Here is a 56,505-nt window from a genome sequence, read left to right on the forward strand (position 1 = left end):
GGCCGTGCCAGCGCGGTGTGCGCGGGCGGCGCCGGCGATGCCGCGGCCGGCCTCGCCCGGGGCTGCCCGGTCGGGCTCAGCGTGCGCCGGCGTCGGCGAGTTCGACGTTGTCATCGCCGCCACGCAGCACGCGGCTCAGGCGCGCGCGATCGAGCTCGCGCTCCCACGCCGACACCACCACGGTGGCCACGCCATTGCCGATGATGTTGGTCAGCGCACGGCATTCGCTCATAAAGCGGTCGATGCCCAGGATCAGCACCATGCCCGCCACCGGAATCGTCGGCACCACGGCCAGCGTGGCGGCCAGCGTGATGAAGCCCGAGCCGGTCACGCCGCTGGCGCCCTTCGAGGTCACCATCGCCACGGCGAGGATCGTCAGCTGCTGCATCAGCGTCAGTTCGATATTGGTGGCCTGCGCGATGAAGATCACCGCCATCGTCATGTAGATATTGGTGCCGTCGAGGTTGAACGAATAACCGGTCGGCACCACCAGCCCGACCACCGACTTCGAGCAGCCGAGCTTTTCCATCTTTTCCATCAGGTGGGGCAGCGCGGCCTCGGACGAGCTGGTGCCCAGCACGATCAGCAGTTCTTCCTTGATGTACGCGACGAAGCGGATGATCGAGAAGCCGATCAGGCGCGCCACGGTGCCCAGCACCACCAGCACGAACACAATGGCCGTGAAGTAGAACGTGCCGATCAGCTTGAGCAGCGGAATCAGCGAGCCCAGGCCGTACTTGCCGATGGTGAACGCCATGGCGCCGAACGCACCGATCGGAGCCACCTTGGTGATCACGTGCACGATGTGGAAGAACACCTTCGACACCTGGTCCACCATGTCGTGGACGATGCGCGCGCGCTCGCCGATGACTGCCAACGCAGAGCCGAAGAACAGCGACACCAGCAGGATCTGCAGGATGTCGCCGTTGGCGAATGCGCTGAAGATCGTGTCCGGGATGATGTGCATGAAGAATTCGACCGTGCTCTGGCCGTGTGCCTTCGACACGTATTGCGAGATCGACTTGGTGTCCAGCGTGGCCGGGTCGATGTTGAAGCCGACGCCCGGCTTGAGCACGTGCGAGGCGACCAGGCCGATCAGTAGCGCGAAGGTCGAGACGATCTCGAAATAGAGCAGCGCCTTGCCGCCCACGCGGCCCACCTTCTTCATGTCGCGCATGCCGGCAATGCCGGACACCACGGTACAGAAGATGATCGGCCCGATGATCATCTTGATCAGCTTGATGAACGCGTCGCCCAGCGGCTTCATTTCCACGCCGGTTTGCGGCCAGAAATGACCCAGCAGGATGCCGACGGCGATCGCGAACAGGACCTGCACGTACAGGATCTTGTAGAAGGGTTTCCTCATGATGTCTTCCTCGGTGTTTTGACCGGTGTGGGCGCTCGATGGCGTCCCGCGTTGCACGCCTGGCCAGAAAGCGTCGGCGGCGCGTCTGCTGGTAACTATTTGCAACAGCCGTGCCACAGCGAGGGCGGCGATCAAGTCATTGATTTACAAGGAAGTCGTGAGAATCGCGCGGCGCGGCGCTCCAGAATTCCGGAAATCCGGAATGGTGGACTCCGGAAATCCGGACGGCATTGCGCCGCTTGCACCACTCAAAAGTGTCGCCAGAGGCATCCCGATGGATACCGCTGCATGGTCAGGTGTCGGTGCGCAGGGCCGTGGCGCTGTGGATTCCGGATTTCCGGGCAGTGTCGCGGCGCGGAATGACATGGCCGACCACGTATAATTACGAGCTTCCGATTCACGCCGCGCCCGCGTCCGCCCCTGTACGACGGCGCGCGCACGCCAGTCCGCCGTCATGAGCAGCTACTACAAACATCACGTCTTCTTCTGCCTGAACCAGCGCGACGACGGCAAGGCTTGCTGCGCCGACCACAATGCGCGCGCCATGCAGGAATACGCCAAGAAGCGCTGCAAGGAGCTTGGCATCGCCGGCGCCGAAGGCCGCGTGCGCATCAACAAGGCCGGCTGCCTGAACCGTTGTGAACTTGGACCGGTGCTGGTGGTCTACCCCGAGGCCGTTTGGTACACCTTCGTCGACGAGCAGGACATCGACGAAATCATCGAAAGCCATCTGATCAACGGCAAGCCCGTCGAGCGCCTGATGGTGGACCGCTGATCCCCGTACCTGCCGAGCCGCGCCGGGTCGATGCCCGGTTTTTTGTTGTGCCGTCGTTATCCTGCCCCCAGTCATCATGAACGCGCATACCCAGGTCACCACCATTGCCGGTCCCGTCGGCGCCATCGACATTTCGATCGATCTGCCGCAGAACGAACCCGTGCGCGGCATCGCGCTGGTGGCGCATCCGCACCCGCTTTTCGCGGGCACCAAGGACAACAAGGTGGCGCAGACGCTGGCGCGCACCTTCGTCGCACTGGGCTACGCCACGGTGCGCCCCAATTTTCGCGGCGTCGGCGGCTCGGCCGGCGAGCACGACAAGGGCATCGGCGAACAGGACGACCTGCTGGCAGTCATCGACTGGATGCGCACGCAGACCGCGTGGTCGCCGCAAGTGGCCACGCTGCCGCTGGCGCTGGGCGGATTTTCGTTCGGCAGCTTCGTGCAGACGCACGTGGCACGCCGTCTGGCCGAGGCCGGCAAGCCCGCGCAACGGCTGGTGCTGGTGGGCACCGCCACCAGCCGCTGGGACGTCGCCACGGTGCCGGCCGACACCATCGTGATCCACGGCGAACAGGACGACACGGTGCCTCTGGCCAGCGTGCTGGACTGGGCCCGTCCGCAAGAGCTGCCGGTGATCGTCATTCCCGGCGCCGACCATTTTTTTCATCGCAAGCTGCACCTGATCAAGCAGCTTGTCGTCAACGCGTGGGAACGGTGAACCGTCCCGTCCGCGCCCATCCTTTTCTCGTTGGAACATTACTCATGCTGAACAGAGCCACGCCGCACTTCGCGTCCGCCCTCGCCCCCGTCGCCATCGCCGCGACGATCGCCACCGCGCTTGCCGCCGCTCCTGCCGCCGTGCTGGCGCAGGGCGTGCCGACGCCGCAAGTGGCCGCCAAGTCCTGGATGCTGTACGACGTGACCAGCGGTCAGGCGCTGGCATCGCAGAACGCCGACCTGCGCATCGAACCGGCGTCGCTGACCAAGCTGATGACGGCCTACCTGGCGTTCGAGGCGCTCAAGGAAAAGCGTCTGACGCTGGACCAGACCGTGACGCCCACCGACATCGTGCGCAAGGTGAAAAGCGATGAGTCGCGCATGTTCATCGAGGCCGGCAAACCGGTCAGCGTGCAGGACCTGCTGTTGGGCCTGATCGTGCAGTCGGGCAACGACGCCGCGCTGGCGCTGGCCGAAGCCGTGGGCGGATCCGAGGAAGGCTTCGTGGCGATGATGAACCGCGAAGCGCAGCGCATGGGCATGAAGGGCACGCACTTCACCAATACCGACGGCGTGCCCGACCCGAACCACTACACCACCGCGGTGGACCTGGCCACGCTGACCACGCGCCTGATCAAGGACTTCCCCGAGTACTACGCGATGTACTCGCAAAAGGAGTTCACCTATAACAAGATCAGGCAGCCCAACCGCAACCGCCTGCTCTACATCGACCCGACCGTGGACGGCGTGAAGACCGGCCACACCAAGTCGGCCGGCTACTGCCTGATCTCGTCGGCCAAGCGTCCGCTGGCCAATGTGCCGAATGGCTCGCGCCGCCTCGTGTCGATCGTTATCGGCACCAGCACCGAGCAGATCCGCACGCAGGAAAGCCTGAAGATCCTGAACTACGGCTTCCAGTTCTTCGACACGCTGCGCCTCTATGACCGCGGCCAGGTGCTGGCCACGCCCGACATCTACAAGGGCAAGAGCGGCACCATCAAGATCGGTGTGGCCGACGAGACGTTCGTCACGGTGCCCAAGGGCACGGGCGGCCGCCTGAAGCCGGTGCTGGAGCGCCAGGAACTGCTGATCGCGCCGATCGCGGCAGGCCAGCAAGTGGGCACGGTCAAGCTGATGGACGGCAACAACAAGGTGGGCGAATTCCCGGTGGTGGCGCTCGAGGAAGTGCCCGAGGCGGGCTTCTTCGGCCGCCTGTGGGATACGATCCGCCTCTGGTTCAAGCGCAAGTAAGGAATCCAGATGACAACCGATTCGAACAACGGTCCGCTGACGCCGGGCGATATTCCGCCCGAGCAGTCGCTGATCGAATACCCGAGCGATTTCCCGATCAAGGTGATGGGCGCGATGCAGGACGGCTTTGCCGAAGCCATCGTGACGCTGATCCAGGACTTCGACCCGAACTTCCACGCCGGCAAGATGGAGATGCGTCCTTCGCGCAACGGCAACTACCTCGGCCTGACCGTGACCGTGTGGGTCACCAGCCGCGAGCAGCTCGACGATCTGTATCGCGCGCTGACGTCGCACCCGATGGTCAAGGTGGTGCTGTAAGCGCATGAACGCCATCACCCTGAAGCCGGGCAAGGAAAAATCGCTACTGCGGCGCCATCCGTGGGTCTACGCCACGGGCATCGCCTCCACCGAAGGCCGCTGCGAAGCGGGCTCGACCGTGGTCATCCGCGCCGCCGACGGCCGGTTTCTGGCGCGCGGCGCCTACAGCCCGGCATCGCAGATCCGCGCCCGCGTGTGGACGTTCGATGAGAACGAGCCGGTCGATCACGCGCTGTTCAAGCGTCGCGTGGCCGCCGCCGTGGCGCATCGCAAGCGCTGGGTGCACGACACCAGCGCCGTGCGCCTGATCTTCGGTGAAGCAGACCGCGTGCCGGGCCTGATCGTCGACTACTACGGCCAGGGCGAAACCGGCCAGCTGGTGTGCCAGTTCAATGCCGCGGGCGTCGAGCAGTGGAAGGATGCGCTGGTGCAGGCGCTGATCAAGGAAACCGGCTGCCCCAACGTCTACGAACGGTCCGACGCGGCAGTGCGCCAGCGCGAAGGCCTGGAACTGGTGACCGGCGTGCTGGCCGGCGCCGAACCCGATCCGGAACTGTCGATCACCGAGCACGGCGTGCGCTACTACGTGGACGTGCGCAACGGCCACAAGACCGGCTTCTATGTCGACCAGCGCGACAACCGCAAACTGGTGGGCGATCTGGCCGAAGGGCGCGAGGTGCTCAACTGTTTCTGCTACACCGGCGGCTTTTCGCTGGCGGCGCTGCGCGGCGGCGCCGCGTCGGTGACGTCGATCGATTCGTCGGGCGAAGCGCTGAAGATCGCGGCCAACAACGTCACGCTGAACGGCTTCGATGCGCAACGCGCCACCTGGCTCGATGCGGACGTGTTCAAGACGCTGCGCGAATTCCGCGCCGAGAACCGCCAGTTCGACCTGATCGTGCTCGATCCGCCAAAGTTTGCGCCGTCGGCCCAGCACATCGACCGGGCCGCTCGCGCGTACAAGGAAATCAATCTGGTCGGCATGCAGTTGCTGCGTCCGGGCGGCCTGCTGTTCACGTATTCGTGCTCGGGCGCGATCGGCATGGAACTGTTCCACAAGATCGTGGCCGGCGCCGTGACCGACGCTCGCGCCGACGCCCGCATCCTGCGCCGCCTGTCGGCCGGCACCGATCATCCGATGTCCGCGGCATTTCCCGAAGGCGAATATCTGAAGGGCCTGCTGCTCGAGAAAATCTGACACGTCCGGCAGCGGCGCAGCCGGGCCCGGGTTTTCCAGAATTGCCTTGAGACTGTCTCACTCCGGTCATATTGGCCGCATAAGATTCGTCTCACGGTAAGGCATTGGCAGGTGTCTGACCGTCTCTTCTTATCAGTCTTCGTGGTAATGGCCCCGCCCTTGTGGCGGGGCGTTTTTTTTTTGCGCTTCGCGCATTCGCCGCACCACCGCCAGCCGGCATGGAGGGCGCCCTCTACTGCCGCCACCGCGCGCCGCCGCGTCATCTGAAACTCCCTATAATCGAACGATCGTTCAGTTCACCGATTGCGTACCCATCATTCGAGGAGACTTCATGCCCGGCGCCAAACATATTCCACCCGTCCTGCAAAACCTGGCCTTGCCCGTGATCGCATCGCCCATGTTTATCGTCAGCTATCCGGAGCTGGTGATGGCCCAGTGCAAGGCGGGCATCGTTGGCTCGTTCCCGGCGCTCAACGCGCGTCCGGCCGAACTGCTCGACGAATGGCTGACGATGATCCAGGAAGAGCTTGCGGCGTTCCAGGCGGCCAATCCTGGCAAGCCGGTGGGGCCGGTGGCGGTGAACCAGATCGTGCATGTGTCCAACGCTCGGCTGGAGCACGACGTGAAGGTCTGCGTGGAGCACAAGGTGCCGATCTTCATCACGTCGCTGCGCGCGCCGGTCAAGGAAATGATCGACGCAGTGCACAGCTATGGCGGCATCGTGCTGCACGACGTCATCAGCATCCGCCACGCGGAGAAGGCAATCGAGGCCGGCGTCGACGGGCTGATCCTGGTGGCGGCTGGCGCGGGCGGCCATGCCGGTACGCTGTCGCCGTTCGCGCTGGTCGGCGAAGTGCGCAAGATCTTCGATGGCCCGATCGCGCTGTCGGGCGCGATCGCCACCGGCGACGCCGTGCTGGCCGCGCAAGCCATGGGCGCCGATTTCGCTTATGTCGGCACGCGCTTCATCGCGTCGCAGGAAGGCCACGCCAGCGCCGAGTACAAGCAATCGATCACCAGTTCGGCCGCGTCGGACATCATCTACACCAACCTGTTCACGGGCGTGCACGGCAACTACATCCGCGAGAGCATTCTTAATTCGGGGCTCGATCCCGAAAACCTGCCCGTGGCGGACAAGACCAAGATGGACTTTTCCAGCGGCGCATCGAAGGCCAAGGCATGGAAGGACATCTGGGGCGCCGGCCAGGGCGTGGGCCAGATCCACGACATTCCCACCGCGGGCGAGATCGTGGCGCGCATGAAGGCCGAGTACGATGCGGCGCGCGCCCGCCTGGGACTGGTAGCATAAGGGCGTTTTTGCGCCCTGCGCCCACCATCGCGCCGCTTTTCGCCCCCGTACCGTTGCAGCCCGCCCACCCCGAACGCCCCAACCGCCAGGCCGGCCAGCCTGAAACGCTTACCCACCGCGAGCGCGCGATCCGCGCGTTCTGGGTGACCTGCGGCGCGCTGAGCCTGGTGCTCGGCATCATCGGCATCTTCCTGCCGCTGCTGCCGACCACGCCGTTCATCCTGCTGGCCGCCGCGTGCTTCGCGCGCGGTTCGGAAAAATTCCATCACTGGCTGATTACGCACCAGCGCTTCGGGCCGCTCGTGCGCGACTGGCAGGCGCATCGCAGCATCCCGCTGCGCGCCAAATGCCTCGCGCTTTCGATGATGTGGATCTCGATGGGCACCACCGCGTGGCTACTGCGCGGGCGCCCCGTGTCGTCGCTGACGCTGCTGGCGATCGGGCTGGCGGTCACGGTATGGATGGTGCGGCTGCCGACGCGCCCGCGCGGCGGCTACGCCGATACGGACACGCAGCAGCCATGACCGCGGCGCGCGCGCGACGCCCCGTTGCGCGCCCGCCGCTGTCAGTCGTAACGGCGCGCGTCCTCGATCACGCGGCCGTCCTGCGGCAACGATCCCGCCGCCACAAACTGCACGTCGCCGCGCAGGCGCATCACCTCCCGCATCGATTCGGCAATAGCGCGCGCCAGGCCTTCGTCGTCGCGCGTGGCGTCGCAATGCAGCGTCATGGCGTCGTTGCCGACCGCGCCCGTCACCACCAGCCGTGCGGCGCGCACTTCCGGATGACGGCGCACCACATCGGCCACCTGGCCCGGATGCACGAACATGCCCTTGACCTTGGTGGCCTGGTCCGCGCGGCCCAGCCAGCCTTTCAAACGGATGTTGGTGCGGCCGCAGGGGCTGGCCCGATGCGATGAATCGGCCACTACGGCCGACAAGTCGCCGGTGCCGAAACGGATCAGCGGATAGTCGCCATTGCCGAGCACGGTGACCACCACTTCGCCCGTTTCGCCCTCTGGCATCGGCTTGGAGCCGCCCGGCTCGACGATTTCCACGATCACGCCTTCGTCGACCACCCAGCCGTCGCCGCCATCGGTTTCGTAGGCGATCAGGCCGAGATCGGCAGTGCCGTACATCTGCCGCGCCACGATGCCATGGTCCTGCAACCACGCACGCAGCGTGGGCGGGCAGGCTTCGCCGGATACCAGCGCCTTCGACAGGCTGCCGCACGGCGCACCCATTTCGGCGCCGCGCTCGATCAGCAGTTTCAGGAACGACGGCGTGCCCGCATAGGCCGCGGGCTGCAGGCTGGCCAGCGCCTGCACCTGCGATTCGGTCTGCCCGACGCCAGCGGGAAACACGCAGCAGCCCAGCCGGTGCGCGCCCGACTCCATCATCATGCCGGCCGGCGTGAAGTGATACGAAAACGTGTTGTAGACCAGATCGCCAGCGCGGAACCCGGCGGCAAACATCGCGCGCGCGGTGCGCCACCAGTCCGCCGCAAAGCCGTCGGGCTCGTGGATTGGCCCGGGCGACTGAAACACATGACGCAGCGCACCGACGCGCGTCGCATTGAGCCCGCCCAACGGCGGCGCCGCGCGCTGGCGCGCCGCCAGTTCGGACTTGCGCGTGACCGGCAGCAAGGCCAGCGCCTCACGCGAGCGGATCTCGCGCGCATCGACTTCGCACAGCACCTCGGCGAAGTACGGCGCGTGCGCCTGGGCGTGGGCGATCTGCTGCGCCAGCGCGGTCATCAACGCCGCTTCGCGCTCGGCGGGTGCGCGCGTTTCCAGGGAATCGAAGTAGTCGGCCATGGCAGAAATTTCGTGGACGATGCTGGGACGTTATGGTGAGAGTGGCGATGGCGCGCCGAGGTCAGCTTGCGGGCCGGCGGTGCGCGCCGGTGTGCGGCTCGGCGCGGGTCGGCTATGAGCCGCGCTCAGGCCAGCCAGCGCTTGCGCCGACGATAGCTCTTGACGTCGCGGAACGATTTGCGCGCGCCGCCCTCGGCGTCGTTGGCGGCCACGCCCAGATAGAACTCCTTGACGTCCTCGTTGGTGCGCAGCGATTCGGCGTCGCCATCCATGACCACGCGCCCGTTTTCGAGGATGTAGCCGTAGTCGGCGTAGCGCAGCGCCACCATCGTGTTCTGCTCCGCCAGCAGGAAGCTGACGCGCTCGCGCGTGTTCAGGTCGCGCACGATCTCGAAGATTTCCTCCACGATCTGCGGCGCCAGGCCCATCGACGGTTCGTCGAGCAGGATCATCGACGGCTTGGCCATCATCGCCCTACCGATGGCGCACATCTGCTGTTCGCCGCCCGACGTATAGCCAGCCTGCGACTTGCGGCGCGTCTTCAGGCGCGGAAAGTACGCGTAGATCTTGTCCAGCTCATCGCGCGTATCGCCGCGCGACAGTCCGCGCGTATAGGCGCCGGTCAGCAGGTTTTCCTCGATGGTCAGATGCGCGAAGCAATGGCGGCCTTCCATCACCTGGATCACGCCGCGCTTGACGAGGTCGTTGGGCGTGAGCTGATCGACGCGCTGGCCGCGATATTCGATCGATCCCTTGGTGACGTCGCCGCGCTCGGCGTGCAGCAGATTGGAGATCGCCTTGAGCGTGGTGGTCTTGCCCGCGCCGTTGGCGCCCAGCAACGCCACGATGCGGCCCTCGGGCACATCGAGCGACACGCCCTTGAGCACCAGGATCACGTGGTCGTAGATGACTTCGATGTTGTTGACGGATAGCAGGGACATGGCGACGCCTCGAAATTTCCCACCGTTTGCGAGCGCCCTCTCCCACGCATGGGAGAGGGGCGACCACTCAGCCGCGCAGCGCCGCGGCTCAGGACTTCATGCACGCGGGCGTGAAGCCTTTTTCCTTGGCGTACTGCGCGGCGGTGGCCTTGAACAGCGGGTGGATCAGGTTCTTGTTGCCTTCGATCCAGTCCGACACCACCACCCACTTGGTGCCGTCCCACTGCTGGATCTTCACCTTGCCCGATCCTTCGTGGTTGTCGCAGCTGGTCTTGATCTCGGGCAGCAGGCCGGTGGCGCCGAGCTGTTGCAGGCGCGCGCTGGTCAGGTTCAGGTTTTCGAACGCCCAGCGCATTTCGTCGCCGCTCATCACCTTCTTGCCGAACTTGGCCTGCGCCACGCGGATCGCCTCGACGGTCACCACGGCCGCCGACACGCCGCGGTTATAGAGCACCGATCCCACCTTGTTCTTGTCCTGCATGTTGCCCTTGCCGGCGCCGTAGACCACCTTCTCGATATCGGCGATCAGCGGCACGCCCTTGCCGGCCACGTTCCATGTCGCGCTCATGTAGCCCTTGGCCGCGTCGCCGGCCGGCACGGTGTCTTCCTCCGATCCCGCCCACCACGAGCCGATCATCTTGTCGCGCGGAAAGCCCACCTTCTGCGCGGCCTTCAGCGCGGTCTGATTCATCACGCCCCAGCCCCAGAAGATCACGTAGTCCGGATTTTCCTGGCGAATCTTGAGCCATTGCGCGCCCTGTTCGTTGCCCGGATGCGCCACGGGGATTTCCACCAGGTTGAACTTGCCGAGCTTCGCCTCGGCCTGCAACGCCACGATGGGCTCCTTGCCATAGGCCGAATCGTGATACAGGTAGACGATCTTCTTGCCCGCGAGCGAGCCGCCGTTCTTCGACGCCAGGAACTTGACGATGGCCGACACCTGCATCTGGTAGGTCGTCACGAGCGGGAACGCATAGGGGAACACCGAGCCGTCCACCGCGTCGGTGCGGCCGTAGCCCATCATCACCAGCGGCACCTTGTCCGCGGCGGTCTTGTCGACCAGCGCATATGAGATGCCGGTGGACATGGTGTGATACGCGGTGCCCTTGCTGGTGCTGTTCTTGGCTTTCAGCCGCTCATAGCACTCCACGCCCTTGGCGTTGTTGTATTCGGTTTCGCATTCCTCCCAGGACAGCTTCACGCCGTTGACGCCGCCGTCCTTGAGATTGACGTAGTTCAGGTAATCGACAAACCCGCCGTAGAACGACTGGCCATTGGCGCCATACGGGCCGACGCGATAGCTGGGCAACGCGACGAACTGGTCGCCGGCCTGCGCTTGCGCCGGCAGCGCGGGCGCAAGCAACGCAGCGGCGACGCTGACCACCAGGGCGACGCGCTGCATGTTGCGAAATACGGTTGTCATGACAGTCTCCTTCACCTCGAACGGGCGTTGTTATGGGAACGACTCGAAAACACCACGCGGCGCGATGCACATCCGGCAAGACGATTCCGGCCGCGCAGCAATGCCGGAACCATGCCGACCGCACCGCTAATGCGGGAACGGCCAGAGCCGCAGCTTTTCCTTGGCGATCTGCCAGAGCCGCGCCAGGCCATGCGGTTCGACGATCAGAAAGAAGATGATCAAACCGCCAAACGTCATCAGCTGGATATGCGAGACGGTGGCGTTGGTGAACGGCAGGTGCAGCAACGCCGCCAGCGCGGGCAGCACGTTGTCGAGCAGGATCGGCAACAGCAGGATGAACCCGGCGCCCAGGAACGACCCGAGCACGCTGCCGACGCCGCCGATGATGATCATGAACAAGATGCGGAACGAGAGGTCGAGCGAGAAGCCGTCGGGCTCGACGGAGCCGAGATAGCAGAACGCGTACAGCGCGCCGGCCACACCGCAATAGAACGAACTCACCGCGAAGGCCAGCAGCTTGGTGCGCATCAGCGGAATGCCGATCACTTCGGCGGCCACGTCCATGTCGCGCACCGCCATCCAGGCGCGGCCCGTGGCCGAGCGCACCAGGTTCTTGGCGATCAGCGCCAGCACCACGACGATTGCCAGCACAAACAGGTACTTCTTCACCGGCGTGTCGATCGGCACGCCGAACAGATCGAGCCGCTGGGCCGTGATCACGCCCGACGAGCTGTTGTTCGACAGCCAGGGAAACTTGGTCAGCGCCCACACCACGAAAAACTGCGCTGCCAGCGTGGCCACGGCAAGATAAAAACCCTTGATGCGTAGCGACGGCAAGCCGAATGCCACCCCAACCAGCGCAGCCGTCGCGCCGGCGAGCACGAACGTCAGCAGCACCGGAATACCCTCGATGCGCAGCTGGAAGTTGTAGGCGGCATAGGCGCCGACCGCCATGAACGCAGCCGTGCCCAGCGACAGCTGCCCGGCGTATCCCGTGAGGATGTTCAGCCCCAATGCCGCGAGCGAGAAGATCAGGAATGGCGTGAGGATGGCGCTGAGCCAGTATTCGCTGCCCGTGAACGGAATCACGGCAAATGCTACGACCATCAGCAACGCAAAAAAGATGCGGTCCTGCCGGATCGGAAAGATCTGGCTATCGGCGATGTAGCTGGTCTTGAACTGGCCCGATTCGCGGTAGAGCATGAAATTCTCCAGACATCAGCAAAGTTAGCCTTCGCCGAAAACACATCGCCCGCTAGACGCGCGACTTGGACGGTTTTTGCCTCCGGCCGTCGCTGCGCGACTTAACTTTGCTGCGCAAAGTTAGCCTTCGCCGAAAACACATCGCCCGCTAGACGCGGTCGATGTGTTTCTCCCCGAAAAGTCCCTCCGGACGTACCAGGAGGAACAGCAACGCAAACACGTAAGGGAACCAGCCCTCAATGCCGCCGAAGTTTCCGCCGAACACGGACTGGAATACGGGCGGGATGTAGATTTCGGCCAGCTTTTCCGATGCGCCGATGATCAGGCCACCGACGATGGCGCCGGGCACCGATGTGAAGCCGCCAAGGATCAGCACCGGGAGGGCCTTGAGCGCGGTCAGCGTGAGCGCGAACTGCACGCCGTTTCGCGAGCCCCACAGCATGCCGGCCACGAGCGCCACAAAACCGGCCACGCCCCACACAATGGCCCAGATGTGCTGCAGCGGAATGCCCAGCGAGAGCGCCGCCTGGTGGTCGTCGGCCACGGCGCGTAGCGCGCGGCCTACCTTGGTGTACTGGAAGAACAGCGCCAGCACCGCCACCAGCACGGCGGCGATCAGTGCGGCGGCCAGGTCGAACTTTGACACGACGATGTTGAATTTCGTCAGGATCGATTCGATCGGCTCGTCGACGATGCCGAGCTGGATGGGACGGACCTCGTTGCCGAACAGGAGCGGCCCCAGCCCCTCCAGAAAGAACGACAGGCCGATGGTGGCCATGAACAGCGTGATCGGCGGCTGGTTGACGAGCTTGCGCAGCACGAAACGTTCGGTGCTCATGCCGACGATGATCATGACGACGAACGCGCCGATCACCGCTGCCCACATCGGCAGCCCCTTGTCCATCAGACCGACCACCGCCAGCGCGGCGAAATACACCATCGCGCCCTGCGCAAAGTTGAAGACACCGGACGCCTTGTAGATCAGCACAAAGCCCAGCGCCACCAGCGAATACATCAGCCCGGAGAGCAGTCCGCCGATCAGGATTTCGAAGAAGAAGGTCATGGTGTGGTCCCGGCGCGCGGCGCGGTGCGTTAGTGTGAAGCGCCCAGATAGGCGCGGATCACGTCGGGATTCGACTTGACCTCGTCGGGCGTGCCGTCGCCGATTTTCCGGCCGTAGTCGAGCACCACCACACGGTCGGAAATATCCATCACAACGCCCATGTCGTGTTCGATCAGCACGATGGTGGTGCCGAACTGGTGATTGACGTCGAGGATGAAGCGGCACATGTCCTGCTTCTCCTCCACGTTCATGCCGGCCATCGGCTCGTCCAGCAGCAGCATCGAAGGTTCGGCCGCCAGCGCGCGCGCCAGCTCCACGCGCTTCTGCAGGCCGTAGGGCAGGCGGCCCACCGGCGTCTTGCGGATCGCCTGGATTTCCAGGAAGTCGATCACTTCCTCGACCTTGCGGCGATGGCGCACTTCCTCGGCGCGCGCCGGGCCCCACCACAGCGCGTGCGCGAACAGTCCGGTGCGGAACTGCGTGTTGCGGCCGGTCATGATGTTGTCGAGCACGCTCATGCCCTTGAACAACGCAATGTTCTGGAACGTGCGCGCGATGCCCTGACGCGCCGCCTCGGTCGGATGCATCTGACGACGCTCCTGCCCGCGAAAGACGATGCGGCCGTGCTGCGGGTGATAGACGCCATTGATGACGTTGAGCATCGAACTCTTGCCCGCGCCGTTCGGCCCGATGATCGCGCGGATCTCGTGCTCGCAGACATCGAACGAGATGTCGGTCAGCGCCTTCACGCCGCCGAACGCCAGCGAGATGTTGTGCAGGTCGAGGATGACGTCGCCGCGCGTCTGCGTGCGCGCCGTGGCATCGGGCCGATGCGCGTCGCCGGTGCGCGGAATGTCTTCACGCGCGCCTTCGGCGTGACCCGGCGGCGCCAGGTTGCCGGGCGACACCATCGCGCCGGCGGCGTCTACGCGCGCCATGCCGCCCTGCCACGCTGTCTGGGTAACCGTCATGCTGATTGCCTCCCGTCCCTGTGAGCCTTCATGCCGCGCGCGCACCGCCAGCGGGCGGGAAGCGCTTCACGTCCACCAGCTTCAGCGTGGCCGACACGCTGCCTTCGCGGCCATCCTCGAACTTCACGCGCGTATCGATGAACTGCTCGGTGCGCCCGGCGTAGAGCGCGTCGACCAGCACGCGGTACTTCTCGGCGATAAAGCCGCGCCGCACCTTGCGTGTGCGCGTCAGTTCGTCGTCATCGGGATCCAGCTCCTTATGCAAAATCAGGAAGCGCGCGATCTGCGAGCCGGCCAGCATCGCGTCGGCGGCCAGATCGGCGTTGACCTGTTCCACGCAATCGGCAATCATCGCCGTCACTTCGGGCAGCCCGGCCAGATCGATGTATCCCGCATACGGCAGATGGCGGCGTTCGGCCCAGTTGCCCACCGCATCGAAATCGATATTGATAAACGCGCAGACCCTATCGCGGTCGGTGCCGAAGGCCACGGCCTCCTTGATGTACGGAAAGAACTTGAGTTTGTTCTCGATGTACTTGGGCGCGAACATCGATCCATCGGCCAGCTTGCCGACGTCCTTGGCGCGATCGATGATCTTCAGGTGACCGTCGGCGTCGATCACGCCCGCATCCCCGGTCATGAAATAGCCGTCGTCGTTGATCGCTTCGCGCGTGGCGTCGTCGCGCTTGTAGTACGCCTTGAGCAGACCAACGCCGCGCACCAGCACTTCGCCGTTGTCGGCAATGCGGATCTCCATGCCGGGCGCGGCGGGGCCTACCGAATCGAACTTGACCTGGCCATCGGGCTGCAGGCAGACGTAGGCGCAGGTTTCGGTCTGGCCATAGAACTGCTTGAGATTGATGCCGATCGAGCGGTAGAAGCGGAACAGGTCCGGTCCGATCGCTTCGCCGGCCGTGTAGCCGACGCGGATCCGGCTCATGCCCAGCACATTGCGCAGCGGCCCGTAGATCAGCAGTTCGCCCACCGCGTAGCGCATGCGGTCGGCCCATGACACCGCGCGCCCGTCGAGGATGTCGGCGCCGCAGCGGCGCGCCACGCCCATCGCCCAACCGAATATCTTGCGCTTTGCCCAGCCCGCATCTTCCATGCGGATCATCACCTGCGTGAGCAGCCCTTCGTAGATGCGCGGCGGCGCGAAATAGTAGGTGGGGCCGATCTCGCGCAGATCGGTCATCACGGTCTCGCGCGATTCCGGACAGTTGACCGTGAAACCCGCCACCATGGCCTGCGCATAAGAGAACAGGTTGTCGCCCACCCACGCCATCGGCAGGTACGACAGCACATCGTCGTGCGGGCCCAGGCCGTCGAACTGGCAACCGTTGCGCGCGGCGCCGATCAGGCCCGCGTGGGAATGGCACACGCCTTTCGGCTTGCCTGTGGTGCCGGAGGTGTAGAGGATGATCGCGGTGTCGTCCGGCGCGCCGGCCTGTACCGCCGCGTCGAAGAAGCCCGGATTGGCGCGGTCGTATTCGCGTCCGATTTCCTGCACGCGCGCGTACGACAGCAGCGAGGGATCGTCGTAATCGCGCAGGCCGCGCGGATCCTCGTAGATCAGATGACGCACGGCGCGGCCGCGCTCTGCCAGTTGCGGCTGCACCTCCAGCAGCTTGTCGACCTGTTCCTGATCCTCGACGATGGCGAACGCGATCTCTGCATCGTCAAGCACGTAGACCATCTCGTTGGCGATGGCGTCCTGGTAGAGCGGCACCGGTACGCCGCCCAGCGCCTGCGCGGCGGTCATCGCCCAGTACAGGCGCGGACGGTTGTCGCCCACCACGGCCAGGTTCATGCCGCGCTGAAAGCCGAGCGCTGCCAGCCCGCATGCCAGCTCGCGCACTTCGCGGGCCACCTGCGACCAGCTGTATGTCTGCCAGATGCCGAGATCCTTTTCGCGATGGGCCGGGTGATCGGGCCGCTGCGTGGCGTGCGCCAGCAGGCATCGCGGGAAGGTCGTTGCCGACGATTCCTGCATTGCTGTCTCCTCTCCCCGCCGACGTAGGTGCCATGCCGGGTATCAAGCCGCAACACCGGTCGCTATACTGGGTCGATCGCGCGACATTGCCGCACCGCATCAAGCCCGCCTTGCCTTTGTGGATGAGGATTGCTGGCAGGGGCCGGTTCCGTGTGATCGTAAGATAGCCGATGCCATCCGCCGGGGTTGTCGCGCCGACGACAATTCCGGGTTAATCCCTACGGAGTGCGATGCGTACCGATTCCCCGCATGATTTCATCGACCGCTGCGCCTGGGCCGTCGACCTGAGCGCCGAGCAACGCGAGCGTGTCAAACGCGTGACCACGGTGCGCGAGTACGCCCAGGGCGACTACGTCTGCCACAAGGGCGAACTGGCCGAACACTGGCTGGGCGTGGTCGAGGGCATCGTCAAGATCACCACCGTATCGCCGTCGGGCAAGTCGGTGACGTTCACCGGCGTGCCGCAGGGCGGCTGGTTTGGCGAAGGCGCGGTGCTCAAGAAGGAAATCCGCAAGTACGACGTGATGGCGCTGCGCCGTTCGCGCATCGCCTTCGTGCCGCGCGAGACTTTTCAGTGGCTGCTGGATACCAGTCTGCCGTTCACGCGCTTTCTGCTGATGCAGTTCAACGAGCGGCTTGGGCAATTCATTGCGGCGGTGGAATACGAACGGCTGCTCGACATCGATTCGCGCGTGGCGCGCGCCGTGTCGTCACTGTTCAACGAGCATCTGTACCCGGGCATCGGCAAGACGCTGGAGATCTCGCAGGAAGAGATCGGACTGCTGGCGGGCATTTCCAGACAGCGCGCCAACCAGGCGCTGAAGGTGCTGGAACAGCAGGGGCTGGTGCGGGTCGACTACGGCGTGATCGAAGTGCTCGATCTGGAAGGACTGCGCCAGTACGGCGAGTAGGCCGGCGCCGCGCACGGGCGCGTGAGACATGGGCGCAAAAAAACGCGACGGCGGCGCATTGGACGCACCGCCGTCGCGCATCGATCGCCGCAACCGTTACTTGCTGTACACGTACACGCCGCGTCCGGTCTTGCGGCCCAGATAGCCCGCCGCCACCATCTCGCGCATCAGCATCGCGGGGCGATACTTCGGGTCGGCAAATTCGGTGTAGAGCACTTCCATCACGGCCAGCATCGTGTCCAGGCCAATCATGTCGGCCAGCGCCAGCGGACCGATCGGATGATTGCAGCCAAGCTTCATGCCTTCGTCGATTTCCTCGGGCGACGCCAGGCCTTCGCCCAGCACGCAGAACGCCTCGTTGATCATCGGGCACAGGATGCGGTTGACCACGAAGCCCGGGCTGTTCTTGACCGTGATCGGATACTTGCCCAGCGCCTTCGACAACGCTTCCACATCGCCGTGCGTCGCGTCGCTGGTCTGCAGGCCGCGGATCAGTTCCACCAGCGCCATCATCGGCACCGGGTTGAAGAAGTGCATGCCGATAAAGCGGTCCGCGCGCGAGGTAACGGCGGCCAGCTTGGTGATCGAGATCGACGAGGTGTTCGATGCGATGATCACATCCGGCCCGACGATGCCGTCGATCTGCCGAAGGATCTTGACCTTGAGATCGTAGTTCTCGGTGGCGGCCTCGATAACGATATCGGCGCGCTTGAAATCGTCATACGAGGTGCTGCCGTGGATGCGCGACAGCGCGGCGGCTTTGTCGGCCTCGGTGGCCTTTTCCTTCTTGATCAGGCGATCCAGGCTCGATGCCACGGTGGCGATGCCCTTCTGCACTGCCGCGTCGCTGATGTCCACCATCACCACGTCGAGGCCCGCCACCGCGCATGCCTGCGCAATGCCGTTGCCCATCGTACCGGCACCCACGATGCCCACTGTCTTGATTGCCATGTCTCGCTACCTTGCGTTGTTGGAGTTTCGAATGATTGCCGCGCTCAGCCGCGCTGCGCCGCCAGTGCGGCGATCACGCGTTCGGCATGCTGCTTGAGCACCGCCATGTCCTGCTGCTGGCGCGCGTGTCCGCGCAGGGACTGGTCGGCATAGCGCGGCACGATATGGAAGTGGACGTGCGGCACGGTCTGGCCGGCCGCTGCGCCGTTGAACTGGCTGATCACGATGCCGTCGGGGCCGAATGCCTCGCGCACGCCGCGCGCGACGATCTGCGTGGCGCGGATCGCAGCCGCCGCGGCGGCCTCCGACAGGCCGAACAGATCGACCGCCGCTTCCTTCGGCACCACCAGCGCATGGCCGTCGGACTGCGGCATGATGTCCATGAACGCGATGGTGTCGGCGTCCTCGTAGATCTTGAAGCACGGGAGTTCGCCACGCAGGATGCGGGCGAAGATGTTGTTGCTGTCGTACTCGGCTTGCATGACTGTCTTGGAGATATCGGCGGAGCAACGAGTGTAGCGCCCGCGCTCCGCCGGGGGAACCATCCCACCCGTTTTTCCCGCCGCGGTGTCACATATTGCGCCGATACTGCCCGCCCACCTCGAACAGCGCGTGCGTGATCTGCCCTAGCGAGCACACGCGTACCGCATCCATCAGCACCGCAAACACATTGCCGTTGTCGATTACCGCCTGGCGCAGGCGCTCGAGCATGGCTGGCGCTTCCGCCGCATGGCTGCGCTGAAATTCCGCCAGGCGGCTCAGCTGACTCTGCTTTTCGTCGTCGCTGGAACGCGCCAGTTCCAGTGTCTGCGGCGTCGGATCGCCATGCGGATTGCGGAACGTGTTCACGCCGATGATCGGTAACGTGCCGTCGTGCTTGAGCTGTTCGTAGTAGAGCGACTCCTCCTGAATCTTGCCGCGCTGATAGCCGGTTTCCATCGCACCCAGCACGCCGCCGCGCTCGGCAATCCGCTCGAACTCCTGCAGCACCGCCTCTTCCACCAGATCGGTCAATTCCTCGATCAGGAAGCTGCCCTGGTTGGGGTTCTCGCACTTGGCCACGCCCCATTCGCGATTGATGATCAGCTGGATCGCCAGCGCGCGTCGCACCGATTCCGCCGTGGGCGTGGTGATGGCCTCGTCGTAGGCATTGGTGTGCAGCGAATTGCAGTTGTCGTAGATGGCAATCAGCGCCTGCAGCGTGGTGCGGATATCGTTGAAGTCGATTTCCTGCGCATGCAGCGATCGGCCGGAAGTCTGGATGTGGTACTTGAGCTTCTGGCTGCGATCGTTGGCGCCGTACTTGTCGCGCAGCGTCACGGCCCAGATGCGACGCGCCACGCGGCCGAGCACGCTGTATTCGGGGTCCATGCCGTTCGAGAAAAAGAACGACAGGTTCGGCGCGAAATCGTCGATGTGCATGCCGCGCGCCAGATACGCCTCGACGTACGTGAAGCCGTTGGCCAGCGTGAACGCGAGCTGCGAGATCGAATTCGCGCCGGCCTCGGCGATGTGATAGCCCGAGATCGACACCGAATAGAAATTGCGCACCTGGTGATGGACGAAATATTCCTGGATGTCGCCCATCACCTTGAGCGAAAACTCGGTCGAGAAGATGCAGGTGTTCTGCCCCTGGTCTTCCTTGAGGATATCGGCCTGCACGGTGCCGCGCACGTTCTGCAGCACCCATGCGCGGATCTTGGCTTCCTCGTCGGCGGTGGGCTCACGGCCATTCTCGCTGCGGAACCGGTCAAGGTTCTGGTCGATGGCCGTATTCAGGAACATCGCCAGAATCGACGGCGCCGGGCCGTTGATCGTCATCGACACCGACGTGCTCGGGCTGGTCAGGTCGAAGCCATCGTAAAGCACCTTCATGTCGTCGAGCGTGGCGATCGACACGCCCGAGTTGCCCACCTTGCCGTAGATGTCGGGACGCTCGTGCGGATCCTCGCCATACAGCGTGACGGAATCGAACGCGGTGGAGAGCCGCTTGGCGTCCATGCCTTCGGACACCAGCTTGAAGCGGCGATTGGTACGGAACGCATCGCCCTCGCCGGCAAACATGCGCGTCGGATCCTCGCCTTCGCGCTTGAATGCGAACACGCCGGCCGTGTACGGAAAACTGCCGGGCACGTTCTCGCGCATCAGCCATTTCAGGATCTCGCCTTCATCCTCGAAGCGCGGCAGCACCACCTTGCGCACCTTGGTGCCGGAAAGCGTGGTCGTGATCAAGCCGGTGCGGATTTCCTTGTCGCGGATCTTCACCACGTATTCGTCGCCGCCATATGCCGCCTGCATCTGTGGCCACATCGCCAGCAGCTTGCGCTCGACGGCGCCCAGCGACGCGTCGCGCTCCGCCGCCAGCGCCTCCAGCGCGCGGCCCTCGGCGTTGCCCGCTTCGTTGGCGTCGGCGTTGCCGTGCGCCGCGGACAACATGGCGCGCGCCGCGCGCAGTTGCTGGCGTTCGCGCGCAAGCCGGCTCTGTTCCGCCACGCGACGGTGATAGCCGCGCACCACGTCGGCCAGCTCGGCCAGATAGCGGCTGCGCGCGGGCGGCACGATCACGTTCTGCCCCGTCGAGATGCGCCCGTTCAACGCCGGCAGCACGCCGGTCCTGAGCGACAGCCCGCGTTGCGACAGCGCCTGAACCAGTCCCTGATAGAGCATTGTCACGCCGTCGTCGTTGAAGCGCGACGCCTGCGTGCCGTACACGGGCATGTCTTCAGCGCGGCTATGCCATTGCTCGCGATTGCGCTGCACCTGCTTCGCGACATCGCGCCACGCATCCTGTGCGCCCTTGCGGTCGAACTTGTTGATCGCGACGAAATCCGCAAAATCGAGCATGTCGATTTTTTCGAGCTGGCTGGCGGCGCCAAATTCGGGCGTCATCACGTACAGCGAGAGATCGACATGCGGCACGATGGCCGCATCGCCCTGACCAATGCCCGAGGTTTCCACGATCACCAGATCGAAGCGCGCGGCCTTGCACGCGGCAATCACATCGGGCAGTGCTTGCGAGATCTCGGAACCGGCCTCGCGCGTGGCGAGCGATCGCATGAAGATGTTCGGATGATTGATCGCGTTCATGCGGATGCGGTCGCCCAGCAGCGCGCCGCCCGACTTGCGGCGCGACGGGTCGATCGAGATCACCGCGATCGACAGCGCATCCTGCTGATCCAGGCGGAAGCGCCGGATCAATTCATCGGTCAGCGACGACTTGCCCGCGCCGCCCGTGCCGGTGATGCCGAGCACCGGCGTGGCGATGATTGCGGCCTGCGCGCGCAATTCGCTCACCATCGACGCGGCGGCCTGGCCGTTTTCGAGCGCCGTGATCAGTTGCGCCAGCGCGCGCCGGTCGCCGCCCGCCACGCCGTCGAGCGTAGTCGGCGCGTATCGCGTGAGGTCGATATCGCAACGCTGCACCATGTCGGCAATCATGCCGGCCAGTCCCATGCGCTGTCCGTCTTCGGGACTGTAGATGCGCGCCACGCCGTAGGCCTGCAGCTCGCGAATCTCGTCGGGCACGATCACGCCGCCGCCGCCGCCGAACACCTGGATGTGATCGCCGCCGTGTTCGCGCAGCAGATCGATCATGTATTTGAAATATTCGACGTGCCCACCCTGGTAGCTGGAGATGGCAATGCCCTGCACGTCTTCCTGCAGCGCGGCGGTCACCACCTCGCGTACCGAGCGGTTGTGGCCGAGGTGGATCACCTCGCAGCCGTGCGACTGAAGAATGCGCCGCATGATGTTGATCGACGCATCGTGTCCGTCGAACAGCGAAGCCGCCGTGACGAAACGCACCTTGTTGGCGGGCGCGCCGCCGGGCGTGGCGCCGGGCTTGGCGGTTGCCGTCCTGCTCACATCGGAAAGATCAGTCATTGTCTCCACCGCTTTGTTATGTGGCTGGCTGCCGCGCGCCGGCGATTCTGACGATCGCACTGACGAGGGCCGGACGATTATATGACGTTTACGTTAACGTAAGTCACGGTGCGCGTGAAAGCCGCGCTGGCGGCACGTCGGCCGGATGGCTGGCCGGGTAAGTGCCCTTTGCCGGCATCGTCGCACAGAGCCCCCGCGCAAAACAGTGCCTGGAAATGCGAAAGGCCGCCGGACGATCATCCAGGCGGCCTTTGGGTCACGCGCTGTGGCAATCAGGTGCTGATCTGCGGGCAATCGCCAAACGCGTCGGTCTTGCGGGCGTTCCAGCGACGCAGCAGTTGGTGCGCGATGAAGACGGCGCGGCGCAGCGACCACGGCGCCGGCGTCTCGGTCAGCAGAAAGCGCGCGCGCGGCGCGTCGCCGGACAGCCAGACGCGTTCGCCTTCGCCCAGTGCCGCCACATCGCCGGGGCGCAGCCAGATGTCGGCGGGATGGCCCTCCACGGTCAGCCAGAGGCGGCCTTCCAAGGCCGTTACGGTTTGCCCGTGGCGCGCGCGCCAGCTGACCGGGCGATCGGGTTCGTCGAGTTCGAATGTTCTGAGTTCACGCATGGGCGTCTCCTTGCTGCGCAGCCGCGCGGATCCCGTTGCGGAATCCGGCGAAGAAAAGGGGCGCTGCGCCGTGCTTCCATTATTCATGGCGGGGTCTACAATCCCATGCACAGTTCCGAACAGTTTTCGATGAACTGTTCAGTAGTTTTTGCTGACAGTTGCCGCCCCCGCCCCGCATGAAACTCATACTCGACCCGTCCACGGGCGTTCCGCTGACCGAGCAGATCGTGTTGGCCGTGAAGTCCTGGATCAGCTCGCGCGAAGCCGCGCCCGGCGCCCGCCTGCCTTCGATCCGCGCGCTGGCCGCCGAGCACGGCATCAGCCGTTTTCCGGTGATCGAGGCGTACGACCGACTGGTGTCGCAGGGGCTGGTCGATTCGCGCCAGGGGTCGGGCTTTTACGTGGCCGACAGCACGCTGGCTGGACGCAGCGGACGCGGATGGTCGGACCCAAGCCTGGCCGAAGACCTGTCGGTGCACATCATCGACCAGTTTCACCATCCCAGCGGCACGCTGAAGCTGGCCGGCGGATTCGTGCCCGAGGAATGGCGCGATGTGGAAGGACTGACGCAGGCGATCCGCCACATCACGCGGCACGATATCGACAGCGTGATTCACTACGCCACGCCGCTCGGGCATCCGGAATTGCGCAAGCAGGTGCTCACGCGCGTGCGGCAGATTGGCGTGCAGGCGGAACTGTCGCAGGTGCTGATCACCAGCGGCGCGAGCCAGGCGCTCGACCTGATCGTGCGCCATCTGCTCAAGCCGGGCGACACGGTATTCGTCGAGGATCCCGGCTACTACAACCTGTTTGGCCTGTTGCGCATGCACGGCGTGCAGCTGGTGGGCGTGCCGCACACGCCGAACGGCCCCGATCCGCAGGCGTGCGAGGCGTTGCTGCGCAAGCACAAGCCGAAGCTGTTCTTCACCAACAGCATCCTGCAGAATCCGACTGGATCCACGCTGGCGCCACCGGTGGCGTTCCGCCTGCTGGAGCTGGCGCGCCGCCATAACTTTCGTTTCGTCGAAGACGACATCTTCTCGGACTTCCAGCTCAACTTCACCGATCGCCTGGCCACGCTGGACCAGCTCGAACACGTGATCTATATCGGCGGGTTCTCGAAAACGGTGTCCGCGGCGCTGCGCGTCGGGTATCTCGTGGCGGAAAAGAATCTGATCAAGGACCTGATCGACGTGAAGGTGCTGACCAGCGTGGCGGGATCGCATTTTGCCGAGGCGGTCACGGCCACCATGCTTGAGCGCGGTGCGTATCGAAAGTATGTGGAACGGTTGCGCGTGCGCACGCGCGAAGTGACGGCCGACGCGGTGAAGATTCTCGACCAGTATGGCTGGGAAGTGTTTTGCGAGCCCGCGGGCGGCAATTTCCTGTGGGCGCGTCCGCGCGGTATCGAAGATTCGCGTGAACTGGTGGCGCTGGCCGAAACCTACGGCATTTCGCTTGCGCCGGGACATTTCTTCCGGCCCGGCGGCGAAACGTCCGCCTGGGTGCGCATCAATTCCGCCTACGCCGGCGAAGAACGGTCGCGCGCGTTCTTCGCCGATTCGGGCAGCCGCTGATCAGTCCTGCGCGTCGCCGCCGTGGTTATGCAGCACGGCGTTACGGCGCGAGTAACCGAAGTAGATCAGGAGCCCCAGCACCAGCCAGCACAGGAACGCGATCCACGTCACCACCTGCAGATGCAGCATCAGGAACAGGCAGAACGCCACCGACAGCAACGGCACCACCGGCACGCCGGGGCAACGGAAGGTGCGCGGCAGGTGCGGATGCGTGCGGCGCAGGACCAGGATCGACACCGAGATCAGTGCGAAGGCGGACAGCGTGCCGATGTTGATCAGCTCCGCCAGCACGTTCAGCGGCACGAAGCCGGCGATGGTGGCGAACACGATGCCCACGGTCCATGTGGCAGTGAACGGCGTGGCGTGCACCGGATGCACCGTCGACAAGACTTCCGGCAACAGGCCGTCGCGCGACATCGCAAAGATGATGCGCGTCTGGCCGTAGGTCATCACCAGGATCACGGTGGTCATGCCAAGGATCGCGCCCAGGTCGACAAAGCCGGCCACCCAGTTCTGGCCCGCGTATTGCAGCGCCAGCGACACCGGATGGTCGACGCCCTCGAACTTCGCGAACGGCACGATGCCGGTCATGATGGCGGCGACCGCCACGTACAGCACGGCGCAGACCGCCAGCGACCCGATGATGCCGATGGGCAGGTCGCGCCCGGGATTGCGCACTTCCTCCGCGGCCGATGTGACGGCGTCGAAGCCGATGAACGCGAAGAACATCAGCGCCGCCGCATTGAAGACGCCGGAAAAGCCGAACGGCGCAAACGGTTGCCAGTTGGCCGGCTGCACGTGCCAGACGCCAACTGCGATGAACAGCACCACCACGCCGATCTTGATCACCACCATCACGTTGTTCAGGCGCGTCGATTCGCGCACGCCGTACGACACCACCCACGTGATCGCCAGCATGATCAGGATGGCCGGCAGGTTCACCAGCGTGTGGACGTCGGGCACCGATCCCGGCGCGGCGCTTAACGCGCGCGGCAATTGCACGCCAAACCCCGCCAGCAGCGACTGGAAATAGCCCGACCATCCCACCGAGACCGCCGAGGTGGCCAGTCCGTATTCGAGCAGCAGGTCCCAGCCGATCATCCACGCGATGATCTCGCCGAGCGTGGCGTAACAGTAGGTGTAGATCGAACCGGAAACAGGAATTGCCGAGGCAAATTCCGCGTAGCACAACGCCGCGAATCCGCACGCCATCGCCGCGATGATGAACGACACCGTCAGAGCCGGACCGGCGGTCAGCGCGCCGGTGCCGGTCAGCACGAAGATGCCGGTGCCGATGATCGCGCCGATGCCCATCAGCACCAGATCCACGGGCCCCAGCACCTTGCGCAATCCGTCATGCTCGCTCACTTCCAGCATGGCTTCGATGTTCTTGGTGCGAAACAGACTCATGGCGCGCCTCCGGTCGGGGTCATCCCAATGACTATAGGTTGTACAAGTACCGTCGGCGACGGGTTCTGCGCGTCATGGCAGCAGTGCCGACACAAAGCGCGCGATGTTACGCGACTTGCCCGCGACAAGCCTTGACGTGGATACCGTTTCCGCGCCGGCCAGGCAAAAAAAAACGCTCCACGACGGGAGCGTCTTCTATGCAGTCCGTGACTGCGTGCGCAATTACTTCGCCACCGGCATCGTGAACTCGGCGCCCTTGGCGATGCTGTCCGGCCAGCGCTGCATCACGCTCTTGTAGCGCGTGTAGAAGCGCACGCCCTCTTCGCCATAGGCGTGATGATCGCCAAACAGCGAGCGCTTCCAGCCACCAAACGAATGCCACGCCATCGGCACTGGAATCGGCACGTTGATGCCGACCATGCCCACCTGGATCTGGCGAGCGAACGCGCGGGCGATACCGCCGTCGCTGGTGTAGCACGACACGCCGTTACCAAATTCGTGCCGATTGATCAGATCCACCGCTTCGGCAAAGTCGTGCACGCGCACCACCGACAGCACCGGCCCGAAGATCTCTTCCTTGTAGATCGTCATGTCCGGCTTGACGTGATCGAACAGCGTGCCGCCGACGAAGAATCCGTTGTCGTGACCGTCGACCTTGTGGCCGCGGCCATCGGTCACCAGTTGCGCGCCTTCGGCCACGCCCTTGGCGATATAGCCTTCGACCTTGGCCTTGTGCGCGGCGGTGACCAGCGGGCCCATCTCGGCGTCGGCCTCCATGCCGTTGCGGATCTTCAGCGTCGCGGCGCGCTCGGCCAGGCGCGGCACCAGCCGGTCGGCCACATCGCCCACCGCCACCGCCACGGAAATCGCCATGCAACGCTCGCCGGCCGAGCCGTACGCGGCGCCCACCAGCGCATCGACAGCCTGGTCCAGATCGGCGTCGGGCATCACCACCAGGTGGTTCTTTGCGCCGCCCAGCGCCTGCACGCGCTTGCCGTGCCGCGTGCCTTCCGTGTAGATGTATTCGGCGATCGGCGTGGATCCGACAAACGACAGCGCCTGCACATCGGGATGCGCCAGCAGCGCGTCGACAGCGGTCTTGTCGCCCTGCACCACGTTGAACACGCCATCGGGCAGCCCGGCCTGCTTGAGCAGGTCGGCGATCAGCAGGCTCGGCGACGGATCGCGCTCGGACGGCTTGAGCACGAACGTGTTGCCGCACGCCAGCGCCACCGGGAACATCCACATCGGCACCATCACCGGGAAGTTGAACGGCGTAATGCCGGCCACCACGCCCAGCGGCTGGCGCAGGTTCCAGTTGTCGATGCCGCCGCCGATGTTGTCGGTGAAATCGGTCTTGAGCAGGTTGGGAATCCCGCAGGCAAACTCCACGACCTCGATGCCGCGCGTGACTTCGCCCTTCGCATCGGAAAACACCTTGCCGTGCTCGCGCGTGATCAGCGCGGCCAGGTCATCGTGATGGCGGTCCAGCAGTTCCTTGAACTTGAACAGGATGCGTGCGCGGCGCAGCGGCGGGGTTTCCGCCCAGGCCGGCCATGCCGCCTTGGCGGCGGCCACCGCGGCCGCCACATCGTCGGCGGTGCCCATCGCCACGCGCGCCGCGACGTCGCCCGTGGCCGGGTTGAACACATCGGCAAAGCGGTCGGTGCCCGCGCGCTGCACGGTGCCGCCGATGTAGTGATGGATTTCGGCGATCTGCCGGTTTTCTGCGATATTCACTGCGGTCTTCCTCTCAATGGCGGGCAGGTCTTACTTCACACTCTGCAGTGCCTGCTTCACGGTGTCGAACAACTGATCGATCTCGGCCTCGGAAATGATCAGTGGTGGCGAGAATGCCAGGATATCGCCGGTGTAGCGCACCAGCACGCCAAGCTCCAGGCATTTCAGGAACGCCTCATAGGCACGCGCACCCGGTGCGCCCGGACGCGATTCCAGTTCCACACCGGCCACCATGCCGAGGTTGCGGATGTCTTTCACATACGGCGCGCCGCGCAGCGCATGCACGGCCGATTCGAATTTTGCCGACATCTCGGCAGCGCGTTCGAACAGCTTGTCGCGCTTGTAGATGCCCAGCGTGGCGATACAGGCCGCCATCGCCAGCGGATGGCCCGAATAGGTGTAGCCGTGCGGCAGTTCGATCGCACCAGCGGCCGTGGCGTTGATCACGGCGTCGTGCACTTCGCGGCGCACCGCCACTGCGCCCATCGGCACCGCGGCATTGTTGATGGCCTTGGCCATCGTGATCAGGTCCGGCGTCACCTTCAGGCGCTCGGCCGCGGTAGCCGCACCAAGGCGGCCGAATGCGGTGATGACCTCGTCGAAGATCAGCAGGATGCCGTGCTTGCTGGTGATTTCGCGCAGCTTTTCCAGATAGCCGACCGGCGGCACCAGAACCCCGGCCGAGCCGGCCAGCGGCTCGACGATGACGGCAGCGATGTTCGAGGCATCGTGCAGCGCGACCAGGCGTTCGAGTTCGTCGGCCAGATGGGCGCCCCACTGCGGCTGGCCTTTCGAGAACGCGGCCTCGGCGATATTGAGCGTGGCGGGCAGATGATCGGTGCCCGGCATCACGTTGGCCGACCACATCTTGCGATTCGGCCCGATGCCGCCGACGCCCATGCCGCCAAAGCCAACACCGTGATAACCGCGTTCGCGGCCGATGATGCGCGTGCGTTGCCCTTCGCCGCGCGCGCGATGGTAGGCCAGCGCGATCTTCAGCGCCGTGTCGACCGATTCGGAGCCGGAATTCGTGAAGAAGATACGATCGAGTCCCTGCGGCATGATCGAGGCCACCTTGGTGGCGGCTTCGAATTCCAGCGGGTGGCCCATCTGGAACGGCGGTGCGTAGTCGAGCGTGGCCGCCTGGTGCGCGATCGCCTCGACGATTTCCTTGCGCGCGTGGCCAGCCGCCACGCACCACAGGCCCGCGCACCCATCGAGCACGCGACGTCCGTCGTGGGTCGTGTAGTACATGCCGCTGGCCGAGGCCAGCAGGCGCGGCGCGGCCTTGTACTGGCGATTGGCCGTGAACGGCATCCACAGGGCTTCGAGATCGGGAATCACGGTTTTGGCGGCGTCCATACATTCTCCTGATAGCGGTGTAAGCAGCGTGGCACGGCGGTGCGCCACGGATGTCGGCCACTCTACCGGCGGGGTCTGGCCTAAAGAATATACGGTCTGGAGATCGACAGCTGACCGTACAGTTCCACGCGCGGTAACTGTATAGATATCGCGCCGCGCCGCGACATTTCGCCAGCCGCCATGGCGCGCCCGTTGCAGTGCTGAAATGCCGGTTCCACGCCCAATTCACGGCCGATCCACGCTGCAACGCATCAAAACACCCGGTCCACGCCGAAGCGGTCCGCATGCCAGTACACTGTACAGGTTTTGATTCGTTCCACGCGCCGCATGCTCAACCTGAACCTGATCCGCAGCCGCCGCGGCGGCGAAACACTGACCGAGCAGATCGTCGCCGGCATCGCCGCGCTGATCGATCGCCGCGCACTGCGCGCCGGCGCATCGCTGCCGTCGGTGCGCCGGCTGGCCCAGCAGCACAACGTCAGCACCTTCACCGTGGCCGAAGCCTATGGCCGCTTGACGGCGCTCGGTTATCTGGCGGCGCGGCCGGGCTCGGGTTATACGGTGGCGCATCGCCACGCGCCGGCCGGCCATCCGCGTGCGCCGCACTGGGAAGCGCCGGGGCTCAACGCGGCGTGGCTGTTGTCCGATGTGTTTGCCGACCATTCGGTGCCGATCAAGGCCGGCGCCGGATGGCTGCCCGGCGACTGGCTCAACGAGGAAGGCCTGCATCAGGCGATGCGCAGCGCGGCGCGCGTGCCTGCGGCGCAGGTATCGGGCTACGGCCACCCATACGGCTTCGGCGCGCTGCGCGAGCATATCGCCGTGCACCTGAGCCAGTACGGCATGCCGGTGCAGGCGCAGCAGGTGGTGCTCACCCAGGGCGCCACCCAGGCGCTGGATCTGGTGGTGCGAACGCTGCTGCAGCCCGGCGACACGGTACTGGTGGAATCGCCGTGCTATTGCAATCTGCTGCAGATCCTGCGGCTGGCGGGATTGCGCGCCATTGGCGTGCCGCGCACGGCGGCGGGCCTGGACACCGATGCGCTCGACGACGCGATCCGCCAGCACGCGCCGCGCGCACTATTCGTCAACACGGTGCTGCAGAATCCGACCGGCGCCACGCTGACCAGCATGAATGCGTTCCGGGTGCTGCAACTGGCCGAGCAGCACCGCCTGCTGGTGGTGGAGGACGATATCTATCGCGAACTGGCGCCGGCCGGATCGCCGATGCTGGCGGCCATGGACGGCCTGTCGCAGGTGGTCTACGTGAATGGCTTCTCGAAAACGATCACGCCGTCGCTGCGCGTCGGCTATCTGGCGGCCAGCCCCGATCTTGCCAAGGCATTTGCGCGCACCAAGATGGCGGTCGGACTGACCTCGTCGGAAGTGACCGAGCGGCTCGTGTATTCGGTGCTGACCAGCGGCCACTATGGACGCCACGTCGCCGCGCTGGCCGAACGGCTACGCGCGCAGCAGGATCACGTGACGGAAAAAATGGAAGCGCATGGGCTGGAAATCATGCTGCGGCCCGAAGGCGGCATGTTTGCCTGGGCCCGGCTGGCGCAGGCGCCGGGCGCAGCCGGAGCGGCGCTCACCGGCAACCGGCTCGCCACGCTGGCGCTGGAACACGGCATCTGGCTCGCGCCAGGATCGTACTTCGAACCGGGGGAAACCGATTCGCCATGGATCCGCTTCAACGTGGCGACCAGCGATGCGCCGCAATTGTGGGCATTTTTCGATGCCGTGCGCGGCGGGACGGAAATCGCCCGCGCCGCCTGAGCCGCCCTTCGGACCGCTATCGGCGCGAGATCGGCGCGAAACCCGCCGACAGCGGGTGCGCCGCGATGCCATGCCGCTCAGAAGCGGTAGCGCACGTACCCGGTGTAGAAGTTGCTGCCCGGGTTCGGTTCCTTGATGCCGGCGTTGGAGATGTGCTGGAAGCGGAAGCCCACTTCGGTGTTGGCGTTCTTGCCGAAGCCCACGCCGATGCCGACCATGTCGGAGAACTGGAACGCGGTGCCCGAGCGGTTCTGGTCCGACGTGCCGGTATGGCTCAGCACGCGCAGGCCCACCGAGGCCTCGGCAAACGGCACGAAATAGCCGCCGCGCTTTTCCACGCGGAAGATCGGCGACACGCCGAATTCGAACAGATTCTGTTGATTGGTGCCGCTGCGCGCATCCCAGCCTGCGACGTTGAATTCGCCCTGCAGGCGGAACAGCCATCCCTGCGGATTGCCGTACTGGATCGGCGTGTTGAAGTTCAGGCCGAGTTCATACTTGTTGACGCCGTGGCTCGGATCGCGGCCCATCGCGACGTGCACGGCGGGGTGGCTCCAGCCAACCAGTTCTTCGGCGCTGGCAGCGGAACTGGCGCCGGCGGCAAGCGCGGCGAGGGCAACGGTGCGGACGATAAGGAGGCTTCGGGATTTTTGAGCGAGGTGCATGCGGCGTTGTTGTTGTTCTGTCTTCATGTTCGGGGGCATCGAAGAGAGAGTGGCTCGGCAAACGGAATCGAATGCCTGACCGATCGGAAGCACCAGGGCGCTCCGGGCAGTCAGGCCCAGAGCCGCTCCACCAACCAGCTCGCGGCAACACAAATTCCGAGCCAGACGGCGAGGCAGCCTGCAATAAAACGGTAAGTCATTGTGAAAATCAACAGCAGAGTGGAGGCTTTGAATCGAATTTTTGCGACGCATTATACATGCATGAATGTATGTATCGGGGCGTCGACTGTCGCGCACTTCATTGACAGTGATCGATCAATCAGAAAAATCTCCAAGGCGCATCATGCCAGCGCGCCAACAACCCTGCACGCCGAGGGTTAAACGGACGAATCAAAAATTTTGGCGGTACGGACGCGGCAAATGTGCTCGCCGTAGCGTCGCTGGCAGCCGTCACGCTCGGCCCATGCGCAGCGCCCCGACGGCGCACGGGGCGCGGTCGGGGCGAAGATTCTCAGAAAATTCAAAGGGTTGGGTAAATCAGCCGCGCAGAAACGGTAGGACTTCTTCCAGCAGGCGGGCGGGAATTTCCTCGGCAATGTAGTGGCCGCACGGCAGCGCGTGGCCGGTGACGTGGCGCGCCACGCGACGCCATTCTTCGAGCGGCTGGAAACATTTTCCAACCGCACCGTCGGCGCCCCACAACGCCAGCATGTCGCACTCGATCATGCGGCCCGCGGCGATGTCGGCGCGGTCGTGTTCCAGGTCGATGCCTGCGCTGGCGCGGTAGTCCTCGCAAAGGCCGTGGGCCGATCCGGGCTGCTGCAGGCAGCGCAGATATTCGGCCAGCGCGGCGTCGGTAAACGGGGCCAGGCCGGCGCTGCGGCTTCCCATGGTCTGACGCAGATAAAGCGCCGGATCGGCCTCGATCAGCGTCTCCGGAAACGGCGCCGGGCGAATCAGAAAAAACCAGTGGTAATAGGCGCGTGCGAAGGCCTCGTTGGTCTGCGCATACATCGCCAGCGTCGGTGCGATGTCCAGCGTCACCAGCCGGCGGACCGCCTGCGGGTGGTCGACGGCCAGCCGGTGCGCCACGCGCGCGCCGCGGTCGTGCGCCATCACGCTGAAGTGCTCGAACCCGAGCGCGCGCATCACGGCCAACTGGTCGGCCGCCATGACGCGCTTGCTGTAGTTGCTGTGGTCGGGCAGCCCGGCGGGCTTGCCGCTGTCGCCGTAGCCGCGCAGGTCGGTCGCCACCACGGTGAAGTGGCGCGCCAGCTCGCCGGCCACCTTGTGCCAGATCACGTGCGTCTGCGGATGGCCGTGCAACAGCAGCAACGGCGGCCCTTCCCCGCCGACCACCGCGTGAATCGGCACCCCGTCATGGTCGATGCGATGCGTGACGAATCCCTCAAACATGCCTGTCTCCCTGTTTTGCCAGCCGCGCCATGGTCGTCGCCGCCACGTCGCGCAGCCACGGGCTGGCGGCGTGATGGCGGCGCGCGAAGGCGTCGATGTCGGCGGCGTGCGTCAACGACATGCCGATGATATCGAGGCCGCGGCGGAACATGTCCAGATGGCGCGCCGACATCGAGAACGACGTGGCGAACGACCCGGCGCGCACCGTCATCGACGACAGGTCGATGCGGATCGACGCGGGCGCCACTGGATCGCTGACCGCGCGCATCAGGATATCGACGTCCGCCTGCGGCAGCATCGCCAGCAGCAGACGGTTGTTCATCGCGTTCGAGTAAAAGATCTCGCCGAAACTCGGCGCGATCACGGCGCGGATACCGAACTGCTGCAGGCCCCACACGGCGTGCTCGCGGCTGGACCCGCAGCCGAAATTCGCGCCCGCCACCAGCACCCGCGTATCGCGCCACGCCGGCTGGTTGAGCACGAAATCGGCGCGCGGCGCGCCGTGCTCGTCGAACCGCATGTCGTAGAGCAGGCCCTTGTCGAGACCGGACTTGTCGATGCCGCGCAGGAACTGCTTGGGCATGATCTGATCGGTATCGAGGTTTGGCAGCGGCAGCGGCGCGCCGACGCCCTCGATCAATGTGAATGCCGACATGTTCGGACTCCGGGTCAATTGAGCGGGTTCAGTTGGCGCACATCGGTGATGCAGCCGGTAACGGCCGCCGCCGCGGCCATGGCGGGGCTCATCAGGTGCGTGCGTCCGGCGCGTCCCTGGCGGCCCTCGAAGTTGCGATTGGTGGTCGATGCGCAGCGCTCGCCCGGCGACAGCACGTCGTCGTTCATCGCCAGGCACATCGAGCAGCCGGGCTTGCGCCATTCGAAGCCGGCGTCGATCAGCAACGCGGCAATGCCCTCGGCTTCGGCCTGATCGCGCACCGCGCCCGAGCCCGGCACCACCATCGCGCGCACGCCGTCGGCCAACTTGCGGCCGCGCACCACGTCGGCCACCGCGCGCAGGTCTTCGATGCGGCCGTTCGTGCACGATCCGATGAACACGCGCTGCACCGGCAGGCCGCTCAGCGTGCTGCCCGGCGCGAGGCCAATGTAATCGAGCGCGCGCGCCGCGGCGGCCTGCGCGCTGGCGTCCGCGGCATCGGTCGGTTGCGGCACGACGGCGGTGACCGGAATCGCCTGGTCGGGACTGGTGCCCCATGTCACGTAGGGCGCGACGACCGATGCGTCGAAGGCCAGCTCGGCATCGAATACCGCGTCGTCGTCGGAATGCAGCGCCGTCCATGCCGCGCGCGCCGCGTCGGCCATCGGGCCATCGATATCGACCGCGCGCGCCAGCACGTAGCCGATCGCCGTCTCGTCAGGCGCGATCAGCGCGCCGCGCGCGCCGGCCTCCACGGCCATGTTGCACAGGGTCATGCGCGCTTCCATCGACAGCGCGTCGATGGCGCTGCCGGTGAATTCGACCACGTAGCCGCGCGCGCCCTGAGCGCCGATGCGCGCGATGACATGCAGGATCAGATCTTTCGACGTGGTGCCCGGCGGCAGGCTGCCATCGACGCGGATGCGCATGGCCTGCGCCAGCCGGTACACCAGCGTCTGCGTGGCCAGCACGTGCTCGACCTCCGATGTGCCGATGCCAAACCCCAGCGCGCCGAACGCGCCATACGTGGTGGTGTGGCTGTCGCCGCAAAGCACGACCATGCCCGGGCGGATCATGCCGTGCTCGGGCGCGATCACATGTTCGATGCCTTGCAGCGGATCGTTGGTGTCGAACAGCGCAATCCCGTGCAGATCGCAGTTGCGTTTCAGATTGCGCGCCTGCAACGCCGACGCGGGGTCCTGGATCACGCGCGGCGACTGCGCGTGCGTGGGGATGATGTGGTCGACCACCGCCAGTTGCTGGCCCGGCGCCGCCACTTGGCGGCCCTGCTCGGCCAGTCCCGCAAACGCTTGCGGGCTGGTGTACTCGTTCATGATGTGCAGATCCGCGTAGAGCAGCACGTTGTCCGCATCGAGCGTGACAACCGTGTGCGATTCCACGAGTTTCCGATACAGCGTGCGTCCGGCCATGGTGGCTGCCTGTTCTGGAGAGTGGGATGAACGGCAGTCTAATCGCGGAATTCATCGCTATAATTTCGCCATCCGCAATTCATTCGTGCCCTGGATTCATGAGTCTGGCGCGCAATCCTGCACCCTGCCCTCCGCCATGGACGCCTTTTCCGATCTCGCCTTTTTCATCCTGCTGGTCAAGCGCGGCAGCCTGGCGGCCGCGGCCCAGCATCTGGGCCTGACGCCGTCGGCGGCCAGCAAGCGGCTGGCCGCCCTGGAGGCGCGGCTTGGCGTGCGCCTGCTCAATCGCACCACGCGCCGGCTATCGGTGACGCCTGAAGGCGAGGCCTATCTGGCGCAAGGCGGACGCATCCTGGCCGAACTGGAAGAACTGGAGCAAGGCTTGGGCGGCAGCCGCGTGGCGCCGCGCGGATTGCTGCGCGTGAATGCCACGCTCGGTTTCGGCCGCCGGCACCTGGCGCCCGCGGTGGGCGATTTCCTGCTCGCATATCCCGAAGTGGAAGTGCAGTTGCAACTGACCGACCGCGCGCTGAATCTGGCCGAGGAAGGGTTCGATATCGGCATCCTGGTGGGCGACCTGCCCGATGCGCGGCTCAACGCCCGCAAACTGGCGCCGAACCACCGCCTGCTGTGCGCGTCGCCCGCGTATCTGGCGCGGCACGGCGAGCCCGCTTCGCCGCGCGCCTTGCAACAGCACCGCTGTATCGTCATTCGCGAAAGCGAAACCGCCTATGGCACCTGGCACCTGCAGGCGGCGGGTCGGCAGGAAACCATCAAGGTGCGCGGCGCGGCGGCCACCAACGATGGCGAAGTGGCCGTCAACTGGGCACTGCAGGGCCACGGCATCGTGTTGCGATCGGAATGGGAAGTGGCGCCGCTGCTGCGCTCGGGACGCTTGCGACAGGTGCTGCCGGACTGGTCCGCGCCGCCGGCGGACATCTACGCGGTGTATCTGTCGCGCGACAAGCTGTCGGCCCGCGTACGCGCCTTTGTCGACTTCATGGCCGAGCGCTTTGGCGGTTACGACACCGCCGCCGATTACCACGGCTGGTAAGCGACGGCCGGCACCCGGAGGCCGCCATATGAAGACTGGTGCGCCCGGCGCGTTGGATCGCCCTTTATCGCGCAGGGTTGTGCGATCGCGCGCCGTGCGGCCCTGCTACGCTAACAGCTTCCGCCCTCACGCTCCGGATATTCCCATGCACACGCACAACCTCTCCGCGTGGACCCATTCCCACATTTTCGATACCGGCAACCCGGCTGCCGAACGGGGCACGCGGCTGGTGATGTGGATCACTTTGGCGATGATGGCCATCGAGATCGCGGCCGGTCTCGGCTTCAATTCGATGGCGTTGCTGGCCGACGGCTGGCATATGAGTTCGCACGCGGTGGCGATCGGCCTGTCGGCGTTTGCGTACGCGGCCGCGCGTCGGCTGGCGCACGATGCGCGCTTCACGTTCGGCACCTGGAAGATCGAAGTGCTGGCGGCGTTTGCCAGCGCGGTATTCCTGCTGGGGGTGGCCGCACTGATGGTGTTCGGATCGGTGGAGCGGCTGATCAGCCCGGCGCAGATCCATTATCAGCAGGCCATGGCAGTCACGGCAGTCGGCCTGCTGGTCAATCTGGGCTGCGCGTGGATTCTGGGCGGCGCGCACGGGCACGATCATCATGCGCATGGCCATGGGCACGAACATGGGCATGACCATCACGGGCAAGGGCACGGACACGCGCATGGTCACCACGACATCAACCTGCGTTCGGCATATCTGCACGTTCTGGCCGATGCGGCGACGTCGGTGCTGGCCATCGTCGCGCTGGCCGGCGGTTGGTGGCTGGGCTGGAGCTGGCTCGATCCGGCGATGGGTCTGGTTGGCGCGGTGCTGGTGGGACGCTGGGCCATCGGCCTGATGCGCCAGAGCGGCACCGTGCTGCTCGATCGCGAGATGGATCATCCCGTGGTCGACGAAGTGCGCGAAGTGCTCGACCAGTTTGCCCAGGGTGAAGACGGCACGCGCGTCGCGGATCTGCACATCTGGCGCGTGGGCCGCGAGCAGTTCGCCTGCATCGCCAGCCTGGTCACGCACGACAGCGCGCTGACGCCGCAACGGGTACGACAGGCGCTATCGGTGCACGAGGAACTGGTGCACGTCAGCGTCGAGATCAACCTGTGCGATGACGGCCCGGCGTCGCGCCGGACCACACATCGACATTGAACTCACGTCGCCACTGACCGCCCGGCGCCACGAAACATGGCGCCGGGCGGTCACGGCAAAACGGCACGTCAGGGCACCAGCACGATCGCGCCGGTAGTTTCGCGGCGCTCCGCGGCTTCGTGCGCGCGCGCCACGTCGGCCAGCGGAAAGCGCGCGCCGATATCGACCTTCACATGGCCCGCTGCGACGGCGTCGAACAAGTCCTTCGCATTGGCGCGAAAACGCACCGGGTCCGCGTTATGCGGAAACACCGAGGGGCGCGTCAGGAACAGGCAGCCCTTCTTGTTGAGGATTTCCGGTTCGATGGCCGGCGCCGGACCCGACGCCGCGCCGTACAGCACCACCATGCCAAAGGTCTGCGCGCAATCGAGCGAGCCCAGGAAGGTGTCCTTGCCAACGGCGTCGTAGACCACATTCACGCCGCGGCCGTCGGTGGCGTCACGCACCTGCTTGACCCAATCGCCGTGGCTGTAGTCGATCGCGATATCGCAACCGGCCGCGCGGGCCGTCGCGCATTTGGCGGCGGACCCTGCCGTGCCGATCACGCGCGCGCCCAGCGCCTTGGTCCAGCTGCTGAGAATCTGCCCCACGCCGCCCGCCGCAGCGTGCACCAGCACGGTATCGCCCGGCTTCACGGCGTAGGTATGGCGCACCAGATACTGCGCGGTCATGCCCTTGAAGATCACTGCGGCGGCCTGCTCGTCGCCGAGGCTGTCGGGCAGCCGCACGAGCTTGTCGACGGGGACGTTGCGGCCTTCCGCGTAGGCGCCCAGCCCGGCGTTCATATAGGCAACGCGATCGCCCACGGCGACGTCGGTCACGCCCTCGCCCACCGCCCCGACCACTCCGGCCGCCTCGTGGCCGAGCCCGGTGCCGGACGGCAACGGATAGGTGCCGCGGCGCTGATAGATGTCGATGAAGTTGAAGCCGATCGCGGTGTGCCGCACGCGCGCCTCACCGGCTGCAGGCGGCGGCAGCTCGACGGACTCGAGCCGCATCACCTGCGGCAAACCAAATTCGTGAAGGCGAACGGCGCGGACAGTCGTCGACATGGGGTCTCCTCGATGCAATCGGCAAATATGGGAGCCCAGATTATTGACGCTTTTGCAGAATCCTGCCGGCGCTCACGCCAGCTCCGCGCACATGCACAGCGCGCCGGTATTGCGCAGCCGTAGAAATTCCTGGCTTTCCAGCACCTGCGTCGGCAGCTTCGAGGCGTGGATCAGCGAAAAACCGTAGCGCGCGAAATAGCTGGGGCAGGCCGAGGTCAGCAGGACGGCGCGGCGAGCGCCGTTGGCGCGGGCGCGCATCATCACTGCGTTGACCAGATGACTGGCCACGCCCTGGTCGCGCCATTCACGCAACACGGCCACCGAGCGCACGATCGCCGTATCGTCGAACAGCTCGGCGCAGGCGCATCCAATCAGCTGGGTGTCGAGAAGGGCGACATGGAAATTGCCGACCAGGCGCGGCAAGTCGTCCACCGGAAGGGCGCAACGCTCCAGCACGGCGCCGATGGCCGGCGCATCCGTCGGCTGCGCCGCACGGATTTGCAGATCTCTGATCATTGGGAGCCTCTTGTTTCTGTCATCACGTTGCGACGGATACGCCATGGAAGCTCTGCATGGCGCAGCCTGTTGCGCCGCTCATCGTCGGGTCATACGACAACGCACCAGCGCGAGCACCAGGTGCTGCACCGGTGCCGACGCGCCCCACAGTATCGCAATCGAACGCGCGTTTCCAGATGGGGACTTACCGTATGTGCCACGCACCATGCATTACCGCAACGGAGCATGAAATGCGCCAGGTTCACGCCCGAGTATCGGCGCGTCTCATGACAGCATTGGGTTGGAAAACAGGGGGAAAAACCTAAATGAAAAACTGGAGGCGGGGATACGGAATCGAACCGTCGTAAGCGGCTTTGCAGGCCGCCGCATAACCACTCTGCCACCCCGCCTTAGAGATGACGGCCCGAGCAGGCCGTTCAGTGGTGCGGGGCGCAGTGTAGCCGAAGTCGAAAAAGTCTGCAGGACGTGCGATCGTGCGCTGTACGCCGGGGCGCCCGTTACTCGTCGAGCTCGCCCATCGCCGACTGCAGGTAGTTGTGCACGCCCACCTTGCGCAGCAGTTCCAGTTGCGTCTGCAGCCAGTCGATATGCTCCTCGGTGTCGTGCAGGATGTCGGTGACGATCTCACGCGAGACGTAATCGCTCACCGATTCGAAGTATTTGATCGCCTCCTTGCAGGACGCCTGCGACACGAGTTCGAGCTTCAGATCGCAGCCGAGCATTTCCTCGGTGTTCTCGCCGATCATCAACTTGTCCAGGTCCTGCAGGTTGGGCAGGCCGTCGAGCATCAGGATGCGTTCGATCAGCCGGTCGGCGTGCTTCATTTCCTCGATCGACTCGTCGTATTCATGCTTGCCCAGCGCCTTGAGTCCCCAATGCCGATACATCCGCGCATGCAAAAAATACTGGTTGATGGCGGTCAGTTCGTGTTTGAGTTGGCCGTTCAGCAGTTGAATTACCTTCCTGTCGGTTTTCATCGCCTCGATCCTCGCCATCGGTAATTAGCATTTTCATGGTAATGCGCAATACCGGAAGATCAAGCGCGGGGCGGGTTTCCGGCCGATGCGCGCACTTTTGGCATGATTGTGAGATTGATATTGATTCCGATTTAAGGCAAATAAAAAGCGCCTCGCAATGGAGGCGTTTACCGATTTTGCGCGGACGCCGCGAAACGCCCGCGTCAAAATCTTGAGTCGTTTCCTGAGTTGTTATTCGCCGCTCGCGCGATAACGGTTTCGCAGGTCGCGGATCAGATCGTGATTGCGCAGCACGCCCTGATACTGGCGCTCGATCAGCGCGCGAATATCGAAGCTGAGATCGGTTTGCTGCAGCGCCTCGGCATATTTCTTCTTGGCGACGTCCTCGCCCTTTTCGGTTTCCTCGAGGATGGCCAGATCAGTGCGGTCGCTCACCGCGGTGCGCAGGCTGATCCAGCCGCGATGCAGCGCGCCGGCCACGCTGCCGTGGTCTTCCGGCTTGCCGCCCAGTGCCGCGACTTGGGCCTGCAGCTCGCGCACGGCCGCGCCGATTTCTGCGGCCCGGCTCGAAAACAGCGTCTTCAGTTCCGGATTCTTGGCGTCTTCAGCGGCCTTGCGGAAGCCTTCCTCGCCGTCTCGCGAGACTTCGATCAGGTCATTCAGTACAGACACATTGTTATCAGCCATAGCGGACTCCTCTTATCTCATTGCCACGCCCACGCGGCGTATCCGCGGCGTGGCATGGAACACGCCGCGCCTGGCATCGCCACGCGCGGCCCTTGCATTCAAGATAGAGGAGCGGCCTCGCCAGCACTGTCGGGAGGCCTCGCAAGCGGTTGTCGGCTTTTACCTACATCGCCGTAAATGTGCCGTTAATCGAGCAGGTGGCCCATGCGCGAGCGCTTGGTGGCGAGGTATTTTTCGTTCTCGGCATTGGACGGCACGATGTGACGCATCTGTTCGGTCACACGGATGCCGGCGTCTTCCAGCGCCTTGATCTTCACCGGATTGTTGCTCATGAGGCGGATCGACTTGACGCCCCACTGGCGCAGGAAATCGGCCGCGAACGCATAGGTGCGCGCGTCGATGGCCTGGCCCAGCGCGAGATTGGCGTCGACGGTATCGAGCCCGCCATCCTGCAGCGCGTAGGCGCGGATCTTGTTGGACAAACCGATGCCGCGTCCCTCGTGGCCGCGCAGATACAGCAGCACGCCGCGGCCTTCCTCGGCGATCTTGCGCATGGCCAGGTCGAGCTGTTCGCCGCAATCGCAGCGGCAGGAACCGAACACGTCGCCGGTCAGGCATTCGGAATGCAGCCGCACGAGCAGGTTTTCGCCGGCCAGATCGCCCATCGATAACGCCAGGTGTTCCGTGCCGGTGTCCACGCCCTGGAAGGCATGGGCGGTAAATTCGCCGTAGCGGGTCGGCAGCCGTGCGGAGCCGATCAGCTCACTTTCTAGGTCTTTCATATGGTGTGCAGTCGCTGGAGCGCCATGGTGCCCGCGCGGCATGATGCAGGACGGGACAGGCGCGCCGCGCCGCGCCGATTGGGAGAGGCGCGGACGCGGGATGCCGGCAAGGATACCGCGAAACGCCATCCACCATCGGGCGCAGGGTTACCTGCCGGTAGAAGTTTTTACATGCGCCGTGGCGGCACGCAGCGGTTCCGACGTCACAAACTCCGCCCCACGGCAGCCTTGCCAATGGGGCGGCGGAAAAACAAAACCGCCCGAAGGCGGTTTCGTCGGCCAGCGTCTGCGTCCCAAAAGCCATCATCGGGACAGCGAGCGCGGACCCTCCAATGCGGACCGTCGATGCGGTTTATTCCACCGTCACGGACTTGGCCAGATTGCGTGGCTTGTCCACATCGGTGCCGCGCGCGCAGGCCGTGTGATAGGCCAGCAATTGCAGCGGCACCACATGCAGGATTGGCGACAGCGCGCCGTAGTGCTCGGGAAGGCGGATCACCTGGATGCCGTCGGACGACTGGATATGCGTGTCGGCGTCGGCAAACACGTACAGCCGGCCGCCGCGCGCGCGCACTTCCTGGATGTTGGACTTGAGCTTTTCCAGCAGGGCGTCGTTCGGCGCCACCGTCACCACCGGCATCGCCTCGGTCACCAGCGCAAGCGGGCCATGCTTGAGCTCGCCGGCCGGATAGGCCTCGGCGTGGATGTAGGAGATTTCCTTGAGCTTCAGCGCGCCTTCGAGCGCGATCGGATAGTGCAGGCCACGGCCCAGGAACAGTGCGTTTTCGCGCCGCGCAAAATCCTCAGACCACGCGATGATCTGCGGCTCCAGCGCCAGCACGCCGTGCAGCGCAACCGGCAGATGGCGCAGGTTGGTCAGCGCCTGTGCTTCCTGCTCATCGGTGAGATGGCCGCGCACCTTGCCCAGCGCCAGCGTCAGCATGTACAGCGCGGCCAGCTGCGTGGTGAAGGCCTTGGTCGACGCCACACCGATCTCGGTTCCGGCGCGCGTCAGGAAACTTAGTTCGGTCTCGCGCACCATCGCGCTGGTCGCCACATTGCAGATGGCCAGCGTATGGGTGTGGCCAAGCGAGCGCGCATGGCGCAGCGCTGCCATGGTATCGGCGGTTTCGCCCGACTGCGAGATCACCACCACCAGCGCGCGCGGGTTCGGCACGGTCTCGCGGTAGCGGTACTCGCTGGCCACTTCCACCTGTGTGGGAATCCGGGCGATCGATTCGAGCCAGTACTTGGCAGTGCAGCCCGAGTAATAGCTGGTGCCGCACGCCAGGATCAGGATGCTGTCGATCTCGGTAAATACCTGCGCGGCGTTGGGGCCGAACAGTTCCGGCGTGATGGCGGCGATGCCTTCGAGCGTATCGCCCAGCGCGCGCGGCTGCTCGAAGATTTCCTTCTGCATGAAGTGGCGGTACGGGCCCAGCTCGACGGCCGCCGCGTGGGCTTCCACCACGCGCGCCTCGCGTTGCACCTCGTGATCGTGCACGTCGCGGATCTTCGCGCCCGCGCGCGTCAGTTCCACCACATCGCCCTCTTCCAGATAGATGATGCGGTTGGCGGTGCCGGCCACGGCCAGCGCGTCCGACGCCAGGAACGTTTCGTCGTTGCCCAGCGCCACCACCAGCGGCGATCCGGCGCGCGCGCCGACCACCACGTCAGGCTGGTCCTTGGCGACCACGGCGATCGCGTAGGCGCCGTGCAGGCGCTTGGTCACCACGCGCACCGATCCGAACAGATCGCCACGCGTGGCGCTGCTCGGATAGGTATAGGCCTGGTGGATCAGGTGCGCCACCACTTCGGTGTCGGTCTGCGATTCGAAGCCGTAGCCGACCGCGCGCAGTTCGTCGCGCAGCGGCTCGTAGTTTTCGATGATGCCGTTGTGCACCAGCGCAATGGTCTCGTCCGAGAAATGCGGATGGGCGTTGACCGTGTCGGGCTTGCCATGCGTGGCCCAGCGCGTGTGGGCGATGCCCAGGGCGCCGGCCAGGCCAGACGCCTGCGTCTGTGTGTCCAGATCGGCCACGCGCGACACCGTGCGCGCGCGCTCCAGCATGGCGTCGCGCACGACGGCCACGCCGCACGAGTCATAACCACGATATTCCAGGCGACGCAGCCCTTCGATCAGGACCGGTACGATATTGCGGTGCGAAACCGCGCCGACGATGCCACACATCTCTGAACCCCTTTATTTTTTCGGTTGCTTGACCGGACGCTGCCACGCGTCGAGAGTCATCTGCTTTGCACGCGACAGCGTGAGCTTGTCGGCCGGCGCTTCCTTGGTCAGCGTGGTGCCCGCGCCGATGGTCGCGCCGCGTCGCACGGTGACCGGCGCCACCAGTTGCGTGTCCGACCCGATGAAGACGTCGTCCTCGATGATGGTCCGGTGCTTGTTGACGCCATCGTAGTTGCAGGTGATCGTGCCCGCGCCGATGTTCACGCGCTGGCCCACCGTCGTGTCGCCCACGTAGGCCAAATGATTGGCCTTGCTATGGTTGGCGATCTGGCTGTTCTTGACTTCGACGAAATTGCCGATATGCACATCCTGGCCCAGTTCGGTACCGGGACGCAGCCGCGCGTAAGGGCCGATGCGGCCATCCGGCCCGATCTTTGCTTCTTCGAAGTGGCAGAACGGTTGCACGCGCACGCCGGCGGCGACGCTGGTGTTGCGGATTACGCAGTGCGCGCCGATATGCACGCCATCGTCCAGATGCACGCGGCCTTCGAACACGCAGCCGACGTCGATCGTCACGTCGCGCCCGCATGTGAGTTCGCCACGCACATCGATGCGTGCCGGATCGAGCAGCGTGACGCCTGCTTCAAGCAGACGTTGCGCGATGTTGCGCTGGTGAATACGCTCGATTTCGGCCAGTTGGACCTTGCTGTTGACGCCGAGCGTTTCCCACAGCGCGGCAGGCTGGGACGACACTATCTCCACGTCGTCGTTGGCGGCGCGTTCGATGGTGTCGGTAAGGTAGTACTCGCCCTGCGCGTTGTCGTTGCGCAGCGTGGCGAGCCAGAGGCGCAGGAGCGGCGTCGGGCAGACGATGATGCCGGTGTTGATTTCGCGGATGGCGCGCACTTCCTCGCTGGCGTCCTTCTGCTCGACGATCCGCACGATGTTGCCGGCGGCGTCGCGAACGATGCGGCCGTATCCGGTAGGATCGGGCATTTCGACGGTCAGCACGCCCAGGCGCTCGCTGCCGGCGGCCTGCACCAGATGCTGGAGCGTTGCGGCGCTGGTCAGCGGCACGTCGCCATACAGCACCAGCGTGGGCTGGCTGTCGTCGAGCAGCGGCAGTGCCTGCATGACGGCGTGGCCCGTGCCAAGTTGCTGGCTCTGCTCGGCAAAGGCCACGTCGCTGGCGGCCACGGCGTTGCGTACCTGATCGGCGCCATGGCCGACCACGACCACGAGCCGCGTGGGCGACAGCGTGCGGGCGGTGTCGAGCACATGGGCCAGCATGGGCCGCCCTGCAACGGGATGCAGCACCTTGGGCAGCGCGGAATTCATGCGCTTGCCCATGCCCGCGGCAAGAATGACGATATTCACAAGGAGGTCCCTAAGTGAGTGTGTCTGAGAAAAATTGGAAGAATTCGTGCCCCGAAGCACTGCGTCCGACGTGGCTAAACCGTTGCCACGACTGCGCTGGCGGGCGATCCGCCGGGCCTGGAAAGATGCGCGCCGATTCTAGCACGCGCCCCCGCGCCCCATTGACCCGAACACCTGGCGTTACGGTTGTTCACATTTGGTCACGACGCGTTTTTGCATGGTTTGCAGCATTTACCGTCGCCGTGGCGTTGGTCGGCTGCAACGCCATGAAGCTGGGCTACCAGCAGGGCGACAAGCTCGCCTATTGGTGGATCGACCGTTACGTCGACGTTTCCGACGCCCAGGAACCGCCCACCAAGGACGCCATCGCGCGCTTCTTCGACTGGCACCGGCAGGCCCAACTACCGGAAATCGCCACCGTACTCACGCGCGTCAAGGGCGAGGTGGCCGGGCCGGTGGACGCGGCGATGATCCGCCAGGTGCAGCAGGACACCAACCGGCTGGGCCGGCAGGCGTTCGAGAACGCCATCCCGGACCTGGCCGACCTGATGCTGACGCTGACGCCCGAGCAGATCCAGCGCATGGAGTCGAAGTTTGCGGACAGCAATGCCAAGTACCGCAAGGAATTCCTGAAGTCGGATCCCGAAGCCCGCACCGACGCGCGCTTCGACAAGATCATGGGTTACGCCAAGCTGATTTACGGCGGCTTCTCGCGCGAGCAGGAAAAGACCATCCGCGAGGCGATGGGTCCGTACATGCAAGGCGCCGACGCCCGCTATGCAGAACGCGTGAAACGGCAGCAGGAGTGGATCGCGCTGGCGCGCGAGATTTCGACGACCCGTCCGCCCAAGCCGCAGGTCGAGGCGATGCTGCGCACATTCGCCGACCATTGGCAGCGGCCCGCCAGCGGCCAGCAGCGCAGCAACGCCGCGGGCGTCGATCTCTCCGTGACGATCGCCAACCTGACCACACCGAGCCAGAAGGCTCACGCGGTGGACCAGTTCCAGAAATGGATCGACGATACGCGCTCGCTGATGCGCGAGGGCCGATCACGGGCGCAGGCGTCGCAGTGATGCGCGGCGCCGGGCCGGCGGCCGCTCAGGCGGCCGGTTCGGAGGCCGAAGGCTCGGCCGCAGCGGCGGGCGCGGTGGGCTCGCCGGCTTTCCCGATCTTGTCGAAGCGAACGAACTCCATGCGGTTTGCGTCGATATTGCCGGTGAACGTCAGCGCCTGCTGCGTGAACGTGGTTTCCCCGAACAGCGAAGCCTCGTCCACCTTCGCCAGCCCGGTGGCCAGTCCCGTGAACGGGAACAGGTCGGTATCGGCCAGATGCGACGGCACCACGTTGCGCAGGGCCGAGAAAATATTGTCGATGCGGCCGGGGTTCTCGCGCTCCATCGCCTGCAGCATCTCGCTGACTTTCTTGCGCTGCAGGTTTTCCTGCGAGCCGCACAGATTGCACGGGATGATCGGGAATTCCATCGCGCGCGCGTAGGACGCGATGTCCTTTTCCGCGCAGTACGCCAGCGGGCGGATCACGATGTGCTGGCCATCGTCGGTAGCCAGTTTCGGCGGCATCGCCTTCATCTTGCCGCCGAAGAACATGTTCAGAAAGAACGTGTTGACGATGTCGTCGCGGTGATGGCCGAGCGCGATCTTGTTGGCGCCCAACTCCTTGGCCGTGCGATAGATCACGCCGCGGCGCAGGCGCGAGCACAGCGAGCAGGTGGTCTTGCCCTCGGGCACCTTCTCCTTGACGATCGAATAGGTGTCCGCCTCGACGATCACATACTCCACGCCCAGCGTTTTCAGGTACTCGGGCAGGATGTGCTCGGGAAAGCCGGGCTGCTTCTGGTCCAGGTTCATCGCGATCAGCTTGAACTGGATCGGCGCGCGCTTCTGCAACGCCATCAGGACCGATAGCATCGTGTACGAGTCCTTGCCGCCACTCATGCAGACCAGCACGGTGTCGCCGTCCTCGATCATGCCGAAGTCGCCGATGGCCTTGCCGGTCAGCGACTGCAGGCGGGTTTCAAGGCGATAAAAGTTAGCGGAGTGACTCATGAGACGTACCTGTAACGGGCGCGGGCGCTGAACAATGGCCCCAGCCCGTAGAAAAAAGCCGGAATGGACGGGGCGATATTCTACTCAACCGGCCCGCGCGGTGCTTTTTCCCCGGCGCGCCGGCTCAGGCCTGCTTCAGATGGAAGACCTCGACGCCAACCGATTCGCAGTCGGGATAGACGTCGGGCTTCTCGGTCGAGACGCGCACCGCGCGCACCTTCGGGTGCTGCAGCATGGCGCGCGCCACATCGTCGCACAGCGTTTCCTGCAGATGGATGTGCCCCTGCGCCATGCGGGCCGCCACCGTGTTGCGCATGAAGTCGTAGTCGACCACTTCCTCGAGCTTGTCGGCCTGCGGCGTGGTTTCGGCCAGCGACACAAACAGGTCGATGTTCACCAGCACACGCTGTTCGCCCTTTTTCTCGAATTCGTGCACGCCGATGTTGATCTGCACTTCGTAGTTGCGCAGGAACATGCGACGGCAGTCTTGCAGGCTGGGATGGGAAAGGGCGGCAAAAGTCATGGCAGGGGAAATCTCGAAACAGCTTTACTCGGTGAGGAACATTACGTCGCGGGCCAGCGGCATCAGGTGCTGGCCCCCGTCGACATAGAGGGTGGTGCCGGTCACGGCGCGCGCGCCGGCCAGATAGGCGACGGCCTGCGCGATATCGTCCGGCGTGGACGACTTGCCCAGCGGCGTCATCGCATGCGCGCGTACGAAGCCCGGGTCGGACTGGTCGCCCGACACCAGCGTGATGCCGGGCGCCACGCCCACCACGCGCAACCGCGGCGCCAGCGCCTGCGCCAGCTGCACCGTCGCGGTCTGCAATGCGGACTTGGACAGCGTGTACGACAGGAAATCGGGATTCAGGTTATTGAGCTTCTGGTCCAGCAGATTGATCACCACGCCGCGCTGTTCGGTATCGTTGCCATCGGCGCCAAGCGCCTTGTGCATCTCCCGGGCCAGCAGCAGCGGCGCCGCCACGTTGGTGCGCATATGCGTATCGAGCGATCCATACGAAAAGCTCGTGGCCACGTCGTACTGGAACAGCGAGGCGTTGTTGACCAGGCACGACGGCACGCCCAGCGCATCGGCGCATGCGGCGATCAGCTTGCCGGTCTCGGCCTCGCTCGACAGATCGGCCTGCAGCACCGCGGCACGGCGGCCCAGGCCGCGGATCTGCGTGGCCAGCGCCTCGGCCTCGTCGCGCGAGCGGTTGCAATGGATGGCCACGTCCCAGCCCTGCGCGGCCAGTTCGAGCGCGATGGCGCGGCCGAGCCGGCGTGCGCCGCCCGTAACCAGTGCCACGCCGCGCGATGCGCGCGATTGGGCGCCGCTGGCGCCCTGAGTGATTGAATCTGGCATTGCTACAATTCGCGGTATGCAGAAAGTCGCTAGTCTACCCCTTCCCTCCGCCGACGCGCTTGCCGCCTCGACGGCCCTTTCCACTGTGATTGGCGATGCCATTGCGGCCGCCGGCGGCTGGATCGGCTTCGATCGCTTCATGTCGCTCGCGCTTTACGCGCCGCGGCTGGGGTATTACAGCGGCGGCGCGGCCAAGTTCGGCCGCGATGCCGGCGACGGCAGCGATTTCATTACGGCGCCCGAACTGACGCCGTTTTTCGCACGGACGCTGGCGCGCCAGTTCGCGCCGCTGGTCGCCATGGACCTGCCGCACGTGATGGAATTCGGCGCGGGCACCGGGCGGCTGGCGTCCGACCTGCTGCTGGCGCTCGAATCCGAAGGCGCACTGCCGCAGTCCTACAGCATCGTCGAGCTGTCGGGCGAGTTGCGCGCACGCCAGCAGGAAACGCTGGCGCGGCGCGCCCCGCATCTGGCCGAGCGCGTGACGTGGCTGGACGCGCTGCCCGACCGTTTCGAGGGCGTGGTGGTCGGCAACGAGGTGCTGGACGCCATGCCGGTGCGCCTGTTCGCGCGCAATCACGGCCAGTGGCACGAACGCGGCGTGGTGCGTGACGGCGACAGCTTTGCCTACCAGGACCGCCAACTTGACGATGCGGCGGTGCCAGCCGTGCTGCGAGACTTCCCTGGCGATCACGACGTGGTCACCGAAACCCATGCTGAAGCCGAAGGTTTCACGCGCGCCGTGGGCGCGATGCTGGCGCGCGGCGCGGCCTTCTTCATCGATTACGGATTTCCGGCGGCCGAGTACTACCACCCGCAGCGCGCGGGCGGCACGCTGATGTGCCACTACCGCCATCATGCGCATCCCGATCCGTTTCTGTACCCGGGGCTGCAGGACATCACCGCGCATGTGAATTTCAGCGGCATCGCCGAAGCGGCCGTCGACGCAGGACTGACCGTGGCGGGCTTCGCCTCCCAGGCGCGCTTCCTGATGAACGCCGGCATTACCGACCTGATGATGTCGCTGGATCCGTCCGACGCGCGCGCGTTCCTGCCGCAGGCCAACGCAGTGCAGAAGCTGCTCAGCGAGGCCGAGATGGGCGAGCTGTTCAAGGTGATCGCGCTGACCCGCGATCTCGACGACGCGCTGCCGCTGGCCGGCTTTGCGCGCGGCGACCGCAGCTTTGCCCTCTGAGGCGCCGACATGCTGCGCTGGACCTTCACCATCTTCCTCTGCGTGATCGTGCTGTCCGCATCGCTGCCATGGCTGCAAAAGATCGGCCTGGGCCGACTGCCCGGCGACGTGCGCTTCCGCCTGTTCGGCCGCGAATACGTACTGCCGTTTGCATCGACCATCCTGCTGTCGCTGCTGGCGCTGGTGATCGGCAAACTCCTCTAGCGCGCCAGCGTTGCGGCGTGCGAGGCCTGCACACCGCAACGCCGCGCGCAACACCTACGCACACGCCGCCCGGGCGCGCTGCCCCTACTCCATCAAACCAAGCCGGCCGGCCACTGCCGCCACGCGCGCCTGGTGCACGCGATCCTTGATCAGGTCGACCTTGTCGGCGCAGGCCTTGGCGATGGCGCCCGCATCGACCGACGCAGCGGCCTCGCGCGCCGCGAGCAGGCGCGCGGTCTGCGGGTAATCGCGGTCCTCGAAGCCCAGTCGGCCGCGCGCGTCGGCTTCGCATGCCTGCAGGGCCTGGGCAAAGCGCTCGGGCTTGCGCAGCGCGTCGCAGCGTTCGACCAGCCGCGTCAGCGCCGCCGCGCCGAATTCCATGGAACGATGGATATTGCCGTGCTCGCGCGCCACCAGCACTGCCAGTTCTCGGCAGTCGTTGGGCACGCGCAGGCGCTGGCAGACCGCTTCGAGCAGTTTCACGCTGCGCTGTTCATGCCCGATATGGCGCGGCAGCACGTCTGCGGGCGTGGTGCCCTTGCCCAGGTCGTGCGTCAACGCGGCAAAGCGCACGGGCAGCGACGCGCCGCTGCGCGCGGCATAGTCGACCACCATCATCACGTGCACGCCGGTATCGATTTCAGGGTGATAATCGGCGCGCTGCGGCACGCCCCACAGGCGGTCGAGTTCCGGCAGCAGCCGCGCCAGCGCGCCACAGTCGCGCAACACATCGAACATGCGCGACGGCGTGGCCTCCATCAGCCCGCGCGCCAGTTCCTGCCACACGCGCTCGGGCACCAGCGCGTCGACCTCGCCAAGTTCGACCATGCGGCGCATCAGCGCGACCGTCTCAGGCGCCACAGTGAAATCGGCGAAGCGCGCGGCAAAGCGCGCGGCGCGCAGGATCCGCACGGGATCCTCGGCAAACGCATCGGAAACGTGCCGGAACACGCGGCGCTGCAGATCCTGCCGGCCGCCGTAGGGATCGAGGATCGGCCCGACCAGATTGCCGTGTTCGTCGACCGCCTGGGCCATCGCGTTGATGGTGAGGTCACGCCGCACCAGATCGTCTTCTAGCGTGACATCGGGCCCGGTATAGAACGCAAACCCCTTGTAGCCCACGGCCGTCTTGCGCTCGGTGCGCGCCAGCGCGTATTCCGCGCGCGTCTGCGGATGCAGGAACACGGGAAAATCCTTGCCCACCGGCTTGTAGCCGGCGGCTTCCATCTGTTGCGGCGTGGCGCCCACCACGACATAGTCGCGGTCCTGGCTGGGCGTACCCAGCAACTGATCGCGGATGGCGCCGCCGACGGCATAGACCTGCATCGTCAACCCGTCACGACGATGGCATCGGGCCGATCGGGCCGCGTGCGATACGGCTCGTCGGCCACCACGAAATCGCGCTCCGCGCGCGCGCCGGCGATCCATTCCTGCATGGCGGGCAAGCCCAGCATGAAGTCGGCATAAGCCTGTGCCGCATCGGGCAGGCGCACCCCGTAGGTGGCAAAGCGGCTGACCACGGGCGCGTAAAACGCATCGGCCACCGAAAACTCGCCAAACAGAAACGGCCCCTTGGCACCGTGGCGTGCGCGCAGATCGGTCCAGATCGATGCGATGCGATCGATGTCGCCCTGCACGGCCACGTTCCAGCCGATGCCGGGCGCCAGCTTGGCCGTGATGTTCATCGGCATCTGGCTGCGCAGATTGCCGAAGCCCGAATGCATTTCCGCGCAGACCGAGCGCGCCGTCGCGCGCGCGGCGGCGTCGGCGGGCCACAACTGCTTTTCAGGAAAGCGCTCGGCCACGTATTCGGAGATCGACAGCGAATCCCACACGGTCACGTCGCCATCAATCAGCGTCGGCACCTTGCCGGCCGGCGAATAGCGCGCGATCTCGACGTCGAAATCCGGGGTGAACAGGCGCAGCGCGACTTCCTCGAATGCGATGCCGGCGTGGCGCAGCAGCAGCCAGGGGCGCAGCGACCAGGACGAATAGTTCTTGTTGCCGATGACGAGCTTCATCGTGAATTTCCTTGAAGGGGCAGGCACAGCGATTGGACGGTGGCGGGCATGGCGGGCGCGATATCCGCGGCGCGCCGGCGATCCGTCGCGGACGACGGGCCGATGCCGTGCAGACCGTGGATGGACGTTTGGGCGATTGTGCGATTGGGGCGGTCATTGGCCGAAGCCCCAGCCGCGCATGGCCATGCGCCGGAACCGAACATTCTAGCGACGCAACGGCCCGCGCTCCAAGCGAAATGCGCGTTCGCGAGCGATTGCGCCGCGTCGCTTCAGCGGTGGACGCTGCCGCGCATGGCCTGCAAGACCGATTCGTGGCCGCGGCCGGCCAGCACATCGGTCATCACGGATTCGAGGCTGAGCGGATGCACGCCGAGCTCCGGCGCCATCGGCTGTGCCAGCACGTTGTCGAGCCGCATCGAGTCGAGGTTGTCGCGCGATAGCACCGTGCCGCCCGGCATGTACTCAAGCACCGCGGCCTGCATGCGCGCCAGCGCATCGGGCAGCGCGATTACCGGTCGCGGATGGCCCGAGGCGCGCCCGGCAAACTTCACCAGTTCCTCCAGCGTATAGACCTGCGGGCCGCCCAGTTCGTAGGCCTGCCCGATGGTGGCGCGATTGGCCATCGCATTGACGAACGCCTGCGCCACATCGAGCACGAACACGGGCTGGAAACGCGCCTGCGCGCACGCCAGCGGCACCACGGGCGCCATCTGCTGCAACTGCGCGAACAAGTTGATGAAATGGTCGTCGGGACCGAACACCACGGACGGGCGGAAGATCGTCCAGTCCAGACCGCTCTCGCGCACCACGCGCTCGCCTTCGCCCTTGCTGCGCAGATACATCGACGGGCCTTGCGGGTCGGCGCCCAGCGCGCTCATGTGGATCAGCCTGCGGACGCCGGTGCGCTGGCAAGCCTCCACCAACTGGCGCGGCAGATCCACGTGCGCGGCGGCAAACTGCGGGCCGTACGGGTCGGCGCGATCGCCATGGAGCACGCCCACCAGGTTGACGACGATACCGTCGACGCCGAGCGACCCGATCGCGTCGTCGAGCACGGCGGCATCGGCCAGCCCAAGCTCGACGACTTCCACGCGCGGCAGCAACAGCAGATGCTGGGCATGCTCGGTCTTGCGCGTGCCGACCACGATGCGTTCGGGTGCGATGGGACTATCGGGATTGGCTGCCGGATCGATCGGCGCGCCCGAGGCGGACGCCGCGCCGGCCAGGCGGGACACGAGGTGGCTGCCGATGAAACCGGCGCCCCCGATGACAAGGACATTGCTGGTCTGCATGCTGGGCTCCGAGACTTGCACGTTACGCGGGCATGAAATAGGCGCGACGCGTCACGAAGCGCCCGCCGGCCCGTGTGGCGGACCGGCAGGCGAGCCGGAACAGACCGCGGATCAGGGCAGGCTGGTCGTCGTGACGGCCGACGGCGCGACCACTCCCAGCCGGTCTTTCAGCGACTGCGGGCGGCCACTCATCAATGCAGCATAGTACGTGGCATTGGAAAGCACATTCTTCACATAGGTTCGCGTTTCCGTGAACGGGATGGTCTCTGCAAAGATCGCGCCTTCCACGGGCCGCGACAGGCTCGAACGCCACGCCTTGGGGCGTCCCGGGCCGGCGTTGTACCCGGCCGACGCCAGCGTCCATGAACTATCGAGGTCCGTCAGCACCATGCTCATGTAATTCGTGCCGAGCAGGATGTTGATGTTGGGATCGCCCATCATCGACGGCGAGAAATCGGTCATGCCGATTTTCCGCGCGACGAACTTCGCCGTGGCCGGCATCACCTGCATCAGGCCATGGGCGCCCGCCGAAGACCGCGCATTCATGATGAACCGCGACTCCTGACGGATCAGCCCGTACGCCCAGGCCATATCCAGGCCGACGTCGTCGGTGGCGCGCTGCATGATGTCGCGATACGGCATCGGAAAACGCTGCGCGAAATCGTGCTCGGTCCTGGTGCGATCGGCGGTGTTGACGGTGCGGTCCAGCAGCTCGATCTTGCGCGCATATTCGGCGGCCGCCAGCAGCTCGCGATCGCTCATGCCGCGCAATTCCCAGTTCCATTCGCGATTGCCTTCGAAGCGCAGATTCAGGTCGTAGAACTTCTGCGCGCGCACGAAGCCTGGCCGCGTGCGCATCGCCGTCGCTTCGGCGTCGCTCACGATGGTACGTTGCGGCAGCGTGATGCGATTGCCCAGTTCCTCGCTGGCCAGTTGGCCGTAGAAGTTGAACTGGCCGGCGATCGACTGGAATTGCGCCTGCGCGTCGGCGTTGCGGCCGTCGGCCTTGAGCGCGCGCGCGTACCAATATGTCCACGCCGGATCCTTGGCGCGCAGTTCGGGGCGCATCAGGTCGATCGACTGGCGCACCTGTTTCCAGTCGCCCTGGCGCAGCGCGGCGCGCACGCGCCACTCCTGCGATTCGTCCGAAAGCCACTGGTTGCCGCCCATGTCGAGCTGGCGACGATAGTAGCCGGCCGCTTCCGGCATCAGCTTCTTGGCGGCGAACTGGCCGATCACGCCCCACGCCGCGCCCTGTTCGTCGCGCGAAATGGTGCCGACGATGGTGTTCAGATAGGCGGCGGCCTGCGCGGGATCGCTGCGCGCCATCTTCACCACGGTGGCCAGCGAATCGCTGTCGACGCGCGCGTCGGGGACGGTCGCGGCGATCTTGCCGGCCAGCGTCGTGTAGTTTTGCTCCAGCGCCTGACGTGCCTGGAAGGCCACGTCGCTACGCTGGATCTGCTGGCTTTGCGCGAGGTAGCCGATCAAATCGACGCAGCCTTCGCCGTAGTAGCGCGGATCGACCAGCACGGCGCGCGCCTCGGCGGCTACGTTCTGGCCTTTCAGCGCGCGCGACAAGAGCGCGTAGCACTCCACCTGCGTGTCGTCCTTGAGCACGAACTGTGGATACTGGACATCGAAATTGGCCCAGTCGCGCTTCTTGCCCAGCACCAGCAACCAGTCGTTGCGCATCCGGTCGGCAATCGCGTCGCCCTGGTAGCGCTGCAGGAATGCGGCGACTTCGGCATCGGGCGCGTCGATGCGCGCGAGACCGCTGCTGTCGAACATCTGCGGTTTGATGCGGAAGTATTCGACGTACGACGGAATCGGGTAATCGACCAGCGTGGCCGAGATCGCCGCGGCGCGGTCGACGTCGTTCTTGCGCGCGGCTTCGCGCAGCGCCACGAAGGCGTCGTCCGGATTCGACGGAATGGTCAGCGCGGCCGGCTGTTGCTGCACCGGGCGCGACTGCGGCGCCGGCTTTTTCTGCGCATAGGCGGGGCTGGCCAGCAGCGCGCCCGCAAACGCCAACCCTGCGATGCGACCGGCGCGGCGCAGATATACTCCCTTCGGCATTATTTGCTATCCCTTGTGTGGTCTGGTGCCCATGAACCCATGCGGCACGGAAGATTTGCCTGTCTCAGACATTGATTGTTCGCGGCCATTATTGCACGCCATGTCGTCACCTCAATCACCGGACAACGGCCCTGACGCCGGCCAATTCGCCGACGTCGAGGATCGCCGCCTGTTGCGCCGTCAACTGCTAACGCTGCGCGCCAACCTGCCGCACCGCGCCGCCGCCGATGCACGCATCGATGCCGCGCTTGGCACACTGCTGGAGCGCGTGGGTGCGCAGACGGTGGGCTTCTACTGGCCGATCCAGCAGGAATTCGATGCACGCGCCACGGTGGCCCGATGGCTGGCGGCCATGGCGGGCCGCGTGGCCGCCCTGCCGGTGGTCAGCCGTCCCGGCGCGCCGCTGGACTTCCATGTGTGGACGCCTGACACGACGATGCGCGCCGGACACTACGTCATTCCCGTGCCCGATGGCACTGCGGCCGCCACGCCCGACGCGCTGCTCATTCCCTGTGTCGGTTTCAGCGCCGAGAAGTTCCGGCTGGGCTACGGCGGCGGCTTCTACGATCGCACGCTGGCCGCCATGGCCGAGCGCGGCGCGCAGCCGCTGGCGATCGGCATCGCTTTCGATGCGTGCCGCATCGCACTGCGGCCGGCCGCGCACGACTTGCCGATGGACTGGCTGGTCACCGAAAGCGGCGCGGTCTGAGCGTTCGCGCCAGCACGCCAGGCGATGCCGCGCGCTGGCCACAGACGCGCTCGGACACGCGCCGCGACCACATGACGCCACGCCCCCACATCGCGCCCTTAACTTGCAGCAGGCGCTGGCGCCGGCACGAGTGCGTCGATCAGCTCGCGCATGCGCTTCCAGTGCGATCCTTCCCAGAACACGCGCCGGCACTTCGGGCAACTGACAAAGCGCTCGTGCCGCTCGAACACGCCATCGGGCACGCGGCCCTGCGCCTGCGGCTTGTCGATGCGTTGCAGCGGCACGTTGCAGTCCAGGCATAGCGCAAACGGCCGCGCACTGCGCGCCAGATCGAGCCGCGCAAACACCTCGCGCGCCTGCAGCGGCGACTTGATGGCGCGCACATAGCAGCCGTGCGTGATTTCGCGGCGCTTGAGCAGTTCGCGGTCGCGCGTCAGCACGATGCGCCGCTCGGCGGCGGCGATGCGCGCAATCTCGCTGTCCTCGAAATGGTTGTCGTAGAGCGTGTCGAATCCGGTCATGCGCAAGAGGTGCGCAAGACCGCCCAGGTGCGCATCGGCAATAAAGCGGATCTCGCGCAGCGGGCGCTCGCGCACGCGCAGCAGCGGCGTGATATCGAGCGATTCGAACTGCGGATAGACGGCCACGCGGTCGCCGTCCTCAATGATGTGGTCGAACGGCGCCGATTCGCCATTCACGAGAATCAGTTCCACCTCGGTATGCGGCACGCCCAGCGCCTCGATCATGTGCTTGACCGTGGCCGCCCGCGCGCAGGCGCGCGACAGGTCGCGGCGCCGTTGCGATGGCGCCAGGAAATCGTTCAGTTCCTCGTAGAAACGGAAAGTGGCGTGGACCATGGCGTCGAGTATGACACCATCGCGCGCGGCGCAACACGCCACGACACGCCGCTATCGGGCGTTGCCGATCCGCAATGCGGCCTCCACCGCCATGCGCGCCCAGGGCGTCATCGCGGCCGGCGATTCCAGGCACGCGGGCGGGAGGCTCAGATAGTGACGCAACGTCACCTCGCGCCGCGCCGAGTGG

At 65.4% G+C, this 56,505-nt stretch carries 51 protein-coding genes and 1 tRNA gene (1 of these 52 only partly in view); 16 read left to right on the forward strand and 36 right to left on the reverse strand.

Going from position 1 to position 56,505, the window contains the following annotated elements:
- Positions 1-76: 76 nt before the first annotated feature.
- Positions 77-1,369: a dicarboxylate/amino acid:cation symporter gene (locus F7R19_RS11795; protein WP_280519607.1), complete on the reverse strand. Its 1,293-nt coding sequence runs from the start codon at positions 1,367-1,369 to the stop codon at positions 77-79.
- Between the two features lie 451 nt (positions 1,370-1,820).
- On the opposite strand from F7R19_RS11795, the gene F7R19_RS11800 reads away from it, so the two are divergent.
- From F7R19_RS11800 to F7R19_RS11830, 7 genes are all read left to right on the forward strand, one after another.
- The gene (locus F7R19_RS11800; RefSeq protein WP_061959192.1) at positions 1,821-2,141 is read left to right on the forward strand and encodes a (2Fe-2S) ferredoxin domain-containing protein; all 321 of its coding nucleotides are present in this window, start codon (positions 1,821-1,823) and stop codon (positions 2,139-2,141) included.
- A 76-nt stretch (positions 2,142-2,217) separates the two neighbouring features.
- Positions 2,218-2,862 (forward strand): alpha/beta hydrolase, encoded by a 645-nt coding sequence (locus F7R19_RS11805; protein WP_061959191.1) that lies wholly within the window; start codon positions 2,218-2,220, stop codon positions 2,860-2,862.
- A 44-nt stretch (positions 2,863-2,906) separates the two neighbouring features.
- Positions 2,907-4,112 (forward strand): D-alanyl-D-alanine carboxypeptidase family protein, encoded by a 1,206-nt coding sequence (locus tag F7R19_RS11810; RefSeq protein ID WP_150980793.1) that lies wholly within the window; start codon positions 2,907-2,909, stop codon positions 4,110-4,112.
- A gap of 9 nt (positions 4,113-4,121) precedes the next feature.
- A complete protein-coding gene (locus tag F7R19_RS11815) occupies positions 4,122-4,430 on the forward strand; it encodes a YbeD family protein (protein ID WP_061959189.1) in 309 nt (102 codons plus the stop codon).
- Positions 4,431-4,434: 4 nt separating this feature from the next.
- Positions 4,435-5,628: a class I SAM-dependent rRNA methyltransferase gene (locus F7R19_RS11820; RefSeq protein ID WP_150980795.1), complete on the forward strand. Its 1,194-nt coding sequence runs from the start codon at positions 4,435-4,437 to the stop codon at positions 5,626-5,628.
- A gap of 331 nt (positions 5,629-5,959) precedes the next feature.
- Complete coding sequence (locus F7R19_RS11825; RefSeq protein ID WP_061959187.1) at positions 5,960-6,937, forward strand: NAD(P)H-dependent flavin oxidoreductase; 978 nt, start codon at positions 5,960-5,962, stop codon at positions 6,935-6,937.
- 53 nt (positions 6,938-6,990) lie between these two features.
- Positions 6,991-7,461 carry a YbaN family protein gene (locus F7R19_RS11830; RefSeq protein WP_084004188.1) on the forward strand — a complete coding sequence of 157 codons (471 nt, stop codon included), beginning with the start codon at positions 6,991-6,993 and terminating at the stop codon, positions 7,459-7,461.
- Between the two features lie 41 nt (positions 7,462-7,502).
- Here the strand turns inward: F7R19_RS11830 and F7R19_RS11835 are convergent, their stop codons facing one another.
- The 7 genes from F7R19_RS11835 to F7R19_RS11865 form a co-directional block, all read right to left on the reverse strand.
- Positions 7,503-8,753 (reverse strand): phenylacetate--CoA ligase family protein, encoded by a 1,251-nt coding sequence (locus F7R19_RS11835; RefSeq protein ID WP_150980797.1) that lies wholly within the window; start codon positions 8,751-8,753, stop codon positions 7,503-7,505.
- Between the two features lie 125 nt (positions 8,754-8,878).
- Positions 8,879-9,694 (reverse strand): ABC transporter ATP-binding protein, encoded by an 816-nt coding sequence (locus F7R19_RS11840; protein ID WP_150980799.1) that lies wholly within the window; start codon positions 9,692-9,694, stop codon positions 8,879-8,881.
- An 88-nt stretch (positions 9,695-9,782) separates the two neighbouring features.
- Positions 9,783-11,117, reverse strand: coding sequence for an ABC transporter substrate-binding protein (locus tag F7R19_RS11845; protein WP_150980801.1), 1,335 nt, complete (start codon positions 11,115-11,117; stop codon positions 9,783-9,785).
- A 126-nt stretch (positions 11,118-11,243) separates the two neighbouring features.
- Complete coding sequence (locus F7R19_RS11850) at positions 11,244-12,320, reverse strand: branched-chain amino acid ABC transporter permease (RefSeq protein WP_061959183.1); 1,077 nt, start codon at positions 12,318-12,320, stop codon at positions 11,244-11,246.
- Between the two features lie 148 nt (positions 12,321-12,468).
- On the reverse strand, positions 12,469-13,383 hold the full coding sequence (locus tag F7R19_RS11855; RefSeq protein WP_061959182.1) for a branched-chain amino acid ABC transporter permease: 915 nt from the start codon (positions 13,381-13,383) through the stop codon (positions 12,469-12,471).
- 29 nt (positions 13,384-13,412) lie between these two features.
- Complete coding sequence (locus F7R19_RS11860) at positions 13,413-14,354, reverse strand: ABC transporter ATP-binding protein (protein ID WP_150980803.1); 942 nt, start codon at positions 14,352-14,354, stop codon at positions 13,413-13,415.
- A 28-nt stretch (positions 14,355-14,382) separates the two neighbouring features.
- Positions 14,383-16,347 (reverse strand): AMP-dependent synthetase/ligase, encoded by a 1,965-nt coding sequence (locus F7R19_RS11865; RefSeq protein WP_150980805.1) that lies wholly within the window; start codon positions 16,345-16,347, stop codon positions 14,383-14,385.
- Between the two features lie 230 nt (positions 16,348-16,577).
- Here F7R19_RS11865 and F7R19_RS11870 point away from each other — a divergent pair, with 230 nt between their 5' ends.
- Entirely contained in the window at positions 16,578-17,258 is a 681-nt protein-coding gene (locus F7R19_RS11870) for a Crp/Fnr family transcriptional regulator (protein WP_061959179.1), read from the forward strand.
- A gap of 96 nt (positions 17,259-17,354) precedes the next feature.
- Here the strand turns inward: F7R19_RS11870 and F7R19_RS11875 are convergent, their stop codons facing one another.
- The 4 genes from F7R19_RS11875 to F7R19_RS11890 all read right to left on the reverse strand — a co-directional run bounded on the left by F7R19_RS11875 (position 17,355) and on the right by F7R19_RS11890 (position 22,702).
- Entirely contained in the window at positions 17,355-18,209 is an 855-nt protein-coding gene (locus F7R19_RS11875) for a 3-hydroxybutyryl-CoA dehydrogenase (RefSeq protein WP_150980806.1), read from the reverse strand.
- Positions 18,210-18,253: 44 nt separating this feature from the next.
- A complete protein-coding gene (locus tag F7R19_RS11880) occupies positions 18,254-18,691 on the reverse strand; it encodes an HIT family protein (RefSeq protein WP_061959177.1) in 438 nt (145 codons plus the stop codon).
- A gap of 88 nt (positions 18,692-18,779) precedes the next feature.
- Positions 18,780-22,091, reverse strand: a complete 3,312-nt coding sequence (icmF, locus tag F7R19_RS11885; protein ID WP_150980808.1) for a fused isobutyryl-CoA mutase/GTPase IcmF — start codon at positions 22,089-22,091, stop codon at positions 18,780-18,782.
- Between the two features lie 272 nt (positions 22,092-22,363).
- The gene (locus F7R19_RS11890) at positions 22,364-22,702 is read right to left on the reverse strand and encodes a DUF2917 domain-containing protein (protein ID WP_061959194.1); all 339 of its coding nucleotides are present in this window, start codon (positions 22,700-22,702) and stop codon (positions 22,364-22,366) included.
- 176 nt (positions 22,703-22,878) lie between these two features.
- Between F7R19_RS11890 and F7R19_RS11895 the strand changes: the two genes are divergently transcribed.
- Positions 22,879-24,279 carry an aminotransferase-like domain-containing protein gene (locus F7R19_RS11895; protein ID WP_061959176.1) on the forward strand — a complete coding sequence of 467 codons (1,401 nt, stop codon included), beginning with the start codon at positions 22,879-22,881 and terminating at the stop codon, positions 24,277-24,279.
- On the opposite strand, the gene F7R19_RS11900 is transcribed toward F7R19_RS11895, so the two are convergent.
- The 3 genes from F7R19_RS11900 to F7R19_RS11910 form a co-directional block, all read right to left on the reverse strand.
- Positions 24,280-25,689, reverse strand: a complete 1,410-nt coding sequence (locus F7R19_RS11900) for an amino acid permease (protein WP_150980810.1) — start codon at positions 25,687-25,689, stop codon at positions 24,280-24,282.
- A gap of 222 nt (positions 25,690-25,911) precedes the next feature.
- The gene (locus F7R19_RS11905; protein ID WP_150980812.1) at positions 25,912-27,429 is read right to left on the reverse strand and encodes a CoA-acylating methylmalonate-semialdehyde dehydrogenase; all 1,518 of its coding nucleotides are present in this window, start codon (positions 27,427-27,429) and stop codon (positions 25,912-25,914) included.
- A gap of 30 nt (positions 27,430-27,459) precedes the next feature.
- Complete coding sequence (locus F7R19_RS11910; protein ID WP_150980814.1) at positions 27,460-28,791, reverse strand: omega-aminotransferase AptA; 1,332 nt, start codon at positions 28,789-28,791, stop codon at positions 27,460-27,462.
- Between the two features lie 327 nt (positions 28,792-29,118).
- Here F7R19_RS11910 and F7R19_RS11915 point away from each other — a divergent pair, with 327 nt between their 5' ends.
- Entirely contained in the window at positions 29,119-30,570 is a 1,452-nt protein-coding gene (locus tag F7R19_RS11915; RefSeq protein ID WP_150980815.1) for an aminotransferase-like domain-containing protein, read from the forward strand.
- A gap of 77 nt (positions 30,571-30,647) precedes the next feature.
- Here F7R19_RS11915 and F7R19_RS11920 read toward each other — a convergent pair whose 3' ends face one another.
- The 4 genes from F7R19_RS11920 to leuC form a co-directional block, all read right to left on the reverse strand.
- Positions 30,648-31,262 (reverse strand): acyloxyacyl hydrolase, encoded by a 615-nt coding sequence (locus F7R19_RS11920; protein WP_150980818.1) that lies wholly within the window; start codon positions 31,260-31,262, stop codon positions 30,648-30,650.
- Positions 31,263-31,772: 510 nt separating this feature from the next.
- Positions 31,773-32,651 (reverse strand): alpha/beta fold hydrolase, encoded by an 879-nt coding sequence (locus F7R19_RS11925; RefSeq protein ID WP_150980819.1) that lies wholly within the window; start codon positions 32,649-32,651, stop codon positions 31,773-31,775.
- On the reverse strand, positions 32,644-33,306 hold the full coding sequence (leuD, locus tag F7R19_RS11930; protein WP_150980821.1) for a 3-isopropylmalate dehydratase small subunit: 663 nt from the start codon (positions 33,304-33,306) through the stop codon (positions 32,644-32,646). Before leuD ends, F7R19_RS11925 begins: the two co-directional genes overlap by 8 nt.
- Positions 33,307-33,320: 14 nt before the next feature.
- Positions 33,321-34,736 carry a 3-isopropylmalate dehydratase large subunit gene (gene leuC / locus F7R19_RS11935; RefSeq protein WP_150980823.1) on the reverse strand — a complete coding sequence of 472 codons (1,416 nt, stop codon included), beginning with the start codon at positions 34,734-34,736 and terminating at the stop codon, positions 33,321-33,323.
- Positions 34,737-34,872: 136 nt separating this feature from the next.
- On the opposite strand from leuC, the gene F7R19_RS11940 reads away from it, so the two are divergent.
- Positions 34,873-35,790: a LysR family transcriptional regulator gene (locus F7R19_RS11940; RefSeq protein WP_061959167.1), complete on the forward strand. Its 918-nt coding sequence runs from the start codon at positions 34,873-34,875 to the stop codon at positions 35,788-35,790.
- Positions 35,791-35,935: 145 nt separating this feature from the next.
- Positions 35,936-36,949, forward strand: a complete 1,014-nt coding sequence (gene dmeF, locus F7R19_RS11945; protein ID WP_150980825.1) for a CDF family Co(II)/Ni(II) efflux transporter DmeF — start codon at positions 35,936-35,938, stop codon at positions 36,947-36,949.
- A gap of 68 nt (positions 36,950-37,017) precedes the next feature.
- On the opposite strand, the gene F7R19_RS11950 is transcribed toward dmeF, so the two are convergent.
- The 8 genes from F7R19_RS11950 to glmU form a co-directional block, all read right to left on the reverse strand.
- Positions 37,018-38,001: a quinone oxidoreductase family protein gene (locus F7R19_RS11950; RefSeq protein ID WP_150980826.1), complete on the reverse strand. Its 984-nt coding sequence runs from the start codon at positions 37,999-38,001 to the stop codon at positions 37,018-37,020.
- Positions 38,002-38,073: 72 nt separating this feature from the next.
- Entirely contained in the window at positions 38,074-38,517 is a 444-nt protein-coding gene (locus F7R19_RS11955) for a GNAT family N-acetyltransferase (protein WP_150980893.1), read from the reverse strand.
- Between the two features lie 314 nt (positions 38,518-38,831).
- Positions 38,832-38,906 (reverse strand) — tRNA-Cys (locus F7R19_RS11960).
- A 108-nt stretch (positions 38,907-39,014) separates the two neighbouring features.
- Positions 39,015-39,494 carry a bacterioferritin gene (gene bfr, locus F7R19_RS11965; RefSeq protein WP_150980827.1) on the reverse strand — a complete coding sequence of 160 codons (480 nt, stop codon included), beginning with the start codon at positions 39,492-39,494 and terminating at the stop codon, positions 39,015-39,017.
- 231 nt (positions 39,495-39,725) lie between these two features.
- The gene (locus F7R19_RS11970; RefSeq protein WP_061956198.1) at positions 39,726-40,181 is read right to left on the reverse strand and encodes a PA2169 family four-helix-bundle protein; all 456 of its coding nucleotides are present in this window, start codon (positions 40,179-40,181) and stop codon (positions 39,726-39,728) included.
- Positions 40,182-40,366: 185 nt separating this feature from the next.
- Positions 40,367-40,963 carry a GTP cyclohydrolase II gene (gene ribA / locus F7R19_RS11975; RefSeq protein ID WP_061956375.1) on the reverse strand — a complete coding sequence of 199 codons (597 nt, stop codon included), beginning with the start codon at positions 40,961-40,963 and terminating at the stop codon, positions 40,367-40,369.
- Between the two features lie 352 nt (positions 40,964-41,315).
- A complete protein-coding gene (glmS, locus tag F7R19_RS11980) occupies positions 41,316-43,154 on the reverse strand; it encodes a glutamine--fructose-6-phosphate transaminase (isomerizing) (protein ID WP_150980828.1) in 1,839 nt (612 codons plus the stop codon).
- A 12-nt stretch (positions 43,155-43,166) separates the two neighbouring features.
- The gene (gene glmU, locus F7R19_RS11985) at positions 43,167-44,531 is read right to left on the reverse strand and encodes a bifunctional UDP-N-acetylglucosamine diphosphorylase/glucosamine-1-phosphate N-acetyltransferase GlmU (protein WP_061956202.1); all 1,365 of its coding nucleotides are present in this window, start codon (positions 44,529-44,531) and stop codon (positions 43,167-43,169) included.
- Between the two features lie 266 nt (positions 44,532-44,797).
- Here glmU and F7R19_RS11990 point away from each other — a divergent pair, with 266 nt between their 5' ends.
- Positions 44,798-45,604 (forward strand): DUF6279 family lipoprotein, encoded by an 807-nt coding sequence (locus F7R19_RS11990; protein ID WP_061956377.1) that lies wholly within the window; start codon positions 44,798-44,800, stop codon positions 45,602-45,604.
- Positions 45,605-45,629: 25 nt separating this feature from the next.
- Here F7R19_RS11990 and ttcA read toward each other — a convergent pair whose 3' ends face one another.
- The 3 genes from ttcA to F7R19_RS12005 form a co-directional block, all read right to left on the reverse strand.
- Positions 45,630-46,595, reverse strand: coding sequence for a tRNA 2-thiocytidine(32) synthetase TtcA (gene ttcA / locus F7R19_RS11995; RefSeq protein WP_061956204.1), 966 nt, complete (start codon positions 46,593-46,595; stop codon positions 45,630-45,632).
- Positions 46,596-46,719: 124 nt separating this feature from the next.
- Complete coding sequence (locus F7R19_RS12000; RefSeq protein WP_061956206.1) at positions 46,720-47,118, reverse strand: dihydroneopterin aldolase; 399 nt, start codon at positions 47,116-47,118, stop codon at positions 46,720-46,722.
- Between the two features lie 24 nt (positions 47,119-47,142).
- On the reverse strand, positions 47,143-47,961 hold the full coding sequence (locus tag F7R19_RS12005; RefSeq protein WP_061956208.1) for an SDR family oxidoreductase: 819 nt from the start codon (positions 47,959-47,961) through the stop codon (positions 47,143-47,145).
- A gap of 16 nt (positions 47,962-47,977) precedes the next feature.
- Here F7R19_RS12005 and F7R19_RS12010 point away from each other — a divergent pair, with 16 nt between their 5' ends.
- Positions 47,978-49,156: a class I SAM-dependent methyltransferase gene (locus F7R19_RS12010; RefSeq protein WP_061956210.1), complete on the forward strand. Its 1,179-nt coding sequence runs from the start codon at positions 47,978-47,980 to the stop codon at positions 49,154-49,156.
- Positions 49,157-49,165: 9 nt separating this feature from the next.
- Positions 49,166-49,360 carry a DUF2905 domain-containing protein gene (locus F7R19_RS12015; protein ID WP_061956212.1) on the forward strand — a complete coding sequence of 65 codons (195 nt, stop codon included), beginning with the start codon at positions 49,166-49,168 and terminating at the stop codon, positions 49,358-49,360.
- Between the two features lie 84 nt (positions 49,361-49,444).
- Here F7R19_RS12015 and F7R19_RS12020 read toward each other — a convergent pair whose 3' ends face one another.
- The 4 genes from F7R19_RS12020 to F7R19_RS12035 form a co-directional block, all read right to left on the reverse strand.
- Positions 49,445-50,686 carry a multifunctional CCA addition/repair protein gene (locus F7R19_RS12020; RefSeq protein ID WP_150980829.1) on the reverse strand — a complete coding sequence of 414 codons (1,242 nt, stop codon included), beginning with the start codon at positions 50,684-50,686 and terminating at the stop codon, positions 49,445-49,447.
- A gap of 2 nt (positions 50,687-50,688) precedes the next feature.
- Entirely contained in the window at positions 50,689-51,381 is a 693-nt protein-coding gene (locus F7R19_RS12025; protein ID WP_150980830.1) for a glutathione S-transferase family protein, read from the reverse strand.
- 269 nt (positions 51,382-51,650) lie between these two features.
- Positions 51,651-52,673 (reverse strand): complex I NDUFA9 subunit family protein, encoded by a 1,023-nt coding sequence (locus F7R19_RS12030; protein ID WP_150980831.1) that lies wholly within the window; start codon positions 52,671-52,673, stop codon positions 51,651-51,653.
- Positions 52,674-52,784: 111 nt separating this feature from the next.
- Entirely contained in the window at positions 52,785-54,752 is a 1,968-nt protein-coding gene (locus F7R19_RS12035) for a lytic transglycosylase domain-containing protein (protein ID WP_150980832.1), read from the reverse strand.
- Between the two features lie 100 nt (positions 54,753-54,852).
- On the opposite strand from F7R19_RS12035, the gene F7R19_RS12040 reads away from it, so the two are divergent.
- The gene (locus F7R19_RS12040) at positions 54,853-55,461 is read left to right on the forward strand and encodes a 5-formyltetrahydrofolate cyclo-ligase (RefSeq protein ID WP_150980833.1); all 609 of its coding nucleotides are present in this window, start codon (positions 54,853-54,855) and stop codon (positions 55,459-55,461) included.
- Positions 55,462-55,559: 98 nt separating this feature from the next.
- Here the strand turns inward: F7R19_RS12040 and F7R19_RS12045 are convergent, their stop codons facing one another.
- Together F7R19_RS12045 and F7R19_RS12050 are read right to left on the reverse strand one after the other, a co-directional pair.
- The gene (locus F7R19_RS12045; RefSeq protein WP_061956379.1) at positions 55,560-56,318 is read right to left on the reverse strand and encodes a Mut7-C RNAse domain-containing protein; all 759 of its coding nucleotides are present in this window, start codon (positions 56,316-56,318) and stop codon (positions 55,560-55,562) included.
- Between the two features lie 51 nt (positions 56,319-56,369).
- A protein-coding gene (locus tag F7R19_RS12050) for a TfoX/Sxy family protein (RefSeq protein ID WP_150980834.1) crosses the window boundary here: on the reverse strand, positions 56,370-56,505 show its 3' portion. It continues 227 nt past the right edge of the window; 136 of the gene's 363 nt are visible here — the last part of the coding sequence; the start codon falls outside the window, past its right edge; its stop codon occupies positions 56,370-56,372.

Source organism: Cupriavidus pauculus, assembly GCF_008801835.1.
Lineage (GTDB): Bacteria > Pseudomonadota > Gammaproteobacteria > Burkholderiales > Burkholderiaceae > Cupriavidus > Cupriavidus pauculus.

Excerpts from the sequence above, each read along its gene's own strand:
- F7R19_RS11800 (WP_061959192.1), top strand. The coding sequence starts at position 1,821 with ATGAGCAGCTACTACAAACATCACGTCTTCTTCTGCCTGAACCAGCGC.
- F7R19_RS11805 (WP_061959191.1), top strand. The coding sequence starts at position 2,218 with ATGAACGCGCATACCCAGGTCACCACCATTGCCGGTCCCGTCGGCGCC.
- F7R19_RS11810 (WP_150980793.1), top strand. The coding sequence starts at position 2,907 with ATGCTGAACAGAGCCACGCCGCACTTCGCGTCCGCCCTCGCCCCCGTC.
- F7R19_RS11815 (WP_061959189.1), top strand. The coding sequence starts at position 4,122 with ATGACAACCGATTCGAACAACGGTCCGCTGACGCCGGGCGATATTCCG.
- F7R19_RS11820 (WP_150980795.1), top strand. The coding sequence starts at position 4,435 with ATGAACGCCATCACCCTGAAGCCGGGCAAGGAAAAATCGCTACTGCGG.
- F7R19_RS11825 (WP_061959187.1), top strand. The coding sequence starts at position 5,960 with ATGCCCGGCGCCAAACATATTCCACCCGTCCTGCAAAACCTGGCCTTG.
- F7R19_RS11835 (WP_150980797.1), bottom strand. The coding sequence starts at position 8,753 with ATGGCCGACTACTTCGATTCCCTGGAAACGCGCGCACCCGCCGAGCGC.
- F7R19_RS11840 (WP_150980799.1), bottom strand. The coding sequence starts at position 9,694 with ATGTCCCTGCTATCCGTCAACAACATCGAAGTCATCTACGACCACGTG.
- F7R19_RS11845 (WP_150980801.1), bottom strand. The coding sequence starts at position 11,117 with ATGACAACCGTATTTCGCAACATGCAGCGCGTCGCCCTGGTGGTCAGC.
- F7R19_RS11850 (WP_061959183.1), bottom strand. The coding sequence starts at position 12,320 with ATGCTCTACCGCGAATCGGGCCAGTTCAAGACCAGCTACATCGCCGAT.
- F7R19_RS11855 (WP_061959182.1), bottom strand. The coding sequence starts at position 13,383 with ATGACCTTCTTCTTCGAAATCCTGATCGGCGGACTGCTCTCCGGGCTG.
- F7R19_RS11860 (WP_150980803.1), bottom strand. The coding sequence starts at position 14,354 with ATGACGGTTACCCAGACAGCGTGGCAGGGCGGCATGGCGCGCGTAGAC.
- F7R19_RS11865 (WP_150980805.1), bottom strand. The coding sequence starts at position 16,347 with ATGCAGGAATCGTCGGCAACGACCTTCCCGCGATGCCTGCTGGCGCAC.
- F7R19_RS11870 (WP_061959179.1), top strand. The coding sequence starts at position 16,578 with ATGCGTACCGATTCCCCGCATGATTTCATCGACCGCTGCGCCTGGGCC.
- F7R19_RS11875 (WP_150980806.1), bottom strand. The coding sequence starts at position 18,209 with ATGGCAATCAAGACAGTGGGCATCGTGGGTGCCGGTACGATGGGCAAC.
- F7R19_RS11880 (WP_061959177.1), bottom strand. The coding sequence starts at position 18,691 with ATGCAAGCCGAGTACGACAGCAACAACATCTTCGCCCGCATCCTGCGT.
- icmF (WP_150980808.1), bottom strand. The coding sequence starts at position 22,091 with ATGACTGATCTTTCCGATGTGAGCAGGACGGCAACCGCCAAGCCCGGC.
- F7R19_RS11890 (WP_061959194.1), bottom strand. The coding sequence starts at position 22,702 with ATGCGTGAACTCAGAACATTCGAACTCGACGAACCCGATCGCCCGGTC.
- F7R19_RS11895 (WP_061959176.1), top strand. The coding sequence starts at position 22,879 with ATGAAACTCATACTCGACCCGTCCACGGGCGTTCCGCTGACCGAGCAG.
- F7R19_RS11900 (WP_150980810.1), bottom strand. The coding sequence starts at position 25,689 with ATGAGTCTGTTTCGCACCAAGAACATCGAAGCCATGCTGGAAGTGAGC.
- F7R19_RS11910 (WP_150980814.1), bottom strand. The coding sequence starts at position 28,791 with ATGGACGCCGCCAAAACCGTGATTCCCGATCTCGAAGCCCTGTGGATG.
- F7R19_RS11915 (WP_150980815.1), top strand. The coding sequence starts at position 29,119 with ATGCTCAACCTGAACCTGATCCGCAGCCGCCGCGGCGGCGAAACACTG.
- F7R19_RS11920 (WP_150980818.1), bottom strand. The coding sequence starts at position 31,262 with ATGAAGACAGAACAACAACAACGCCGCATGCACCTCGCTCAAAAATCC.
- F7R19_RS11925 (WP_150980819.1), bottom strand. The coding sequence starts at position 32,651 with ATGTTTGAGGGATTCGTCACGCATCGCATCGACCATGACGGGGTGCCG.
- leuD (WP_150980821.1), bottom strand. The coding sequence starts at position 33,306 with ATGTCGGCATTCACATTGATCGAGGGCGTCGGCGCGCCGCTGCCGCTG.
- leuC (WP_150980823.1), bottom strand. The coding sequence starts at position 34,736 with ATGGCCGGACGCACGCTGTATCGGAAACTCGTGGAATCGCACACGGTT.
- F7R19_RS11940 (WP_061959167.1), top strand. The coding sequence starts at position 34,873 with ATGGACGCCTTTTCCGATCTCGCCTTTTTCATCCTGCTGGTCAAGCGC.
- dmeF (WP_150980825.1), top strand. The coding sequence starts at position 35,936 with ATGCACACGCACAACCTCTCCGCGTGGACCCATTCCCACATTTTCGAT.
- F7R19_RS11950 (WP_150980826.1), bottom strand. The coding sequence starts at position 38,001 with ATGTCGACGACTGTCCGCGCCGTTCGCCTTCACGAATTTGGTTTGCCG.
- F7R19_RS11955 (WP_150980893.1), bottom strand. The coding sequence starts at position 38,517 with ATGATCAGAGATCTGCAAATCCGTGCGGCGCAGCCGACGGATGCGCCG.
- bfr (WP_150980827.1), bottom strand. The coding sequence starts at position 39,494 with ATGAAAACCGACAGGAAGGTAATTCAACTGCTGAACGGCCAACTCAAA.
- F7R19_RS11970 (WP_061956198.1), bottom strand. The coding sequence starts at position 40,181 with ATGGCTGATAACAATGTGTCTGTACTGAATGACCTGATCGAAGTCTCG.
- ribA (WP_061956375.1), bottom strand. The coding sequence starts at position 40,963 with ATGAAAGACCTAGAAAGTGAGCTGATCGGCTCCGCACGGCTGCCGACC.
- glmS (WP_150980828.1), bottom strand. The coding sequence starts at position 43,154 with ATGTGTGGCATCGTCGGCGCGGTTTCGCACCGCAATATCGTACCGGTC.
- F7R19_RS11990 (WP_061956377.1), top strand. The coding sequence starts at position 44,798 with ATGAAGCTGGGCTACCAGCAGGGCGACAAGCTCGCCTATTGGTGGATC.
- ttcA (WP_061956204.1), bottom strand. The coding sequence starts at position 46,595 with ATGAGTCACTCCGCTAACTTTTATCGCCTTGAAACCCGCCTGCAGTCG.
- F7R19_RS12000 (WP_061956206.1), bottom strand. The coding sequence starts at position 47,118 with ATGACTTTTGCCGCCCTTTCCCATCCCAGCCTGCAAGACTGCCGTCGC.
- F7R19_RS12005 (WP_061956208.1), bottom strand. The coding sequence starts at position 47,961 with ATGCCAGATTCAATCACTCAGGGCGCCAGCGGCGCCCAATCGCGCGCA.
- F7R19_RS12010 (WP_061956210.1), top strand. The coding sequence starts at position 47,978 with ATGCAGAAAGTCGCTAGTCTACCCCTTCCCTCCGCCGACGCGCTTGCC.
- F7R19_RS12015 (WP_061956212.1), top strand. The coding sequence starts at position 49,166 with ATGCTGCGCTGGACCTTCACCATCTTCCTCTGCGTGATCGTGCTGTCC.
- F7R19_RS12020 (WP_150980829.1), bottom strand. The coding sequence starts at position 50,686 with ATGCAGGTCTATGCCGTCGGCGGCGCCATCCGCGATCAGTTGCTGGGT.
- F7R19_RS12025 (WP_150980830.1), bottom strand. The coding sequence starts at position 51,381 with ATGAAGCTCGTCATCGGCAACAAGAACTATTCGTCCTGGTCGCTGCGC.
- F7R19_RS12030 (WP_150980831.1), bottom strand. The coding sequence starts at position 52,673 with ATGCAGACCAGCAATGTCCTTGTCATCGGGGGCGCCGGTTTCATCGGC.
- F7R19_RS12035 (WP_150980832.1), bottom strand. The coding sequence starts at position 54,752 with ATGCCGAAGGGAGTATATCTGCGCCGCGCCGGTCGCATCGCAGGGTTG.
- F7R19_RS12040 (WP_150980833.1), top strand. The coding sequence starts at position 54,853 with ATGTCGTCACCTCAATCACCGGACAACGGCCCTGACGCCGGCCAATTC.
- F7R19_RS12045 (WP_061956379.1), bottom strand. The coding sequence starts at position 56,318 with ATGGTCCACGCCACTTTCCGTTTCTACGAGGAACTGAACGATTTCCTG.